Consider the following 57671-nt stretch of genomic DNA (forward strand, 5'->3'; position numbering starts at 1 on the left):
GTTGTGGTGACACCATTAAAGACCTTTATGGGTTTTTCTGTCCACTAATATGTTCAACTTAAATTTTACAATCTACCATATAATAAAAGGACACATTACTATTGTACCTGCACCAATCCACCAGAATCAGCAGAAAGCGAGAATGAGTGATTTGTCCCAAGAACAGTTTACTCGAGATTTAGTACAAATCGAATTTAAATCAGCATAGAAAAAAAGAGTCCAATTCGTAAATGAATTGAAATCCCACACTTCTCCCTCAACACCAGTGGACAAGTGCCGATTTTTTCCTTACTGTATTTCAGCATGGCCTTTGACAGCCTCCATAACTTCGCAGGTTACAATGAACTGACGGCCGAATAACTTAACTGATCCATCTGGAAAACGAGCGGGGGTGCTTCTGAGAGCTTGGCGGACGTAATCCGGGGCTTTCTCCCATCATCTAGCGGTATCAGTGGCAGTCATGATTTCTGGATTGTTCAAGTCACTATGATCTGACATTTTAATTACCTGAAATTTGAGATTAGATTAAAGATACTGACCAGTAGGGATAGACCACTAATCGTAATAGCAACATAAAGTAGGATGGTAATCTTCTTTAAGCGCATAATAAGCCCTCCTATGCTATAATTTAGTATACACCAAGTAAGGGCCCGGAGACCCTTACCGTGTTACTTGTGATGAGGAAGAGAATTAAGCAGTGCTACAATGCCTTGGATGATGTTGATAGTCAGTAGGATGGTTGTCAACTCAGTATTTTTGTCTGCTTGCTTCTTTTTCCTTTTTTTACTCATCACCTCGCCTCTTTTCTATACCACTACAACACGCCCTGTGGTATACATTGCTGAGCGTATAGCAGGATTAATTCAAAATAAGAGCATGAAAAACCACCTCTCAAAAGAGAAGTGGTTTTTAATCGTGTACATAAGCCCTGCCCTAAAATCTCCCTCAAATCGAGAGTAAACAGTAATGAACAATAGAAATGGAATTTTTAAAATGCCAGAATAGCAGCGTTTAAAGCACCTTGTATGAATCGAAAAAACCAAAAAGATCTAATTGATTAGCGAAAAATAGGGAAAATAAAGGGATTCAACCACGATGTAAGCTCGTTGTTGAATCCCTTTTTCGGTGAATTAGTCTTCCGACGTCTGGTGGTCGGTGAGTCGGTGGTGAAGCGTGATGATCAGCGACAGTGAGTTCAGGATAATTGCCGTCGACAGCAAAATCGTCGTGAGCTTTTTGGTCATCGCAAAACCTCCTTAGGATATCTACCGTTAGTAGACCTTTAGTCGTGAGTTGAGCAACTTTTATTATTGAACAGTTACTTTGGCTAAATGCATGCACAAAAAAATCCCGCCAACAGGCGAGACTTTTTAAACCAGTAAGAATTAATCTTAACGGTTGTAGTATTCAACGATAAGAGAGTCGTCGAGTTCTGCATCTAATTCTTCACGTTGAGGGAAGCGGGTAAGGGAACCTTCCAGCTTGTCAGCGTCGAATTGGACGTATTGTGGACGGCCAACAACGGCTTCCACAGCACCCTTGATAACAGTCATGTCCTTGGACTTTTCACGTACTGAGATAACTTGGCCAACTTCTACTTCGTATGAAGGGATGTCGACACGCTTGCCATCAACAGTGATGTGACCATGGTTAACCAATTGACGAGCTTGACGACGAGTCGTTGCCAAACCTAAACGGTAAACCATGTTGTCAAGACGACGTTCGAGTAAGATCATGAAGTTAGTCCCATGGGTACCTTCCTTGATCTTGCCGGCGCGCTTGAACAAGTTGAAGAATTGACGTTCAGTCATGCCGTAAGTGAAACGGAGCTTTTGCTTTTCACGCAATTGCGTACCGTATTCAGATAACTTTTGACGACGACCTTGACCATGATCACCAGGTGCGTAAGGACGACGGTTTAATTCTTTACCAGTGCCGGAAAGGGATACCCCTAAACGACGGGAAATACGCCAGCTTGGGCCAGTGTAACGAGACATAGATAGTTCCTCCAATAAAATAAGTTATTTGGAGTAAAATAAGCTGTTTATAAGTTTAGTATTCGTGCAGATTGCTTTGCAGGTTTCACCGTATGCAGCCGCAGGTTACTTCCTGAACCAATGTAACGGCAACAATCTGTTGACGAGCTTACCACTTATCGCTGCATTATTTTACACAAACGCCATTATACCCAGATTTGTTAAGCTTTGTCAATGTGTGTCAGTAAAATGGCCGCGAATTTCTCCAGGATCGCCTGGTCGGCAGTGGTAAAACGCTCCTTGATAGGGGAATCAATGTCCATGACCCCTAATTTGGTTCCGTCCCTTAGGGTTAAAGGCACCACAATTTCGGCATTGCTGGCGGAGTCACAGGCGATGTGACCGGGGAATTGATGGACGTCTGGGACCAATTGCGTCGTTTGGGTTGCCAGTGCGGTGCCACAGACACCACTGTTGTTTTCGATATGGACACAGGCAACGTTGCCCTGGAAGGGCCCAAGAATCAGGTCGTCGGTGTCCGGTTGGTAAAGATAAAAGCCGGACCAGTTAATATCGGATAGCGTCTGCATCAGGAGTGCGGAGGCGTTGGCCAGGTTAGCCACTAAATTAGTTTCCCCATGAAGCAGGGCATCGAGCTGATCGTTAATAATGGGATTAATTGGTTCACTCATGTAAAGGCCTCCAAGTTTTTTGTCATTCTGAATCAATCATAGCGAAAAACGTTCAGTGAATCCCGAAAACCTAGTGAAGCGTAGGCGCCACTTATGCTATAATCGAAATTAGATTAAATTGTAAAATGAACGACGCTTTTTTGCAACTTGTTAGCGTTTTAAAAGCGGATGAAGGATGGGGTCAAAATGATTGGTGTGCTAATTGGAATCGTTATTCTGGCGATTATCGTCTACCTGGGCGTACTCGCTTACCAGCAACGGGTACGGAAACAGGTGGCTGCCCTCACCACTAAAAAGGAATCCATGATGACCATCCCCTTGGCGGATGAAATTAAATTAGTGGGAGAGATGAGTCTAACCGGCCATTCTCTTGAAAAATACGAAGACTTACAGGCGGATTACACGGATATCAAAGAGCATCGTTTTGAACGAATTGACCAACAATTGAGTCAGTTAACAGACGATTCTCGCGGGGTCAACCTACCGCAATTGCGGCAATCCCTGAATAAGGTGACGCAATTGGTTAATGAGACCGATGAGCTCATTCAATCTGTCCAGGCTGACTTGGCCAACCTTCAAGAGGTGGACAAGCAGCACCGTCAGGCGGTTCACGAATTGGAGCAGAAGTATCAAGGCCTGCGCAAGACCTTGCTTGCCAAAAACTTTGCCTTTGGTCCTAGCATTGATAAGCTTGAGGAACGACTTAGCCAACTGGAAGATGATTTTGATACCTTTACCCAGCTGACCAAGGAGGGCGACCATGAGCGGGCGGCGGACGTCCTAGAACAGCTCAAGGAAGATACCAGCGTACTGGATGATCTGATTGCTGACATTCCACCATTGTATAAGGACTTGACCGTCACTTATCCCGACCAAGTCAAGGAATTGAAGAGTGGGTATCAACAACTGAGTGACCAACATTATCACTTTGGCGAAATGAACTTGCCCGACCTGATTCAGAAGATTGAGGATCGAATCAATGAGAACCTGACAACCTTAAAGGATTTACGCCCTGAGGATGCTCAGGTCGTTAATGACCGAATTGCCAATCAAATTGATCAGGTCTATGACTTGATGCAAACGGAGCTCGATTCGAAGTCTCCGGTTGACGCCAATTTGGATGGGGTTGCCAAGTTTATCGCGCACGCCCAAAACCAGAGTCACACCTTACTTAATGAACTCGATCGACTAGGCCAGAATTACACGCTGGACCATCAAGAGTTAGAAACGGCTCGGGAACTCAACGAGCAGATTCGAACCATTGATGGCATCTATCAGGCAGACGTTCAGGCCATTGCCGACAAACAGGCTACATATTCCCAAATCTTGGAACACCAAGAACATCAAAACAAGGACCTCTCTCAGATTGAGGAACAACAGGGGCAAATCTTGAAGAGCGTTGCCGGCTTGGTTGATGAAGAACGGCAAGCACGAGAAACCTTGCAACAGTTCGACTTCAACCTGCATAGCCTGCGACGGCAAGTTGAAAATCTGAATTTGCCCGGGATTCCTCAAACCTACCTGGATTACTTCTTCGTGGTTCGCGATGAGGTTGCACAACTCGCAACCGATATGGACCAACCCCAGATCGATATGGAACGGATCACCAAGCAATTGCTGATTATCCAAACCGATTTGGATACCTTAAAGGAGAAGACGGAAGATCTCATCGATAGTTCACAGTTGGCCGAGCAATTGTTGCAATACGCCAATCGCTATCAGGTCAGCCATGAAGACGTGGCGACTGCCAGCAAGAAGGCTTCGCAACTGTTTGAAAAGGATTATCAATACGCCCAGGCGTTGGAAACCATCGCCACGGTTTTGGACGAGGTTGAACCCGGTTCTTACAAGCGACTAGAGGATGCCTACTACAATCGTAAGGGAACCCAGAAGCCTGAAAAGAAGACAGAAGAATAAGCCCGAGTAACGAGGTGGTGCCCAATCGTGGCCGCCTCGTTTTTTTATTTAAGAGAAACTGGCTCATTGGTGGAATGAGGGGCGGGGCTTGTGGTTGAGAACATTTGTGTTTATAATGAGAAAGAATTTCTATCGGAGTCGAACCAATAGAATAGATAAGAGGGTTCTGTATGATTTATTTTGATAACAGTGCAACGACTAAGCCGGCGCCGGCTGTCGTTGATACGTATGCTAAGGTCAGTGCTAACTACTGGGGAAACCCATCGAGCCTGCACAACTTTGGGGAGCAAGCCTTCAATTTACTGGAGCAATCTCGCCAGCAAATTGCCGACTTAGTGGGCGCCTCACTGAGTGAAATCTTGTTCACTAGTGGCGGTACCGAAGGTGATAACTGGGCCATTAAGGGCACAGCCATGATGAAACGGGAATTCGGGAACCACTTGATTACGACCGAGGTCGAACATCCAGCCGTTCACAATTCCATGGAACAGCTGAAGCAATTGGGCTTCGAGGTTACCTATCTACCTGTAGACGAGAACGGCCGGGTCTCCGCAGCCGACCTGCGCGCCGCTATTCGTCCAAGTACGATTCTGGTTTCCACGATGGCCGTTAATAATGAAATCGGGGCCGTTCAACCCCTAGCCGAAATCGCGGATGTCTTACGTGATTTTCCTAAGATTCACTGGCACATCGATGCCGTCCAAGGGATTGGTAAAGGTCTGTTTAAGCAGATCTTCAACGATCGCGTGGACTTCGTGACCTTCTCTGGCCATAAGTTCCATGCGCCACGGGGCATTGGCTTCATGTACAAACGTCAGGGTCGGATGATTTCACCCTTGATGGCCGGGGGCGGTCAAGAACGGGATTTACGTTCCGGGACTGAGAACTTACCAGCGATCGCGGCAATGGCCAAGGCTATGCGGTTATTGTTGGAAGACGAGGACGCCAAGGTTAAACAACAGCGGGCCATTCGATTGGCCATCTTGCATCACGTCGAAAAGTTCCCGAACGTGACGGTGTTCTCTAAGGATCTACCAGTCTTTGCCCCACACATTCTGTGTTTCGCGATTGCCGGTGTCCGCGGGGAAACGATTGTTCACGCTTTCGAGCAACATGATATTTACATTTCGACCACGAGCGCCTGCTCATCCAAGAAACACGTCGAATCCAGCACCCTGCAAGCCATGCAGATTGATGATGGGATTGCCACGAGTGCTATTCGGATTTCACTGGATGAACACAATACGATGGCCGAAGCTGAGAAATTTAACCAAGTCTTTGATGAACTGTACACGGAGTTCGCCAAGCTAAGCTAAACGACGAAAGGGGTCGCGGAATGGAATACAGCGAAATCATGGTACGCTATGGCGAGTTGTCGACGAAGGGTAAAAACAAGAAAGACTTCATCAAACAACTCGGTCATAACGTCCGCAAAGCCTTACAACAGTTTGAAGAACTTGAGATTAAGGCACAACACGACCGGTTACACGTTACCTTGAACGGGGCAGATTCTGCCGCCGTCATGGACCGGTTAGGCGACGTTTTTGGGATTGAAAACTTTTCACCTTCCGTTAAGGTTGAAAAGGATATAGATGCCGTTAAAGCGACGGCTCTAGCCATGGTCAAAGAGATCTTTGAACCTGGCATGACCTTCAAGATTAACACGCGTCGCCAGGACAAGGAATTTGAATATGACACGAACCAGTTGAACGATCTGCTGGGTGGCTATATTCTAGAGAATGTCCCTGGCATTCAGGTCAAGATGAAGAAGCCTGACCTGACCTTGCGGGTGGAAGTTCGCATGAACGGGGTCTTCTTATCCGGTCGCACGATTCAAGGGGCCGGTGGCCTACCAGTCGGAACCGGTGGCAAGGCGGTCATGATGCTTTCGGGTGGGATTGACTCGCCCGTTGCGTCATACTATGCTATGCGACGCGGTGTTAAGCTGGATATGGTGCACTTCTTCAGTCCGCCATACACGTCGGAACAAGCCCTGGCCAAGGCCAAGGAATTAACCGCCCGTATGGCCGGCTACTCCGGTGGCATTCAGTTCATTCAGGTGCCATTCACCAAGATTCAAGAGACCATTAAGGAACAGGTGCCAGAAGGTTACCTGATGACCATCCAACGGCGGTTAATGCTACGCTTAACGGCGGCTATCGCCGAGATGCGGCATGCCAAGGGGATCTTCAACGGTGAATCCTTGGGCCAAGTGGCCTCACAAACGCTGGAAAGCATGATGGCGATTAACGATGTCACCACCATGCCAATCCTGCGGCCACTGTTATCGATGGACAAAACGGAAATCATCAAGGTTGCCGAAGACATCGACACCTATGACCTGTCTATTCTGCCATACGAAGACTGCTGTACCATCTTCACGCCGCCAGCACCAAAGACGCGGCCTGACCTGGAAAAGTCTCGCAAGTATGAAAAGTACATCGACGTTGAGGGCTTGATGAAGGAAGCATTGGAAGGGATTACCATTACGGACATCCGGCCCAACGACAAGTTCTTGAATCAAAACGAAGACGTCTTTGCAGAGTTACTTTAATTTAACTTTCTGAAGGGATCCGGCTAAATGTCGGGTCCTTTTTTTATAATTCGACAGGGCGAAGGAGTTTTTTAGCTTTTTCAGTGAAAACGCTTGTCAGGCCAGGGGGCAATGCGCGATAATTAAGCTAATGATCGGTGGAAGCCGGTTAATCAATTTGAAGGGGTTGATCTGCGTGGAAGTATCATGGCGCGGCGACAAAATGGCTCTCTCTGGGACCGTCCCAGAAGTAGGAGACCAATTACCAAAGTTTAAACTGTTTGATCAGAGCAATGCCAAGGTCAAGACGGCTAATTTGATTGGCAAGGTTGCTTTGATTAGTGTTGTTCCAGACTTGGCAACACCAGTTTGCACTCTGCAAACTCGCAAGTTTATCCAGCAGGCGGATCATTACCCAGACGCTAAGTTCCTGACGGTTTCGAACAACACCATTGCGGAACAAACCGGTTGGTGTGCGGCCCAAGGCGTGGAAAATGTGGACCTGTTATCCGATGAAGAACTTTCCTTCGGTTATGAAATGGGCTTGTACGTGCCAAATGCCGGGAATCTGGCACGGTCAATCTGGATTATTGATGATACTGGTAAGGTAACTTATCGGGAGATTGTTAGCGAACAAACCGATGAACCGAACTACCTGGCAGCCATCGAGGCCCTAGAAAAGTTAGTTTCACGAGTTGACGCTGACTAGATAATTGAGTACACTATTAAAAAGTAGCGTTGATCAAGTCAGTAGCGCTAATGGGATTGCTCAGAGAGCCGGGAATGCTGGGAACCGGTCAAGCCATTAGCGTGAATGTAGCTTGGGAGCTGAAGGACCGAAGTTGAGTAAGTCCTGTCCGGAGCACACTCCGTTAACAAAGAAGTTAAGTGGGGCATGAACGCCCAATTTAGGTGGTACCGCGAAGAGACTTCGTCCTAATAAATTTAGGATGAAGTCTCTTTTTGTGCGTTTTGCCACAGACTTCGACGTCAAGAAAGGAATTGAAAATATGGCAGATAAAGAAGTTGACATGGCCACCAAGTATGACCCGACCGCGATTGAAGCGGGTCGGTATCAGACTTGGCTGGACGAAGATGTATTCAAACCAAGTGGGGATCAGAAGGCAACCCCATACTCAATCGTGATTCCGCCGCCAAATGTTACCGGTAAGTTGCACTTAGGCCATGCCTGGGATACGACGCTGCAAGACATGATTATTCGTCAGAAGCGGATGCAAGGGTTCGATACGCTCTGGTTGCCAGGGATGGACCACGCCGGGATTGCCACGCAAGCCAAGGTTGAAGCCAAGCTGCGTGAACAAGGTATTTCTCGCTATGACTTAGGCCGCGAGGAATTCATCAAGAAGGTCTGGGAATGGAAGGACGAATATGCCGCGACCATTCACCAACAATGGTCCAAGCTGGGCCTTTCCCTTGACTACTCACGGGAACGGTTCACTTTGGATGACGGGTTGTCAGACGCCGTGAAGAAGGTCTTCGTGACCCTTTACAAGAAGGGCCTGATCTACCGGGGCGAATACATTATCAACTGGGATCCACAGGCCCGGACCGCACTTTCTGATATCGAAGTTATTCACAAGGATGACAAAGGGGCCTTCTATCATGTGAAGTATCCATTTGCCGACCCAGACTTTACCTTCAATGGTCAACACTACATTGAAATCGCCACGACTCGTCCAGAAACGATGATGGGGGACACGGCCGTCGCCGTTAACCCTGGTGACGAACGGTACAAGGACCTGGTGGGCAAGGAAGTTGTTTTGCCATTGGCCGACCGGAACATTCCAATCATTGCCGACCAATACGTTGACCCTGAATTTGGGACCGGGATGGTTAAGATTACCCCAGCCCATGATCCTAATGACTTCTTAGTGGGTAATCGGCATGACTTGCCACGGATTAACACCATGAACGAAGATGCCTCGATGAACGACAAGGCCGGCAAATATGCCGGTATGGACCGTTTCGATGCTCGTAAGGCCATGGTTGCTGACCTGGATGCCCAAGGATTGATGCTGAAGATTGACCCAATTGTCCACTCTGTTGGTCACTCAGAACGTACCGGAGTTCAAGTTGAAGCCCGGCTCTCGACGCAATGGTTTGTGAAGATGAAGCCATTGGCCGAAGAGGCTGTCAAGAACCAGTCCGGTGACAACGCCGTTGACTTCGTTCCCGAACGGTTCGAGCATACCTTTACGCAATGGATGGATAACGTTCATGACTGGGTTATTTCACGTCAACTCTGGTGGGGTCATCGGATTCCAGCCTGGTACAACAAGCAAACGGGTGAGGTTTACGTGGATACGGAAGCCCCTAAGGACCCAGAAAACTGGGAACAAGACCCCGATGTCTTGGACACCTGGTTCTCAAGTGCCCTGTGGCCATTCTCCACAATGGGTTGGCCCGATGAAAATAGCGCCGATTACAAGCGTTACTTCCCAACGGACACATTGGTAACGGGTTATGACATTATCTTCTTCTGGGTTTCTCGGATGATCTTCCAAAGCCTCGAATTTACTGGTAAGCGGCCATTCAAACATGTGCTCTTGCATGGCTTGATTCGTGACGAAGAGGGTCGCAAGATGAGTAAGTCCTTGGGTAATGGGATTGACCCAATGGACGTGATCGACAAGTACGGTGCCGATGCCCTCCGGTGGTTCCTGTCCACCGGTTCAACGGCCGGTCAAGACGTCCGTTTCAGCTACAAGAAGATGGATTCCGCTTGGAACTTCATCAACAAGATCTGGAATGCCAGCCGGTTTGTTATCATGAACCTGGGTGAAAACACCAAGCCAGTGGTTCCTGCCGAAAGTGACTGGGACTTAACGGACCGTTGGATCTTGAGTCGCTTGAATGACACGGTTAAGCACGTGACGGAAATGTTCGATAAGTTTGAGTTCGGTGAAGCTGGCCGGGCCCTCTACAACTTCATCTGGAACGACTTCTGTGATTGGTATATTGAAATGAGTAAGGAAGTCTTGACCGGTGATGACGCCGATGCCAAGGCAACCAAGCAAGACTTGTTGGCCTACGTCTTAGACCAAACGTTACGCTTATTACAACCAATCATGCCATTCGTCACTGAAGCCATTTGGCAGGCTATGCCACACGACGGTCAGTCATTGGTAACGGCGGCTTATCCAGTTGCCCACACCGAGTTTGACAATCCAACGGCCGAAAGCGAAATGACGAGCCTAATTGATTTGATCAAGGCGGTTCGGAACATTCGTGCCGAAGCCAATGCGCCAATGTCAACGCCAATTGACTTGCAGATCAAGACGAGCGATGCTCACTTGCAAAGCGTCTTCGAGAACAACCGGGACTACATTGACCGGTTCGTTCACCCGAAGGACTTCGCCATTGGTGCCGACCTCGTTGCGCCTAAGCTGGCAATGACCAGTGTGATTACGGATGCAGAAGTTTCCGTACCATTGGCCGAATTGGTGGACTTGAACGATGAGGCCAAGCGCTTGGATAAGGAAGTTGCCAAGTACACGGCCGAAGTCGATCGGGCAACGAAGAAGCTCGGCAACGAACGCTTCGTGGCCAACGCACCGGAAGATGTTGTGGCGGCAGAACGCGACAAGCAAGCAGATAACGAGAAGAAGTTAGCTGCGACAAAGCAACGATTAGCAGAAATTAAAGCGCAACTTTAGGGTTGGGTGAGGCGTCACGACCATGATCGATGGTTGTGACGCCTTTTTTTATCGCCGGGGGGGTGAAGTCTGCTACACTGGATAACAGAAGTTTGACGGGAGGTTTTAAAGTGGTAAAAACATATGCTGAGGCCCTGCAGTTTATTCACGGCCGGGATCGATTCAAAAAGAAACCAACGCTGGTTCGAATGCGACAATTTATGGCGCGACTGGGCGATCCACAGAAAAGTTTGACGATGGTGCATGTTGCGGGGACGAATGGTAAGGGGTCAACGGTGGCCTTTCTTCGGGATCTGTTCATGGCTAGCGGCGATACGGTGGGAACTTTTACTTCACCGTTTATCACGCGGTTCAATGAGCGGATTAGTCGTGACGGTGAACCAATTAGCGATGATGAGTTAGTCGACCTGGTCAATCGGGTGGCGCCCGTGGTGGCCCAGCTGGACGAAGAGCTGGCAGAGGAAGGTCCCACCGAGTTTGAAATCGATACGGCACTGATGTTTTGTTATTTCGCGACGCATCCAGTCGATGTGGTGGTGGTCGAAGTGGGGCTGGGTGGCCTTTACGATTCGACGAATATTATTACGCCGTTAGTTGCCGTCATTACCACGATTGGCCTGGATCATATGAAAATCCTTGGGGATACCATTCCGAAGATTGCCACGCAAAAGGCCGGGATTATTAAGCAAAATGTGCCGGTGGTGTGTGGTCGGTTACCCGAAGATGCCCTAGCGGTGATGGATCAAACGGCTCGGGATAAGGGAACTCAGGTGGTTGCCCTAGGTCGTGATTATGCGGTGACAAATGAACCCGAAGCGCAGTGGGGCGAACGCTTTGCCTACGACTTCGACACGGAACACTGGCAGCGATTGCAGGTGGGGCTGCTAGGCCAATATCAAATTGATAATGCGGCCACCGCTCTGACGGCCTTCACATTGGCTCAGCGTGCTCGTGGACTGACAGTGACGCCCGCTGACGTTCGCCGTGGCTTGAAGGCGACCCAGTGGCCAGGTCGTTTTGAACGGGTCAATGCTCAGCCACTGATTGCGATTGATGGTGCCCACAACGAGCCAGCGATGGTGGAGATGGCAGAATTATTGCGGCGGCACTTTGCCCAGCATGATGTGTATATTGTTCTGGCCATTCTGGCGGATAAGCAGTATCAACAGATGGTAGCCACGCTACTTGAGGTGCCTAATGTGCATCTGATCTTGACGCAATTTCAGGGGCCAGGGCAGCGCGCGGCGGCTACGCCCGCCGAGTTGGAGGGGGCAGCTGATCAGTCTGACCGCGTTACCATGGCGTCCGATTGGCCAACGGCCCTGAAAACGGCGTTGGGAACGATGTCGGCCGAGGACCTACTCTTGTTAACAGGCTCACTCTACTTTATCTCTGAGGTTCGGCATTACTTTAAGGATGACGAAAAGTAATGGTGGTTAATACCGGAGTTAGACCTTAAGGGGATGACAACGGTGAATAAAGGACGATTGACTAAGGACAATGAACGGCGGCTTGTTAGGCGAGTATTGCGACAATTGGGATTGCTCACGGTGAGTGAATTAGACCGCTTCTTTCGCTTCTTTACGAGTTGTGATCAGCTCCGGTATGCCAGTCACCGCCAACAACGGGCTTACATTGCGGGCAACCCACGACGGCGAGGATTGTTGGCGGCAATTGACTTAGGGCGGTGGGTCCAGTCGGCGCCGAGACAGTTTGTCGGGGAAGTCTTGAATTCAAGCCAGCTAGGCCAGCGGCTGATTGATGACCTGCGCTACCTGGGTCAAGAACGGGTAGAAGTCCTACTGCTGGATAATCAACACCGAATTATTTTGCGGCAACTGGTCTTCCAGGGAACGCTAAATCAATGTCCCGTCCATCCCCGCGAAATTTTTCAATTGGCGGTGCTGCATGAGGCCGCGGGACTGATCCTCGCTCATAATCATCCGAGTGGGGCGGTGGACCCGTCGCCAGAGGATCTGGCCTTCGTCCGTCGAGTTGCCGAGTGTGGGAAATTGATGGGGATCCCCTTGCTGGATGGCTTTGTAGTCGGCACGACGACCTATTTTAGTTGGCGTGAACAAGGGGTGCTTCCATTACAACAGTGACGAAATAAGTCATAACCTTTAAAAACTGATTAAAATCACTTAATGCTATTTCTTTCTGATTAAAAGTTCGGTATTCTTGACATTGTCGACGTGTTCTCACACAGATGAGTATGTTATAATACGTCTATCGATCAATAATAAGTCAAAAATCCATTAAAAATTATGTTGACAATGAAGGGATGAAACACTGTGTTCGGATTAGGAACGAAAAATATAGGAATCGATCTTGGTACCGCCAATACAATTGTTTATGTTGACGGTAAGGGTATCGTTCTTCGCGAACCTTCCGTTGTCGCCAAGAACACGAAGTCTGGGGAAATTGTGTCCGTTGGTGAAGACGCTCGGGCAATGATTGGCCGGACGCCAGCCAGTATCGTCGCTATTCGCCCCATGAAAGACGGGGTTATTGCGGATTACGATACGACGGTTGCCATGATGAAGTACTTCATCGAAAAGACTGTCGGTAAGTCCAGCGGTAAGCCATATGTCATGGTCTGTGTTCCAAGTGGCGTTACGGAAGTTGAAAAGCGGGCCGTTATCGATGCTACACGAGTAGCCGGTGCACGGGACGCTTACGTTATTGAAGAACCATTTGCAGCGGCTATCGGGGCCGGGTTACCAGTAATGGACCCAACCGGTAGTATGGTTGTCGACATGGGTGGTGGGACCACCGATGTGGCAACGATTTCCCTTGGTGGGATCGTTTCCAGTCGTTCAATCCGGGTAGCCGGGGACAAGCTGGATGATGCTATTGCCACCTACGTTCGTTCAAACTTCAATCTGTTGATTGGGGAACGGACCGCTGAAAAGCTGAAAATGGACATTGGTTCCGCTTCAGTTGAAGAAGCCGACAAGATCGAGGGCGCAACCATTCGTGGACGTGACCTGATCACCGGGTTACCTAAGGCGGTAGAAGTTTCTGCCGTTGACGTAGCCAAGGCTATTCAAGAACCCGTACAAGATGTTATCTCCGCTATTAAGGAAACCCTTGAAGAAACTTCGCCAGAAATTGCTGCCGATGTTATCGACCATGGGATTGTCTTAACTGGTGGTGGTGCATTGCTTAAAAACCTCGCTGAAGTTATTGCCGATGCGACCAAGGTTCCCGTTTCCATCGCAAGCGACCCATTAGATTGTGTTGCTGCCGGAACTGGTGAGTCTTTGAAGAGTATCGACGTCATGAAGAAAAAATAAGGACTAGCGGGAAGGCAGCTTCCCGCTTCTTTATTGTGACAACATTGGTGAAGACCAATGTTAATTAAGATGGAGGTCAAACATGCAGAAATTTTCTTTCAATCGGCGACTGGTAATTATTATCGTCTGCTTGATTGTTAGTTTTGCCTTGATGACGGTGTCCGTGGCTATTCGTAATAAGAAGTCGACACCCCCATTGATTCAACAATTCGGTAATGACATTGTCGGCCTGACTGATCGTGTCGTGGCCGTACCAGCGAACGGCCTGAGTGGGTCTGTTGGTGCGGTTTCCGAACTGTTGAATACGTATCAAGAGAACCAGCAATTAAAGCAACAGGTGAGTGAATTAGCCCAAACCAAGGTTCGTGATCAAACCTTGGCAAAGGAAAACAAACAATTAAAACAAGAGATTAAATTAAATGATTCCTTGACGGACTACACGGCTATTTCTTCCGCCGTCATCACGCGGACGCCATCTTCATGGCAAAACCAAGTGATTATCAACAAGGGGTCATCTGCCGGGGTCGTTAAGAACATGCCAGTCATGTCCGGTTCTGGTTTGGTTGGCCGGGTTGCTGAAGTGAACAAGACGAATTCAAAGGTTGAGCTCATTACCGACAACAATGATTCTGCGAACCGGTTTGCCGTCCAAATTACCACCAAGTCTGGCAAGACGGTCAACGGGGTCCTGAGTGGCTATAACAACACCACTGGTCAGATTACCATGAATAACATCACGACGAAGGCTAAGATCAGCAAGGGTGACAAGGTTGTTACCAGCGGTCTTGGTGGCGTGACGCCTAAGGGACTTTACGTTGGTAAGGTTGCCAAGGCTAGTGGGGATGACTATGGGCTGTCAACGAAGCTGAATATTAATCCAGCCACCGATTTGAGTGACCTGAACATTGTGACGGTCGCTGTAACGAAGCAGTAGGGAGGAACGGCACGTGTATCGATTATCAAAGTTACGCTTTGGCTTTCCGATTATCCTGTTCTTAATGCTGCTGCTTGATGGGTCGATCAGTCAAAACTTTAGTGCGCACATGTTCCATTACCCAACGGCCATGGTGAGTCATCTGGTGGTTTTGTGGTTGGTTTGTGGTGTGCTATTCGAGGCTGATGCCAATGATTTTGAAATGCCGATTGGTCGCTGGGCAATTGTTGCCGGCATCGTGTTTGATCTGTACTACACCGGGATCTTTGGGATTTATATCTTCATCTTTCCGTTGCTCGTCTATCTGACACGCTTGCTAGTAAGCTATATCCGACCGAACTTTTTGAGCGGGTTGTTGATTTACTTTATCGACATTACCGTTCTTGAGGCCCTGGGATATTTGGCTGGCCGGGCAATTCATCTGTCGTCAATGTCGGGAACGGATTTCATGGTGAACACGTTGGGGCCAACTCTGGCCTTTAACTTAGCGATGTTTGTCGTCTTATTCTTCCCCATTCGATGGGTGTATAATTGGTTAAAATAGGCGAAGGGAACGAAGACTATGCAAGCTGCCGTATTACGGGGAACGCAAAACGGTTATGATTTAGTACTAAAACAGTCTGCCAGCTTTGAACAAGTCATGGTGGATCTTAAAGAACTGTTGGAGAACTTGAAGGCCGATCCTCAGGCACTCGAGGCGACTAAGGTTTCGCTGGATGTGTTGACGGAAGACCGGATCTTAACCGCGGATGAACGGACGCAGATTGAACAACTGGTGGGAAATTACCCCCGGTTTGAAATCCATAAGATTGCTGCTAATGTGATGACGGTTGCGGACGCGATTCAGTTGCGTGAACGTGAGAATGTTCACTTGCTGAGTAAGGTCATTCGCAACGGTCAAGAAGTTTCCATGCAAGGGGACGTCTTGTTTCTAGGAACGATCCACGAAGGTGGTAAGCTCCGAACCACAGGGAATATTTTCTCTATGGGTAATGTGGCAGGGATTTTGCAGGCAGGTTACCCTGACGACGAATCCAAACTGATTATGGGAAATCTTCAAACGGCGCAACAAATTAGAATTGCTGAACAGTTTGACATTATTGAACCGGACCAGTTGACGGATTCAGGCCAAACGATTGCCTACGTCAACGACTTACACGTCCTGTCGTATGGTCATCTGGACAATTTAAAGAAGATTAATCCGAAGTTATATAACCGGATTGGAGGAATTTGAGATGGGAAAAGCGATTGTAATCACCTCCGGTAAGGGTGGCGTGGGTAAGACGACCACCAGCGCTAACATTGGGACGGCGCTTGCCTTAATGGGTAAACGGGTCTGCATGATGGACTTGGATATTGGTTTGCGGAACCTGGACGTTGTTCTAGGCTTGGATAACCGGATCATCTACGATATTGTGGATGTTGCCGAGGGCCGGGCCAAGTTGGTCCAGGCGTTGGTTAAGGACAAGCGGTTTGACGACAAGCTTTACTTGTTGCCTGCCGCCCAGAACACGGATAAGACGGCACTTCAGCCCGAAGACGTGAAGGAAATTGTTGATGAACTCAAGCCAGACTACGATTACGTGTTAATCGACTGTCCAGCCGGGATTGAACAAGGTTTCATGAACGCCGTTGCCGGTGCCGACGCGGCCATTGTGGTCACCACGCCGGAAATTTCCGCCGTACGCGATGCCGACCGCGTTGTTGGTCTCTTGGAACAACACCCATTGAAGGAAGCGCCACGCCTGTTGATCAACCGGATTCGTCGGAATATGATGCAGGATGGCTCAACGATGGACATCGATGAGATTACCCGTCACTTGGGTATTGAATTGTTGGGGATTATCTTCGATGATGATGCCGTCATTACGACGTCTAATCAAGGGGAACCGATCGTCTTGAAGACGGACAATCCCGCATCTCAAGGATACCGTAATGTTGCCCGTCGGCTCGAGGGCGAGACCGTTCCATTGATGAAGTTAGAGGAACAAGAAACCGGTGGCTTTTGGCATACCATTAGTAGCTGGTTCCATCGCGGTTAAAAATTAAGCTTGACGCTGCGAGAAAAAACTCGTAGTATATTGGCAACGAATAAAAAGACATTGAACGGAAGAGTAGATTCAGGTTAGACCAACAGAAAGCCCCGGTGATGGAAAAGGGCGGTCGATCAGAATCGAACCACATCTGTGAGTCGGTCGTCTGAAAAGAGTAAGACGATTCGGGTTAGCCCGTTACAGCTGGAGTTGTTAACAACTCACTGAGGTCGTCTTAGCGATAGAACGACAAACAGAGGTGGAACCACGATTTAATCGTCCTCTTAGTCCCGAAGTTTTCGGTGACTAAGGGGATTTTTTTATTGAGGCAGGTTAGCAACTCACTGAGTCAACGTGGCGTGAGCCTCGTTGAAAACATGAGGTGGAACAGCGTCTGAACGCCCTCTTGAGATTATTTCTCGAGAGGGCGTTTTTGTTGTTAAAGGAGGAGAATTGCTATGCACTATGTTGAACAGATATTACCATCATTAATTTCCGGGACGGGGATGACCCTATCCATCTTCTTCTGGACGATTATCATTGCCATTCCGCTAGGGATTCTGGTGGGGTTAGGAATGACGACCCGGTTCAAGCCGCTGACTTGGATCATCAACATCTATGTCTGGTTGATGCGAGGAACGCCATTATTACTCCAATTAATCTTTGTCTTCTACGGCCTGCCAATCATCGGTGTGGTCTTTCAACGTTACGATGCCGCGCTCTTCGCCTTTATCTTGAACTACACGGCCTATTTTGCGGAAATCTTCCGTGGGGGGCTTCAGGCCATTCCCAATGGCCAGTACGAAAGTGCTCGGGTGCTCCGATTGACCAATTGGCAAACCCTTCGTAAGATTGTGATTCCTCAGGTGGTCAAGATTGTCCTGCCTTCAATCGGTAATGAAGTCATCAACCTCGTTAAAGACTCCTCGTTGGTTTATGTTATCGGGTTAGGCGATCTGCTGCGGGCCGGGAATGTGGCCATGGCCAGAGATGTGACGTTATTGCCAATGCTATTAGTGGGGGTCATTTACCTCTTGCTGACGGCGGTTTGCACGCTAATTCTTAAACGACTTGAGAAACACTACAGTTACTGGCGTTAGGGAAAGGATGGGTCACTCATGTTAGAACTAAAGGGCATTACTAAAAAATTCGATGGTAAAACAATCTTAGACCAAATTGATTTAACGGTGCCAGATGGTCAAATTCTGACGATCGTGGGACCATCTGGGGCTGGTAAAACGACCTTGCTTCGCTGTATCAGTGGCCTGGCAAGCGTCGACAGTGGATCGTTTCTACTCGATGGCGTGGCATTTGATCCAGCCACTAATCGGGATAACGATGCCGTAATCGGGGTGGTCTTCCAGGATTTCCAATTATTTCCAAACCTCACCGTCCTCCAGAACGTGACGTTAGCGCCAACGATGGTCTTAAAGAAGTCCGGCAGTGAGGCGGAACAAGAGGCAAGAAAATTGTTGAAACAGTTGAACCTGGAGGGCAAGGCCGACTTGTTCCCCTATGAATTGTCCGGGGGACAGAAACAACGGGTTGCCATCGTGCGGGCCTTAGCCATGCATCCCAAGTTACTCTGTTATGATGAACCAACCTCCGCCTTGGACCCCGACTTACGTCGCGAGGTCGAACAAATTATTCTCGACCTGAAACAGGAGGGGATGACCCAAATCGTCGTGACCCATGACATGCCATTTGCGGAGTCGATTGCCGACCAAATGTTGCGGGTCGAACCGAAAGCTTAGGAGGGACCAATTGGATGAAAATTAAACGTTTACGATTTTTAGTCATCCTAGGCCTGGTGGTTGGGCTGAGCGGCCTCCTAGCGGGGTGTGCGAAGACTAGTGTGACCCAACGGGCCGACACGGATGATACTTGGTCGAGTATTCAAAAGAAACATCGCGTGGTGATTGGGTTGGACGATAGTTTCGTGCCCATGGGCTTCCGCCAAAAGAGTGGGAAACTGGTTGGATATGACATCGATCTGGCCAAGGCCGTCTTCAAACTATATGGTGTGAAGGCCGATTTTCAAAGCATCGATTGGAATATGAACGTGACCGAGCTACACAACGGGACGATCGATTTAATTTGGAATGGCTTTTCCATCACGCCCCAACGTCAGAAGCAGGTGGCCTTCTCGGACACGTATTTGAACAACGACCAGGTGCTGGTTTCATTGAAGAAGAATCATATCACCTCATATGACGACATGCAGGGGAAAGTATTGGGGGCCCAAACCGGCTCGTCCGGTGCGAATGACATCGACACCTATCCCAAGCTGCTGAAGAACCGGATCAAGAATCACGATGCGGTCACCTATGATTCCTTCACCAATGCCTTCATTGACCTGAATGTTGGTCGGATTCAGGGGCTGTTAATCGACAGCACCTATGCCAATTACTACATCAAGCATCAGGCTCATCCCGGAGACTATCAGGTAACCGTTGGGGCCTTTCCTAAGGAACGTTTCGCGGTGGGGATGCGCAAGGGAGATGTGACCATGCGGCGCAAGATTAATGCCGGGTTGAAACGACTGGCCGCTAATGGTGATCTCAAGAAAATTAATGAAAAGTGGTTCGGCAGCAATGTCGATACACCGTTACTTAAGAATCGCTAAGCCGATATAATCCCGGGACCGCCGTTGTGACTGACGATGGTCCCGGGATTATTTCGTGGTCTTCGCTTGTATTTGCTCAGGGGTTCCCTTAAAATTAAAAGTCGATTGAACTTTTTTTACTAGAGGAGGCATTGGTTCGTGCGTGAACGTAAACCAGAGGGCGTAACCCTCGATGTATCATCCACCCAACAGTTTAAAACCATTGGAATTAAGGTGGACTTTGTGGCGCCACTAACTGTCGATGCCATTACTGCTCGGGCCCTATTGGCCCAAGTGTTGGAGACCAGTACGGAAGCCTATCCTACCCAAACTGCCCTGTCGCGAGAACTATCACGACTCTATGGCGCCAGTTTCGGGATTAGTGTCCTGAAGCTGGGGACGAAACACGTCATTCGCTTGACGTGCGCCGTTGTGAATGAAAAATACTTACAAAACTTTACCGATCAGCAACCGTTATTTGAACAGGCGATGGCCTTGTTAAAGGCAGTTATCTTTAAGCCATTGATGCCAGCTGGTCAGTTTGATGAAACCACGTTTAACCAACAACGGCAGAATCTATTTGCCGCCGTAAAGTCCTTGGACGATGACAAGCAATATTTGGCCAATCGACGTTTACAGGAATTGGTTTTCAAGGATGAACCGGCGCAGGCCATGAGTGCGTTAGGGAACATGACCACGCTGAGCCAATTGACTCGGGCGGACATTGCCGAGACCTACCGGGCCATGTTAGCGAACGATTCGGTTCACGTGGCGGTGATTGGCGACGTGACCGAAGAGCGCGTGGCAACCGCTTTGGCCGACTGGCCGCTGACCGATCGGACGAGCGATGAAAGCTCCCCTTACTTTGACTGGACGGCCCAGGATCGGGTAACCAACGCAGAGGATGTCGCCCCCGTCGTTCAGGCCAAGTTAAATTTGGCTTACCGTTTGCCAATCTATCGCAATGATGCCGATTTTTTGGCAACGACCGTCTTTAACGCGGCCTTTGGCGGGACACCACTGTCATTACTGTTCACCAACGTTCGGGAAAAGGCCAGCCTGGCGTATTACGCTAGCAGCAGCTATAATCCTTATTCGGGAACGCTGGGCGTGCAGACCGGGATTCAATTCAAGAATCGTGATCAGGTCCTGGCCATCGTTGCCAAGCAATTAGAGGCGTTGCAGTCTGGCGAAATGAGTCAGTCGTTGTTGGACGAGGTGAAGGCTAGCCTGCTGAATGCTCGGTTGGCGGCCTTGGATAGCCCACAGCGTCGGTTAACGGGACTGCTTAACCAGCAGTTGACGCGGCAACGCTTGCCACTAAAGGAATGGGAAGCCCAGTTGGCCGCCATTACGGTGGCGGATGTTCAACGGGTTGCCCAACAGGTACAATTGCAGGCCACGTACTGCTTACACGGGGGTGATCAGGTTGCTGAATAAAAAAGATTATCCAAAATTAGAAGAAAGCCGCAGCGTTACGACGTTGGCCAATGGCCTGAAGGTGATTTTGATTCCGAAGGCCGGCTTTCATAAGACCTATGCGTTGATGACAACGGACTATGGATCGATTGATAATACCTTTGTCCCACGCGACGGTCAGCCGGCCGTGCGGTATCCGGATGGGATTGCCCACTTCCTGGAACATAAGATGTTTGAGAAGGCCGACCACGATGCCTTTGACCTCTTTGGGGAATATGGTGCTAGCTCGAATGCCTTTACCAGTTTTACGCAGACCAGCTATTTATTTGCCACAACCAATCATTTACACGAAAACCTGGATATCCTATTAGACTTTGTTCAAGACCCCTATTTTACTGAAGCGACGGTTAATAAGGAAAAGGGAATCATCGGCCAAGAAATTCAGATGTACGATGATGATCCCGGTTGGCAGAGTTACTTCGGGATGATTGGGAACCTGTATCCTAAGGAACCCATGCATATTGACATCGCCGGGACCGTTGATTCGATCGCGAAGATTACCGCGGACGACCTGTATGCGGCCTATAACACCTTCTACCATCCTAGCAATATGAGCCTGATGGTCGTGGGGCAATTTGACCCCGATGAAATGTTGGGCTGGATTGAGTCCAATCAAAATGCCAAAACTTTCCCACCGGTCGTTCCGATTGAACGGGAACGGGGACCGGTTGCCACGCCAGATGAAGTGGTGGCTGAGACCACGCGGCACCTGTCAGTTAGTCGTCCCAAGATTAACATTGGTATTCGGGGCTTTGATGACGTTCCTACGGGGGCGGACGGCCTGAAATACAGTCTGGCCTTGTCGCTGGTGTTTGACCTGCTATTCAACGATACGAGTGATAATTATCTACGGTTGTATGATGCAAATATCATTGACGACAGCTTTGGCTATGATTTTCAGGTTCAACGAGACTCACACTTCGCCCAGGTGGCTGGCGATACCGATCAGCCCGATCAATTCGTGGCGGCATTGGCCGCAATCCTGGACCATGCGGAAGACCAATTAGTCGCCGCTCAGGACCAGTTTGACTTGGTTAAACGGGAGGCCATCGGTCGGTTAATTGGGGCCATTAATTCAGAGGAAGCCATTGCTAATCAATACGATGGTCCACTGTTTGGTGGGGCAACCATCTTTGATGAGTTAGCGGTGTTACAACAGATTGAGTTCCGTGACTTACAGGCCGCTGCTCAGGTATTCTGGCCTCAGAGTCGCCGAACGGTTTATACCATTCTGCCGGAATGAGGTTGAGGTTAAGAAACCGTTAAATCCAAAATTATCGGGGTTGTTGCTAAAAATGAAGCGGCGCCTATGCTATACTGCATTGTAGAGAAATCTTGAACAGGTGGAGAATTTAAACATGAGTGATAATAGTAAAATTACATTGGGAAAAACACTGCGCGATGCCCGTATTGCTAAGGGATTCACCCTTGACGATTTGCAGCAATCGACGAAGATTCAGAAGCGCTACTTGATTGCCATCGAAGACCAAAACTTCGATGAGTTACCAGGCGATTTTTATGTGCGGGCCTTTATTAAACAATATGCCGACATGGTTGACCTCGATGGGGCCGAATTACTGAAGCAGTTCGACAGCACATTGCCAAGTACGCAGACCCAGGAGTACGTGGACAAGGTTAACGAAAACAATCCAGAGACGCGGTCACAACAACGCAAGGTTGACGACCGTTACGTGAAACTACGTCGGACAATCCCGATTATTGGGATCGTGGTCGTGGTCTTAGTTGTATTGATTGGAATCTGGGTAGCCGCTTCACGGAGCGGTCATTCCACGACGAAGAACAACGTTGACAGCAGCTCAGTGAGCGTTTCTGGTAGTAGCACTAAGAAGAGCAGTAGCAGTAAGTCGAGTTCCAAGTCGACGTCTTCTAAGAAGGCCAGCGCCGCTAGCTTCAAACAGTTGAGTACGACATCAACTGGGTCTACTTGGGAAATGAAGCATGCGTCTTCCAAGCCAAAGATTTCCTTGTCTGCCACTGGCAGTGCTTGGACATCCGTGTCCATTGCTGGCTCAACGGTTTGGCAAGGAACGTTATCGGCTTCAACTTCGCATACCCTGACGGTGCCTAGCTCGGCAACCAGCGTGACCTTTAACTTTGGGAATGCCCCTGCAATGTCCGTTAAGGTCGATGGCAAGAAGTTTAAGTTTAACTCGGCTACTAGCACGAGTGCCGCTTCGTCGACGACGTCTAGCTCGACGACTACGGGTGCAACGACCACGACGACAAGTTCGAGCACGAACACGTCATCTCAGGTTCAAGCAGTGACCTTGGAATTCAAGTAATTTAAAGGCGGGTCGGGCCGTGACGGCCGACTCGTTTTTTATTGAGTGAAAATCCTAAAGGAGGATCTTTTCGTGAATTTACCCAATCGTTTAACCATCATACGTATTATTTTAATCCCCGTTTTCCTGCTACTTCTGGTTGTCCCTTTGAACTGGGGGGAAGTGGTCTGGTTAGGGACAACGATTCCCGTCACGCAAATCATTGGTGCCGTGGTGTTTGCCGTGGCCTCGATAACCGATTTTCTAGACGGGCAAATTGCTCGGCGACAGCATTTGGTGACCAACTTCGGTAAGTTTGCCGACCCGTTGGCGGATAAAATGATTGTTATGACGGCTTTTATTGTTTTGGTCGCCATGAAGGCCGTTCCCGCTTGGGGCGTTGCCATCATTGTTTGTCGTGAGTTGGCTGTCACTGGGCTGCGTTTGATCGTCGTTGAGACCGGTGGCCGAGTTCTGGCGGCCGCTTGGCCCGGCAAGATTAAGACGGCCACACAGATGGTCGGCATTATTTTATTATTGTTAAATAATATTGGCTTTGGCACCATTAATATTCCAATGGCGCTGATCTTCTTCTATGTTTGCTTGTTCTTCACGATCTATTCGGGAATCGATTACTTTGTACAAAATCGACAGGTCTTTGCCGATTCTTCGGCCGAATAGGGCCAAATAACCGCCGGTAGCTTACGGCGGTTATTTATTTGAAAAAATCGCGAAAAATAATGATGAATTGACGGAAGTAACTAGGTCATCTGAGGAGGGGTTAGACATGCGTGCAGAAGTCATTGCAGTCGGAACGGAAATGCTACTGGGACAAGTGGTCGACACTAATTCGGCCTTGATTTCTCGCCATTTAGCGGCGATGGGAATCGAGGTCTACCATCACGAATTGGTGGGCGACAACGCTGAGCGACTGGCAATGGTGATTCAACAGGCCAGTGAACGGAGTGAACTCATTGTGATAAGTGGGGGCCTCGGCCCAACGCCGGATGACCTGACTAAACAAACCGTCGCTCGGGTGTTGGGGCTGACGCTAGCGACTGATGAAGAGGCGCTTCAGCAAATCACGCATCATTTCGCCGTCACCGGACAACCCATGACCGCCAATAACCGCTTGCAGGCCTTATATTTGGCTGGCGGAGACGTCCTGACGAATAAAAACGGGCTGGCTGTTGGAAGCTTTTATCGGGCCAAACACGGGGCCGATGTGCTCTTGCTGCCGGGACCACCATCGGAGTTAACACCGATGCTTGAAGAGGTCGCGGTTCCATTGCTACGGCAGACCTACAAGCAAGACGAATTCTTGGATTCCAAGGTGCTGCGTTTCTTTGGCATCAGTGAGAGCCAGCTTGTGACGGATCTAGCCAAGCTCATCGATGGCCAAACCAATCCCACAATTGCCCCTTACGCAAAGCCTAACGAAGTCACCTTAAGGGTGACCGCGAGTGCTGATGATGCAGGAGAGGCTCGCCGATTGGTTGCGACTACCATTGACCAAATTAAGGCCCAGGTCGGCGAGTATCTTTACGGCTTTGGGGATGAGGGGAGTTTGGCCCAAGTCGTGGTCAAATTACTCATTGACCGGCATTTATCCATTACGGGTGCCGAGAGCCTGACGGCGGGATTGTTTCAAAGCACCTTAGGGGATGTTCCCGGTGTCTCGGCGGTCTTTCCCGGTGGCTTTGTCACGTATGCCAATACAGCGAAGGAACAGTTGTTAGGGATACCGGTCGGCGTGGTCGATCAGTACGGCGTGGTTAGTGCTGAGACGGCTAGGGAAATGGCGGAACGCTCTCGACAAAAGTTGGATACCGACTTTTCATTGAGCTTTACCGGCGTTGCCGGACCCGATGCCTTGGAGGATCACCCCGCTGGAACGGTTTGGCTAGGCTTAGCGCAACGTGGAAAGCAGCCTCAGGCACGCTTATTACAGCTGACAGGCTCTCGGACCCAAATTCGGGAGCGGAGTGTGCTCTCGGGCTTAGATTGGCTGAGAAGAACATTATTGGCCGTAAAATAAAGGCGAACTTTTGTTCTCTTTTTGCTTGCTTTTTGCTCGGCAAGCCGGTATAGTATTACTTGAAATGACGCAACCAAAGGAGGATTTGGATGGCTGACGAACGACAAGCTGCCTTGGATAAGGCACTTAAGCGAATTGAAAAAGACTTTGGTAAGGGTTCAATTATGCGGTTAGGCGATAACGCCAATATGCAAGTTGAAACTGTACCTTCTGGCTCGTTGGCTCTCGACGTAGCTTTAGGTGTCGGGGGTTACCCTCGAGGCCGGATTGTAGAAATCTATGGACCTGAATCATCAGGTAAGACGACGGTGGCTTTACACGCCGTTGCCGAAGTCCAGAAACGTGGGGGTACCGCTGCTTACATCGATGCCGAAAACGCTTTGGACCCAGCCTATGCCACTTCGTTGGGTGTAGACATTGACAGTCTCTTGCTGTCACAACCAGATACTGGGGAACAAGGTCTGCAGATTACAGACGCCTTGATCTCCAGTGGGGCGGTTGATATTGTGGTCGTTGACTCTGTTGCCGCGTTGGTTCCCCGTGCCGAAATTGAAGGCGAAATGGGTGATGCTCACGTTGGGCTACAAGCTCGACTGATGTCACAAGCCTTACGGAAGCTTTCTGGGACCATTAACAAGACCAAGACCATTGCCCTATTCATTAACCAAATCCGTGAAAAAGTCGGTGTGATGTTTGGGAACCCAGAAACCACTCCTGGTGGTCGGGCCCTCAAGTTCTATGCAACGGTTCGCCTGGAAGTTCGGCGTGCTGAACAAATCAAAGACGGTACCGATGTCATTGGTAACCGGACTCGGATCAAGGTTGTTAAGAACAAGGTAGCGCCGCCATTCAAGCGGGCCGAAGTTGATATCATGTACGGTAAGGGTATTTCTCAAACCGGTGAATTGATTGATATGGCCGTTGAAAAGGATATCGTGGATAAGAGCGGTTCCTGGTACTCTTACGGTGAAGACCGAATTGGTCAAGGTCGTGAGAATGCTAAACAGTATCTGACGGATCATCCTGACATGATGGCTGAAGTGAACAAACGTGTTCGGACAGCTTACGGTGTTGGTGATGCTGCCGATGATAGTCAGGCAAAGGGCGAGACCCCGGCTGCTGATAAGGCAGACAAGGCGAAGGCCAAGAAGACCACTGGTAAGGTCACAAAACCAGCTGATGGTCAGATGGAATTAACCCCTGATAAACCAAACAAGTAATTCAAATGTGAGCATCTTCGTCCGAGAGACGAGGATGTTTTTTTGGTTACGGTTTGACCGAATGGTTTCTGGTGAGTTTAGTTGACAGCGTTGGTGGCAACCATTAGAATTAGATTTGTGTCAATCATTATATAAACATCTAAAAAAGTCTGATTTTAAATTAGTCATTTTTGATGATGCGGAGGTGGAATCATGACTGTTCCAAATGTAATCCTCGCAATCATCGCTATCGTTGTTGGTGTCGTGGGCGGGTATTATTATCGAAAATCTGTTCATGAACGTCAGTTAGATGCTGCCAAGTACACGGCAAAAGGTGTACTGGCGGAAGCAAAGAAACAAGCTGAGACTGCAACTAAGGAATCCTTATTGGAGGCCAAGGAAGACAGTCACAAGTACCGTGCAGAGGTCGAAACAGAGCTGAAAGAACGTCGTGCCGAAGTTCAGAAGCAAGAAGACCGCTTGATTCAACGGGAGGAAACGTTAGACCGGAAGGACAATTCACTGGAAAAACGGGAAAGCTCATTGAATCGTCGGGACAAGAAGCTTAATGCTGAAGAGCAGAATTTAGCGAAGAAACAACAACAAGCAGACTCACTGATTGAAAAACGTCAGTCGGCGGTAGAAGCCGTCGCTGCATTATCCCAGGACGATGCACGGGACCTGATTATTTCAGAGGCCAAGACGGCTCTGGCAGGCGAACGCGCAAAGATGATCAAAGAAAGCGAAGAAACAGCTCGCAAGACGGCCCAGGCGAATGCCAAGGACCTGATTGTGTCTGCTATTCAACGGAGTGCTGCTGATATGGTGACGGAGACCACGATTTCTGTGGTGACGCTGCCTAACGACGACATGAAGGGCCGCATCATTGGCCGTGAAGGTCGGAACATTCGGACGTTAGAAACCTTGACCGGGATTGACCTGATCATTGATGATACGCCGGAAGCAGTTGTGCTGAGTGGCTTCGACCCATTACGGCGAGAAGTTGCTAAGATCGCGTTAGAGAAATTGATTCAAGACGGTCGGATTCATCCGGCGCGGATTGAAGAGATGGTGGCCAAGGCCAAGAAAGAACTGGACGAACGTGTCCGGGAGCTTGGCGAGCAAGCAACCTTCGATCTGGGGATTCATTCGATGCACCCAGAACTGGTTAAGCTCGTTGGTCGCTTGAATTTCAGAATTTCTCATGGGCAGAATGCTTTAGCCCATTCAATCGAAGTTGCCAAAATCACTGGGGTGTTGGCAGCTGAATTAGGTGAGGATGTTACGGTAGCAAAGCGTGCGGGATTGTTACATGATATTGGCCGAGCTGCTGAGCATGAAGATGACAACTCATACATCACAACTGGGACAGAATTAGCGAAGAAATATCGTGAAAGCTCAGTTGTCGTGAATGCCATCGCGGCTCAAGCAGATCAAACGGCACCACAGTCTGTGATTGCGGAACTGGTTGGGACTGCTGATTTAATTTCAGCGACCCGTCCAGGTGCACGTTCTGACTCCTTGGAAAGCTACATTCACCGTTTGGATAAATTGGAAACGATTGCCAACGCCTTTGACGGGGTTGACCACAGTTTCGCCATTCAAGCGGGGCGTGAAGTTCGAGTCATCGTGCGGCCAGAAAAGATTTCCGACACGGATGCTGTTGTCTTGGCACGAGACATCAAGAAACAAATTGAAGATGACTTGGATTATCCAGGCCACGTCAAGGTTTCCGTCATTCGTGAAGTTCGGTCAGTTGAATATGCAAAGTAAGTCAGAGAAGCTAGGCCATTTGGTTCTAGCTTTTTTACGTCGTCAAAGGATAAAGCATGGTAAAATAGAAAGTATTTAATAGACCAGTGGGCGACAGTTCGGAACCCAGCGCGGTTCTAAGATAGGGGAACGATAATGCGAATTCTTTTTGTTGGTGATGTTGTGGGAAATATTGGGCAGGCCATGATTCATGAGTACCTGCCACAGTTGAAACGAGACCTAAAGCCCCAGGTCACCATTGTGAACGGTGAAAATTCTACGCCGGTTGGTCGTGGGATCAGTCAAAATATTTATAAGCAACTCTTGAAGGATGGGGCCGATGTGGTCACTATGGGTAATCATACGTGGGATAACGCCGAGCTCTATGACTTCATCGGTAGTGCCAAGCGACTGGTCCGGCCGGCTAACTTCCCTGGGAATGCGCCAGGACAGGGCTGGACTAAGGTTAAGGTGAACCAACAAACCTTGGCCGTCGTGAATATGCAGGGACGGGTCTTCATGAATCCAATGGACGATCCCTTTGCCAAGATGAAGACGCTCTTACCCGAACTGGACACCGACTTTGTCTTTGTCGACTTTCATGCGGAAACGACGAGTGAAAAGCGGGCCTTTGCCATGCGCTATGATGGTCAACTCTCGGCAGTCGTTGGGACTCACACCCATGTTCAGACCAGTGACGCCCAGGTGTTGGCCGGCGGCACGGCATTTATGACCGAAGCCGGGATGACCGGTCCCGCCGACAGTGTTCTCGGGATGCAAGCCGATAGCGTCATTGAACGGTTTGAGAATCAACGACCGACACGGTATACCGTGCAAGAAGTCGGACCGGGCCTGTTGTCTGGGGCCGTGATTGACTTGAACGACAAGACGGGACATGCGACCAGCATTCACCCCATCCTGATTAGTCCGCAACACCCCTACCAAAGCTAACGATAACGGAAGGATGAACCATTTTTCATGACGAAAGCTAACGTGACGCCAATGATGGTGCAATATCAAAAAATCAAAGACCAGTATCCCGATGCCTTTTTGTTCTATCGGCTAGGGGACTTTTATGAAATGTTTAATGAGGATGCCGTGAAGGGGTCGCAACTCCTGGAATTGACACTGACCACGCGGAGTCACAGTGCTAAGAACCCCATTCCGATGTGTGGCGTGCCCCACAAGGCGGTTCAGAATTATATTGATATTTTGGTAGACCAAGGCTATAAGGTCGCCATTTGTGAACAAATGGAGGACCCAAAGCTGGCCAAGGGAATGGTCAAACGGGAGGTTATCCAACTGGTAACGCCCGGGACCCAGACCGATACCGGGGCGGCCGGCGCTAAGCGTAATAACTACTTAACGGCGCTGACGATGCCTGGTGAAAATCAATTTGGCCTGGCCTATACGGACCTATCGACTGGTGAATTGAAGGCGGCCGAACTGACCAGTATGGATACTGTGGTCAATGAACTCATGAGCCTGCAAACCAAGGAAGTGGTGGTGGATGAGACCATCGCCGCTGATTTCCAGGATCGGATTCACCAGCTGGGCATGCTGATTTCCCATCAGGATGAGATTCAGGGGAGTTCTGAAGTGAGCTACGTTGAACAGGACCTGGACACACCCACCTTGAAGCAAGTGGTTGGCCTCTTGGTGACCTACGTCACGGTCACTCAAAAGCGGAGTCTGGCCCATTTGCAGCGGGCAGTGGCCTACGAGCCAGCGGCCTTTTTAAAGATGGATCATTCGTCGCAAGTGAACCTAGAGATTACCCAAAATCTACGGACCAAGAAAAAATCAGGGACCCTGTTGTGGCTGCTCGATGAAACCAAGACGGCCATGGGTGGCCGGTTATTGAAACAGTGGCTGGATCGGCCCTTGATTGATCGGGGGACGATTGAGGATCGCCAGGCTAAGGTGGCCGCGTTACTGGAACACTACTTCGAACGCAGCAATTTACAAGAAGAACTCGTGAAGGTCTATGACCTGGAACGATTAGCCGGCCGCGTTGCTTTTGGGAGCGTGAATGGCCGCGACCTGATTCAGTTACAGACGTCCTTGGAACAGGTACCCCAAATCGAGCATACCATTGAAGAGCTGGGCGATCCCATTTTCAAATCTCTTCTGCAGAATCTCGATCCCGTAAGCGATGTCGCCGATGCCATCCGCGAGGCCATCGTGCCAGAACCACCAATATCGGTCGCCGATGGTGGGGTTATTCGCGATGGGTTTAACGCCCAGCTCGATGAATATCGTGACGCGATGCGCCATGGTAAAACTTGGTTGGCCGAGATGGAAGCCCATGAGCGAGAAGTCACCGGTATCAACAATCTAAAGATCGGTTACAACCATGTCTTTGGGTACTACATCGAGGTCACCAAGGTTAATCTCGACAAACTACCGGTGGATCGCTACGAACGAAAACAAACGCTGACGAATGCTGAGCGATTCTCCACGCCGGAATTAAAAGAAAAAGAACAATTAATTCTTGAGGCTGAAGAGAAATCAGTGGCTCTCGAATACCAATTGTTCGTGACCTTACGCGAGCAGGTGAAGACGGCGATTGGTCGTCTGCAAAAGTTAGCAGCGATCATTGCCAGTCTGGATGTCTTCCAAAGCTTTGCCGTGGTTAGCGAGGATTATCATTTCGTTCAACCCAAGTTGGTGGCTGGACATAACTTGAAGATTACCCAGGGACGCCACCCGGTCGTCGAAAAGGTATTGGGTCGCCAGACCTATGTGCCTAACGACGTCACCATGGATCCCGAGACCAATATTCTCCTGATTACGGGTCCCAACATGTCGGGGAAGAGTACCTACATGCGGCAACTTGCTTTGACCGTGATCATGGCCCAGATGGGGTGTTTCGTTCCGGCCGAGGCCGCCGAGATGCCCATCTTTGACCAGATCTTTACACGAATTGGGGCGGCCGATGACTTAATCTCCGGTCAGAGTACCTTCATGGTGGAAATGCAGGAGGCCAACCGTGCCCTGAGTCATGCAACGGCGAACAGTCTCATCTTATTTGATGAGATTGGCCGAGGAACGGCGACCTATGATGGGATGGCACTGGCGCAGGCCATTATCGAATATGTTCATAACCGGGTTCACGCTAAGACCTTGTTCTCAACGCATTATCACGAGTTGACGGCCCTAGCCGATAGCCTAAAGGAATTGAAGAATGTCCACGTTGGCGCGGTTGAACGCGACGGTGATCTGGTCTTCTTGCATCAAATGCAACCGGGTCCGGCGGATAAATCTTACGGGATTCACGTCGCTAAGCTAGCAGGAATGCCAAACAGCTTGTTGAGCCGGGCGGAAGTCATTCTGCAGGCGTTAGAAGATGAGGCGGCCCAGTCGGCTCCAACCTTATCCGTCACGTCGGCAGCGGCTGAACCTGATTCTGCGGCGACTTCTGCGGCCGTCACGGTGTCACAGCCAGAACCTGAAACTGAACCGGATCCAGTGGCCAATGAAACCGCCGTCGATCAGCAATTATCCCTCTTTGGGGATGCGGCTGATCTGACGCCGGCTCAGGCCAAGGTCCTTAAACAAATATCCGGTCTGAATCTCATGGGGATGACCCCCATGGCCGTCATGAATGAAGTCTATAAGTGGCAGCAAAAACTGAGTAAGTAACGTAGAAAGGAGGCCGTGTGCATGGCTAAGATTCATGAATTAGCGTCCGTTTTAGCCGACCAAATCGCGGCCGGGGAAGTCGTCGAGCGTCCCGCGTCCGTGGTTAAGGAACTGGTGGAAAACGCAATCGATGCCAATAGTACCCAGATCGACATTACGGTCGAAGAGGCTGGTCTGAAGCGGATTATGGTGGTCGATGACGGGGATGGTATTGCCGATGAGGATGCCGAAATGGCCTTCAAGCGGCATGCGACCAGTAAGATCACGGATCGACGCGATCTATTTCGAATTAAATCATTGGGATTTCGTGGTGAAGCGCTGCCCAGTATTGCTTCCGTGGCGGACGTCACCATGGCGACGTCGACCGGCGACGTGGGGACGCTGATTCACAACGTTGGCGGTAAGATTGTCACGCACACGGCCGCCGCAGCACGCAAGGGGACCACGATTACCGTGGCCGATTTATTTGGTAACGTGCCGGCCCGTCTGAAATATCTCAAATCACCGGCGACCGAGTTATCGCGGATCACGGATATTGTGAATCGACTGGCTCTTAGTTATCCTAACGTGGCCTTCTCGTTGGTTCACGATGGTCGTGAGCTAACGCGGACCACCGGCCGAGGCGACTTACGCCAGGTGATTGCCGGCATCTATGGCGTCCAAACGGCGCGGAAGATGGTGGCGATTCAGGGCAAGAATCCAGACTTTACCGTCCGCGGCTTCGTGAGTTTACCCGAGCTGACCCGGGCGAGTCGTCAATACATCTCGCTGTTGTTGAATGGCCGTTATATCCATAACTTTCAATTAAGTAAGGCCTTGATCGCCGGCTATGGGTCTAAACTCATGGTTGGCCGTTATCCCATTGCGGTCCTAGATATTCAGATGGACCCCGTTTTGGTGGATGTGAATGTTCATCCCACGAAGCAAGAAGTGCGTATAAGCCAGGAACCAGAGCTAACGCAACTGATTCAGGAGACGGTCTTTAAGCGCCTCGCCCAGGAGAATTTGATTCCGGACGTCGCCGATGAGGCACCCGTTCGGCATCGCGAGAAGGCCACGGCTGATCAATTGACCATGGCCTTGAATGAGGCGTCGACGAAGTATGAAGCGCCACGCACGAGCATGACGACGCCCAGTCCACGGACGCCGGAGCATCGACCCGTTACCACGGGGACTCAGGCCACGACGGCGGAGGCCTCGACCAAGGGTCCCCAACCAATGACGGCGCCTACCACGGCACCGGTTGAGCCCCTGATGATTCGTCAGCGAACGGATCTGAAACTTCCGGCCGTTCAAGACTTTGACCAACGGTATCGCTCTGAACCAGCCTTTGCCCCATTGGGCGCGGCACCGGTCGTTGATGAACCGACAGCCGAGTCCCTGGCGCTCAAACCAAGTCCGGCACAACGTTTCCCGGACTTGCGGTATCTCGGCCAGGTTCATGGCACCTATTTGTTAGCGGAAGCCGATGATGGCCTCTACCTAGTTGACCAACACGCCGCGCAGGAACGCGTTAATTATGAGTATTATCGCCAGGCGATCGGCGAGGTCAGTGACGATGAACAGAAGTTACTCGTGCCGATTGTGTTGGATTACCCGACAACGGATATCTTGGCACTGAACGATCACTTGCCAACACTGGCTAGTGTGGGCATTCATTTGGAATCCTTTGGGCCCAACAGCCTGATCGTTCACGAGCATCCAACCTGGTTTAAGGCCGGGCAGGAGACCGATACCATTAAGGAAATGGTGGACTGGGTGTTAAAGGACGGTAAGATTTCGGTGGCGGCCTTTCGTGAGAAGACGGCGATCATGATGAGTTGTAAGCGGGCCATCAAGGCTAACCATCACTTGGATGATCAACAGGCCAGGGCCCTGCTTAAGAAGTTGGCAACGGCCGAGAATCCGTTCAACTGTCCCCACGGGCGGCCGGTGTTGGTTCACTTCACGGATCAAGACTTGGAGAAACTGTTCAAGCGAATTCAAGATCCGCATCACAGTGGTGATGATTGGCTCGAGTCCTAGGCTTCCAGTTTGCGGTGCCAGTGTGGTACAATTTGTAAAAGCAAACGTATGTTTCATTTAAAGGAGCTAATTTAACCGATGTATGAATACCTTCGCGGTGTCATTACCGCAGTTTATCCCGATCACGTGGTGGTCGATGTTGGTGGCGTGGGCTATTTGGTCAACACAGCCAATCCCTATCGTTATCAGGTCAGTGATGAACCAACCACCATCTACGTTTACCAGGCCGTCAGTGATACCGCACAGACGTTGTACGGTTTCGTTGATTTTGCGGAAAAGCAATTGTTTTTGAAGCTGATCAACGTGAATGGTATCGGGCCGAAAAGTGCCCTGGCGATTTTAGCCAATCCCGATCATCAAGGCCTACTGGTGGCCATTAAGACCAATGACGTGGGCTTCTTGACCAAATTTCCCGGTGTTGGGAAGAAGACGGCCGGGCAGATTGTGCTGGACCTGCAGAACAAGCTGGATGATTTGGCACCGAGTGAACCGGGCGAGTTATTCACGCCCGAAACGGTTACCGATGCCCCTGATAATCCAGAGCTGGCCGATGCCTTGGCCGCTCTGGGTGCCTTGGGCTATCGAGAGACGGCCGTTAAAAAGATTACGCCGCAGCTTCGCAAGTTCACGGGCCAGACGACCAATGACTATCTGAGTGAAGGCTTACGATTATTGACAAAGTAGTGGGAAGGAGACGAGACGATGAACGATGACGACCGGTTAGTATCACCAGAACCAACGGATGACCAAGAGGATTCAGTCGAGAAGTCCTTACGTCCCCAGACGCTGGGCCAATACATTGGTCAGGCACCGATTAAGCATGAGCTGAGCGTGTACATTCAGGCGGCTAAGCAGCGAGAAGAGTCGCTCGACCACGTGCTATTGTATGGACCACCTGGCCTTGGGAAGACGACCTTAGCCATGGTGATTGCCAATGAAATGGGCGTGCAGATTCGAACAACCAGTGGCCCGGCGATTGAGAAGCCGGGCGATCTGGTGGCGTTGTTAAATGAATTACAGCCCGGCGACATTCTCTTTATTGATGAAATTCATCGATTACCGAAGGTCGTTGAAGAAATGCTGTACTCGGCCATGGAAGATTTCTATATCGACATCGTGGTCGGCCAGGGGCCAACGGCGCATCCGGTTCACTTCCCATTGCCACCGTTTACCCTGATCGGGGCGACCACGCGGGCCGGACTACTGTCGGCACCGTTGCGCGATCGTTTCGGAATTGTCGAACGCATGGCGTACTATGAAACGGCGGACTTGCAAGAGATTGTGTCCCGTTCCGCCGACATCTTCCACACGAAGATTGCGACCGAGGGGGCTCACGAGATCGCATTGCGGTCACGGGGAACACCACGGATTGCCAACCGCTTGTTGAAACGGATTCGCGACTTCGCCGAGGTTTCACCCGATCACACTGCCATCGACCTGGCCATTGTGGATCACGCGCTATCCCTGCTACGGGTTGATTCCGCGGGGCTCGATGCCACGGATATCAAGTTGCTGACCACGATGATTGACTACTATAACGGGGGACCGGTTGGTCTCAATACGTTGGCGGCCAACGTCGGTGAGGAAACTGAAACGGTGGCGGCCATGTACGAACCCTACTTGTTGCAACGCGGTTACCTGAAGCGCACCGCTCGTGGGCGAGTCGTAACGGCTGCCGGCTATGCCCATCTTGGGCGCCAGTTACCCGATATTAATCAAGCGTAAAATGCTGACCGAAATTCCCGTGGGACTTTCGGTTTTTATTTTGCGATGAAATTGAATAAGCCGAACGACCGATGATGATCGGGTAGGGATGACAACGTTTTCTTGAAAAGCGGGCGAAAATTCCGAACATCCTGAGAAATTCCAGAAATAATTGGACGGATCCCTTAGATTCTGGTAAAGTTGTCCAGTAGATAACTTATGAAGGAGTGAACCAAAAGTGTTTAATACTTTAATCGTCGCCATGGCCAATCCATTTCAAAATAATTCGTCATTATTCATCTTAATTATTTTCTTGTTCCTGTTGTATTTCTTCATGTTGCGGCCGCAACAAAAGCAACAAAAGAAGCACCAACAAATGGTTAGTCAAGTTAAGAAGGGTGACCACGTGATCACCATCGGTCGTTTGCACGGTGTCGTTGATGAAGTCAACCAAGCCGACAAGACGGTTACGCTTGACTGTGATGGCATCTACCTGGTCTTTGACCTCCGGGCCATCTCAACGGTATCAGCCCCAGCCCCAACTGCTGCGCTCGAACCTGAAACTAAGGACGAAGCCGACAGTGAAGCCAGTGAAACGGCCGACAGCGAAGCTAGCGATAGTGAAGCCGACACCACGGACGATTCCGAAAAGTAAATTGTCGATTAGAACGACCCTTAGGGGCCGTTTTTTTTATGCCATAACGATTGTGAACAAACACGTGTTCGAGTATAATTTATTTACTAAATGGTCATGAGGGAGGGGTCGCGTTGGTTCCAGAACAATTCACACAACGACAGATTATTCATGTCGATATGGATGCCTTTTACGCCTCAATTGAGGAACGCGAGAATCCCGAACTCAAGCGGCGGCAACTGATTATCGCCCAGGACCCACGCAAGACTGGGGGCAGAGGCGTGGTCACGACGGCCAATTACAAGGCGCGGCAGCTGGGGGTTCACTCGGCAATGAATGCCAACGAGGCGCTGAAGCTGGCGCCCAACGCACTCTTCCAGCCGCCCAATTTTCCGTTGTATCGACAGGTGTCGAACCAGATCCATGCCATCTTTCATGAATATACGGACAAGATTGAACCCGTAGCCTTTGACGAGGCCTACCTGGATGTGACGGAGAATAAAAAGCATCTGCATTCGGCCGTGCAGGTGGCTCATGCGATTCAGGCAGAGATTTTCGATCAGACCCATCTCACGTGTTCGACGGGCATTTCGTATAGTAAGTTCTTGGCCAAGGAAGCCTCGGACTTTCGAAAACCGGTGGGGGTCTGTATCATCCTGCCGGAAGACGCTCACGACTTCTTGATGGCTTTGCCGATCGAGCGGTTCCGCGGCGTTGGTAAGAAGACCGTGCCTAAGATGCATGAATTGGGCATCCAGAATGGGGCCGACTTGTTCACACGCAGCCAGTTGGAATTGATTCATGACTTTGGCAAGTTCGGCTACATCCTGTATCAACGGGTTCGCGGGATTGATGAGCGACCGGTTGAGTACCAACGGGAGCGCAAGTCGATTGGTAAGGAACGGACGTATGGACCGCCGTTGACCACTCAGGGCGAGGTGGAAAATCAACTTCAATACTTGGCCAAACTGGTGGCAACCACGGTGCGCAAGAAGCAACGCCACGGCAAGACGTTAGTTCTGAAGTTTCGCGACAGTGAGTTTCGTACCGTGACGAAGCGCATCACGCAGAAGGAATTCTTGGTGAATGATCCCGAGGTTTATTATGATTTGGCCCTCGACCTCTATCACAGTGTGGCGGAGGAAGGGGAGCAGGTTCGTCTACTAGGAATCACCATAACCGGGCTAGCGCCGCAAACATTTGAGAATTTAAAATTGCCGTTATTTGATGATGTTTGCCGGAAATAGCAGACTTCCTTTGATATTAGGCCGTAAAACTTGTATACTAAAACGCGGTATCGACGCGGCTTAGTCGAAAAAATCGGATAGAAAACGGGTGGAGCTCATGGCAATTGAAACCGCCATTTTAGATAAAATCAAAGCAGCACAAACGATTATTATTCATCGCCATCAACGGCCGGATCCCGATTGTATCGGGGCCCAATTAGCCTTACGAGACATCTTACAGGCTAGTTTTCCTGATAAGACGGTTCTCGCGGTTGGTAAGCACTATCCTGGTTTTGACTGGATGGGCCAGGCAGATCAGGACGTGGCGGATGAGACCTACAAGGATGCCTTAGTGATTGTTGTGGACACGGCTAATCAGCCCCGAGTCGATGGCGAGCGGTGGCAGACCGGTAAGTCGGTGGTCAAGATTGACCACCATCCCAACGATGACGCCTTTGGTGACCTTCAGTGGGTGCTGGACCAAGCGTCCAGCACCTCGGAGATCATCTACGATTGGTTTGCGGTGAACGCGGCCGATTTGACGATGCCCGACAATGCCGCGCGGCTATTGTATGCCGGAATTGTTGGCGATACCGGGCGGTTTATGTACCCGGCGACGTCGGCCAACACCCTGGCCGTTGCCGGAAAGTTATTGACCTATGACTTTTCAGCCACAGCTGTGAACCAGGCCGAGGATGAGATTACACCGGCCTTAGCCCGGCTGTCGGCCTATTTGTACCAGAACCTAGAGATTTTACCGAGTGGGGCAGCATTCCTGAAGTTAACCGACGAAATTGTCGAGTCCTTCGGGTTAGCTGCTAAGGATTCGACCTCGGCCATTGTTCCGTTACCAGGTAAGATTACCACCGTTGTGGCGTGGGCGATCTTCGTTGAGGCCAAGGACCATACCTTCCGTATTCGATTACGGTCGAAGGGACCTTCCATCAATGAATTAGCTAAGAACCACGGCGGTGGCGGCCATGCTTTGGCCAGCGGCGCAACAGCGCACGATCAAGCCGAGATTGACCAGGTTATCCACGAGCTCGATGAGTTAGTGGCTAACGATAAAGGAGAAAATGAATGACCGCAGATTTTAAAGCATTTAACTTGCAGCCGTATATTATGACGGCCCTGCAAAAGATTAACTTCACCACACCAACTAAGGTGCAAGAGAAGTTAATTCCGGTAATCGCTTCCGGAAAAGACGTTGTGGGCCAGTCCCAGACGGGTAGTGGTAAGACGCACACGTTCCTGCTACCAATCTTCAACCAACTCACCTCAGAAAACCAGGTTCAGGCCGTCATTACGACGCCTAGCCGTGAATTGGCCTACCAAATTCGGACCGCAGCTGAGCAGTTAGCCGCTGAGGCCCCCTTTGAGATTCGGATTGGGAATTATGTGGGGGGAACGGATAAGCAGCGCCAAGTGGCGAAGCTTCATCATTACCAACCACAACTTGTGATTGGGACCCCCGGTCGTGTTCTGGATTTGATTCAGGACCAGGCCTTGGATGTTCATACGACGCGTCAGTTCGTTGTCGATGAAGCCGACATGACACTGGACTTGGGATTCCTCGACCAGGTTGACAAGATCGCTGGTCGGATGCCTAAGCACCTACAAATGATGGTGTTCTCCGCAACGATTCCACAACGACTGGATCCATTCTTACGGAAGTACATGAATCATCCCGTTATTGAAGAAATTCCAACGGCCACGGTGATCAGTTCCACCATCGATAACTGGCTGATCTCCACCAAGGGTCAGAACCGGAATCAATTGATTTACCAATTGATCACCATGGGCGAACCCTACCTGGTCTTGATTTTTGCCAACACGAAGACGCGGGTCGAACAGATCAATGACTTCTTAAAGGCTCAGGGATTAAAGGTTGCGATGATTCATGGGGGGATCAAACCTCGTGAACGTAAGCGGGTCATGCGTGAAGTTAAGAATCTTCAATATCAATTCGTCGTGGCCACCGATTTGGCTGCCCGGGGCATTGATATCGAAGGGGTCTCCCATGTTATCAACGATGACATTCCAGAAGACCTCGACTTCTTTATTCACCGGGTTGGCCGGACCGGCCGTCAGGGGATGCCAGGAACGGCCATCACCCTGTACTCACCCGATGAAGAAGGCAAGATCAGCGAAATCGAAAAGATGGGGATCAAATTCCAACCTAAGCGAATCAGTGATGGCGAAATTGTCGATTCCTATGACCGTAACCGGCGGACCAAGCGGGTCAAGAGTACCGCTAAGCTGGACCCAACGTTAATAGGGATGGTCAAGAAGAAAAAAAAGAAGATCAAGCCTGGTTACAAGCATCAGATTAAGCAGGCCATTCATGCCAAGAAGGACCAAGAAAAGCGGATTGCGGCCCGTCAAAGCGCTCGTAATGAGCGGAAACGGCGGAAGCGCGAGTCAGACCGTTATCAATAGTCGATGACAGGCGGCCGACGATGTTCGGTTCGTCATTTAAACTGGCAGACATCAGAATTGACAAGGGCCCCTTGGCCACCTATAATTTTGAATGGACAATTAAATATCTTTCGAGGATATACCCCTGATCGGTGATTTTCAGAAACGTTTTGGTTGCTGTGAAAAACGATTCGCTAGTCAGTGGGCGCTCCCTCAGCATCATCGCGACTCAGCGTTATGAGTTTAAGAGGTTAACGATTAAAACATCGTTGCAAGTAAAGTGGTACCGCGCTTCGGCGTCTTTACGGGCAACGGTGTTTTTGACATTTTTTGGAGGTTTTTACGAGATGAAAGAGCTATCAAGTAGCCAAATTCGGCAAATGTATCTCGACTTTTTTAAGTCGAAGGGTCACGCAATTGAACCCAGTTCGTCACTGGTTCCTAAGGACGATCCGTCCTTACTCTGGATTAATTCCGGGGTTGCCACGATGAAGAAGTATTTCTCTGGCCAAGTTGTCCCAGAGAATCCACGGATGACCAGTTCACAAAAGAGTATCCGGACCAACGACATTGAAAATGTGGGGAAGACGGCTCGTCACCACACGTTGTTTGAGATGTTGGGGAACTTTTCTGTTGGGGACTACTTCAAGAAGGAAGCCATCACTTGGGCGTGGGAATTACTGACCTCACCCGACTGGTTTGCCTGGGATCCAGACAAGCTGTACATGACGGTTTACCCTAAGGATACGGACGCCAAGGCCGATTGGGAAGCCGCCGGTGTTGCCCCTGACCACATCATTGCGGTCGAAGATAACTTCTGGGATATTGGTGAAGGCCCTTCAGGCCCTGACTCTGAAATCTTCTATGATCGTGGCCAAGCCTTCAACAATCTGGCTGACGACGATCCTGAAAACTATCCTGGTGGCGAAAACGAACGTTATCTGGAAGTCTGGAACATCGTTTTCTCCCAGTTTAACCACGAACCAGATGGTACCTACAAGCCTTTGCCTCGTAAGAACATTGATACGGGGATGGGGCTCGAACGGGCCGTTTCCATTTTCCAAAATGCTAAGACGAACTTTGAAACCGATCTATTCTTGCCAATTATCGAAAAGACTGCTGAGCTCAGCGATGGTAAGATCTATGGCGATAACAAGGAAGACGACGTGGCATTCAAGGTGATTGCCGACCATGCTCGTGCCATCACCTTCGCCATTGGTGACGGGGCTATGCCAAGCAATGAAGGTCGGGGGTACGTTATCCGGCGCTTGATTCGGCGGGCCATTGTGAATGGCCAGAAGTTGGGCATCCAAGGGGCCTTCTTGGACCAACTGGTTCCGGTCGTTGGCAAGATCATGCAGTCCTACTATCCTGATGTTTTGAAGCAAGCAGACTACATTGCCAAGATCATTCGTTCCGAAGAGGATCGATTTGGTGAAACCCTTGACGGTGGGTTGAACCTGTTGAACAGCGTGATTGCCGACTTGAAGAAGCAGGGTGGCACGCAAATCGATGGTGCCGATGCCTTCAAGCTTTACGATACGTATGGCTTCCCGGTTGAACTGACCGAGGAGTATGCGGACGACCAAGGCATCACGGTCGACCAAGATGGCTTTAAGGCTGAAATGCAAAAGCAAAAAGACCGAGCACGTAACGCCCGGGGCAAGCAAACGGCGATGGGCTTACAACACGATCTGTTGATCAATGTTAAGACGCCTAGTGAATACGTGGGCTACACGCAATTAACGACTGAGAGTGCCATGACGGAGTTAGTGGTTGACGATAAGTTGGCTGATGACGTCACGAGTGGCGTGGCTCAGGCCATGTTTGCCCAAACGCCGTTCTATGCCGAAATGGGTGGCCAAGTGGCCGACAAGGGGAACATCCTGGATGAGGCAGGGAACGTCGTTGCCCATGTCACCGACGTTCAGCATGCCCCTAACGGTCAGAACCTGCATACGCTTGACGTGGTTGTGCCAATGAAGAAGGGCACCACCTACAAGCTAGTGGTTGACCAAAAGTTCCACAGCAAGGTTGAGAAGAACCATACGGCGACCCACCTGTTGGACAAGGCGCTTCGTGAAGTCTTTGGTGAACATACCCAACAGGCTGGGTCCTTAGTTGAAGGGGACTACCTGCGGTTTGACTTCACCCACTTTGGTCAGGTCGATCCAGCTGACTTGGCTAAGGCCGAAGCCATTGTAAACGAGAAGATCTTTGCTGAGCTTCCCGTTACCACGGTCGAAACGGACATTGAATCCGCTAAGAAGATGGGCGCGATTGCCTTGTTTAGCGAGAAATATGGCAAGGTCGTTCGTGTGGTTAGCGCTGGAGATTTTGTCACCGAATTCTGTGGTGGGAACCACGTCAAGAATACCAACGAAATTGGCTTGTTCAAGATTGTTTCCGAGGCAGGCGTTGGTGCCGGTGTCCGGCGGATTGAAGCCGTGACTTCGGCGGCAGCCTACACCTACTTGCATGACCATGACAACATTCTGCAAGCCATTGGTCATGACCTGAAGGTTAACCAGGTGACAGACACTGAGGCGCGGGTACAAGCCTTACAAGCTCAGGTAAAGGCATTACAACAAAAGCAAGCGGAATTAGAAGGCAAGTTAGCTAGCCAAGAAGCCGACTCCGTCTTTGACCAAGTGACGACGGCGGGCAATTACCGCCTCATCAGCGGGACCGTTCAGGTTTCCAAGATGGACCAATTACGGGCATTGGCAGACAAATGGCGTGAACAGGCCTTGTCCGATGTGTTAGTATTGGGTGCCGAAGTTAATGGTAAGGCCAACCTGATTGTCGCGGTCAGCGCTGATAAGCAGAAGCAAGTTAAGGCCGGCGATTTAATCAAGGCCATTTCACCTAAGATCGATGGTGGTGGCGGTGGTCGTCCGAACCTGGCTCAGGCTGGTGGGAAGAACCCAGCAGGCCTGCCAGATGCGATGACAGCAGCAACGGAATGGCTTGAAGCACAAGACTAATCTGGTGTATTACGAATAGATTAAATTGTGGAGTGGCCGTTGTAGTTTCACAAGCGATCAGGTAGAATTGAGACTAAATGAGGAAGTGCGGGGGTGTTTTATAGTGAGTTCATTAGACAAAACGATGTATTTCGACTTTGGCGCTAATCAACCCAAAGATGTTCATGATACACTGGTAACGGTTTATCAAGCACTAGAAGAAAAGGGATATAATCCTATTAATCAGATTGTCGGTTACCTACTATCAGGCGATCCTGCATATATTCCGCGCATCAACGATGCTCGGAACTTGATTCGTAAGCACGAACGCGACGAAATCATTGAAGAATTGGTTCGATTCTATCTGAACCAGAATGGACCGGTGAAGCCTTCATGAAGTTAATGGGATTAGATGTTGGATCGCGGACCGTTGGGATTGCGATCAGTGATGCCTTGGGCTGGACGGCTCAAGGGATTGAAATCATCCGCATTAACGAAGACGAAGAAGTCTTTGGTTTAGACCGGGTTAGCGAACTAGTTGCTAGCCACGATGTTGAAGGATTTGTTGTGGGCCTTCCCAAGAATATGAACAATACTCTGGGGCCTAGGGCGGAAGCTTCACAGCGTTATGGTCAAATGTTAACGGATCGGTTCCACCTACCCGTTGACTTCGAAGACGAACGGTTGACAACGGTTGAGGCCGAGCGTATGTTGGTTGAACAAGCCGACACATCTCGGAAAAAGCGCAAGCGCGTGATTGATAAATTAGCAGCCGGGTTAATCCTGCAGAACTATTTAGATCGGCACGGAAAATTAACCCGAGAAAAGTGAGGTTTCCCATGAACGAAGACCAAGAACAAATTACTTTAGTAGACGAAAACGGCAACGAAGAATTATACGACGTTTTATTCACGTTTGAATCCGATGATTTTGGTAAGTCATACATCTTGATTTACCCATCTGGCAAGAGCGATGATGAAGAGGTTGATATTCAAGCGTATGCCTTACCAGCAGACGATGATCCAGCTAACCCTTCCGGTGGCGATCTCCAACTGATTGAATCCGATGACGAATGGGATATGGTTGAATCCGTATTGAACACTTTCTTAGCTGATGGGACCATTGATCCTAACGCAGGCAAGAAGGACTAATTTACGGCGAGAAAAGACGGAAGGACTTCCGTCTTTTTTTGTACGCTCAAACCGTGGGCGTATGGCCCGTTTAATGTTAAAATAAGGCATTGTGTCTAACAGGGGGAAGAAAAAATGACTGAAAACACCCACCGGTTTAAGGCCGTCATCGCGGGTAAGACGTACACGATTGTTGGCCAGGCCACAGATGAACATATGCGGGCTGTGACCACGGTACTGAATGAACAATATTCGCAACTAAAAAAATTATCACCCAATATGTCTAAGGAAGATGCCGCTATTTTGATGGCTTTTAACGCCGTCTCAGACCAATTAAAGCTGAAGGCAGCTAATGACACGGAATCGACCTCAAACACGCCTACAGAGGAAACTAAGTAGCGTGCTGTTGAATGTAGGGATCATCTTGGTGTTGGCCTGGGGCTTTTGGCGCGGTTATCGTCGGGGATTAGTCTTACAGGCCCTGACCACCGTTGGCTATTTGGCCGTTTGGCTGATCGCCCGGGTCGTGGCTCGGCCACTTGCCACTGGCATTAGCGGCGTGTTCTCAAGTGGTGCTCAGCTGAATCAGTCCGCCGGCACGGTGGCAGCGAACGATGCTGGGGCCTTCTTTTTGAATGGCCTGGTCTTCTCGGCCGTCCTGACAGTCGGGTACTTTATCGTGCGTCACTTTGCCCGGCGAGTGAATCGGATTACCCGTATTCCGGTGCTCCATCAGGTTAACGCCTTATTGGGTGGGACGATAAACCTCGTTATTCGTTACGTGGTCGTCTTTATCATCTTAAATCTATTAATCTTATTACCAATTGACTCTTTTCAACAGAGCTATGATGCGGCCCCAGTTGCCCAGTGGATCGTCAAAAAGACGCCGGTCTTATCGACCGAGATTCACCATTGGTGGCTGAAGTAGGCCGTTAGCGCTGTCAGTCAGCGAGAGGAGAAGCTGATGAATCAGAAAACATTAAAAATTATGGAATATGACCGGATCAAGCAAGCCTTACGGGGCTTCTTGGTTTCGGCGGCTGGGCAGCATGAGCTCAGTGACTTACAGCCAACAACGAATGCCGAACATCTACAGAAGTGGTTAGACGAGACAAAGGATGGGGCGGATATCTACCGTTTAGAGAGCGGGATTCCGCTGCCTAAGCTGGATGACATTCGGCCACATTTACACCGGTTGGCCATGGAGGCTGCCCTGAACGGGTTGGAATTGGCTCAGATTAGTCGGGTTCTTTGGACCACGGCATCGGTGGTCAAGTTCTTTGCCGATCTCGCTGAACGAGAGGTCGCTTTGCGGCGGCTCGATCGCGTTGTTAAGGGACTGGTGACCCTGCCAGAGGTGACACGACGTCTACGGACCTCACTAGAGGGTGACGGACATATCACGGATGAGGCCTCACCGGCATTGAAATTAATCCGTCAGCATATTACGCAGACGGAGGCCGCCATTCGTTCGATGATGGACCAATACACGCGTGGTAAGGATGCCAAGTACTTGAGCGAAACGATTGTCACGATTCGTGACGACCGGTACGTGATTCCCGTGCGGGCCGAATACAAGCAACGCTTTGGTGGGATTGTGCATGACCAAAGTGCCAGTGGCCAGACGTTGTTCATTGAACCCCAAGCGGTGGTGAGCCTGAACAACCGCCTTCGTCAAAACCAAATTGACGAGCGGCATGAGGAACAACGGATTTTGGCCGAGTTGACGGCTTTGCTAGAACCCTATCAAGAAGAAATCCTCCGGAACGCCGAGTTGCTGGGCCATCTGGACTTCATCAACGCTAAGGCCAGATACGCGCATCAGCTCCACGCAACGGAGCCGAAATTGTCTGTGGAAAATCAGGTTAACCTGCGTCAGGCACGGCATCCCCTGATTGACCAGCATAAGGTAGTGGCCAACGACATCGCGATCGGTCGCGACTACAAGGCGATCATCGTTACCGGCCCGAACACCGGTGGGAAGACGATTACCCTGAAGACGTTGGCCCTTGTCCAACTGATGGGACAATCCGGCCTGTTCATTCCGGCCAACGAAAACAGTGTCATCGGCGTCTTCGATGATATCTTTGCGGATATCGGGGATGAACAATCAATTGAGCAGAGTCTGAGTACCTTCTCAGGTCATATGGAAAACATCGTGGCCATCCTGAAGCAGGCGGACGAACGCAGCCTGATCGTCGTCGACGAACTGGGTGCCGGGACCGATCCCCAGGAAGGGGCCGCGTTAGCGATTGCCATCCTGGATGAAATCGGGACGCTGGGCAGTTACGTGATGGCGTCGACCCACTATCCTGAATTAAAGGCCTATGGTTATAATCGCCCGGAAACCATCAACGCCAGCATGGAGTTTGATGGTGAGTCCCTGCAGCCAACGTATCACCTATTGATTGGGATTCCTGGGCGCAGTAATGCCCTGGATATCGCCGCCAGATTAGGGATGCCTAGCCAGGTCATCACGGCCGCTCGCGGCTTGACGGATCAGGATAGCCAGGACCTGAACGCCATGATTAGCGACCTGACAGAGCAGAAGCGTCGGGTGGACCGTGACTATGACGATCTGCAAGGCCGATTAAAAGAAACGACCGCCTTACATGAAGACCTACAGAAACAGTTTGACCAGTATCAGCGCCAAAAGGACCAACTGATGTTGGATGCTAAGCGCGATGCGAACCGGCTGGTTGATGAGTCGCGGAAACGCGCTAATCAAATCATTTCGGACCTGCGCAAGAAACAATTGGCCGCCGGTCAGAGCGTGGTCAAAGAGGACGAGTTAATCGCAGCCCAAGGATCATTGAATGCCCTGCAACAAGACACGAAGCTGAAGAAGAACCGGGTCTTGCGGCGGGAAAAGGCCAAGCTTGATTTCCATAAGGGGGATAACGTCCTCGTGAAGTCTTATGGCCAAGTGGGGGTTCTGATGCAACAATTGGACGACCAACATTGGGAGGTTCAGCTGGGCATCTTGAAGATGAAGATTGCGGTTAACGATTTGGAACGGACGAAGGATCCGGCTAAGTCGAAGAAGCAACCCCGGGCAAGCGTTAAGCGAAGTGGCTCCAGTGGTATGTCACCAACCCTGGACCTGCGTGGTCATCGGTATGAGGAGGCCATGCAAGAGGTCGACCGGTACATTGATTCGGCACTGTTGGCCGGGTATCCTTCCGTGACCATTATTCATGGTAAGGGGACGGGGGCCTTACGAACCGGGGTCACCAACTATTTGAAGAGAAATAAAAGGGTCAAGGACTTTGGTTTTTCGGCGCCCAATGCGGGTGGCGACGGGTCGACAGTTGTTCGCTTTAAGTAGTGCTAATAAATTGTAAGCAATTTAGTTGTGATTTTGCCGATTTCTGGTAGACTATGTTTTGCGGACACTGATAACTTTTGATAGGGAGGCAATATTTTATGGTTACAGAAACGACAGATAAGACGTTTGAAGCCGACACGGCCGATGGCGTGACGTTGACCGACTTTTGGGCAACTTGGTGTGGTCCTTGTCGGATGCAATCACCCGTTGTTGAGCAACTGGCTGATGAAATGGACAACGTGACCTTTAACAAGATGGACGTTGATGCGAACCCTAACACGCCCCAATCATTTGGGATTATGAGTATTCCAACCTTGCTGGTTAAGAAAGACGGTAAGGTTGTGGACTCCATTGTGGGTTATCATTCAAAAGACCAATTAAAGAAGATTCTTGACCAATACCTTGAAGCGTAAGGTTGTGGGTTAATCAAAAAGGACGATCACCATTTGGTGGTCGTCCTTTTTTAGTTAGGTTAGTCGGTTTCAGATTCGGGCGTCTCATGATCGACGATGGTCAGTGGTGTTGGGGCATCAAAGTCCGGAATCACGTTATCGGGGTCCGTGTAAACGGCGAAGGTGACGGTGTTACTTCGCAGCTTGCGCGGCGTTTCAATGGGTTCCGCCTCGGTTAAGACGCCTAACTGTTGTGCCATCATTTCGGCTAGAAATCCCGCCTCTAACGTGAAGTCGGCGGCGGTATCTAAGGCCTTGTGTAGTTTAACCGGTTCGCCGGTGAGCTGCCACTGAGTCATGTCGGCCGATTGCTTAAGTAGTGTCAAATCGCCAAAGCCGGCCTGCTTGAAGAAGACTTGGGCATCTTTAGGGCTGCCCACTGGGAAACGGCGAGCCAAGGCTTTGCCGGCCCAGTAACTGATATCGCCCTTGTCATCGCCTAGTAATTCCGACAAGAGGGCATCGCGCATTAAAAATTGTGGTAGGTAAGGGGCGCCGTCGGGATCACCCATGACGGTCTGATAGAGATTATTCACGATTATAGACTCCTTCATCCGATAGTTTATACGGCCTATTATACCGTACTTTAGGGACAAATTTAGACCATAGGGAAACTTAAATAATTTTTATCACCCCTTGGCCGTTTTGGCCGAGTCGTTGCTTGAATCTCCTCGTCAAAAAGGCGATAATAAAATTTCAGGTAGGCTTGAACATCAGGGCAGATCGGTTCAGTTCCTTGGCTTGATGTTTGGTAAAAACTGTTCGCAAGGTGACTGGCCAAAGTTAGGCCAGTCGCGCTTGTTAGAAGACTGACTAGTTAGCGATATGGAGGCGAAGGCCCAAGATGGAACGAACATTGGTGATAGCGACGAACAATGCCGGCAAGGCCCGCGAGTTTCGGGCGATCTTTGAGCCCAAGGGGTTCACGGTGCAAACGTTGGCCGATTTTCCTAATCTCAAACAGATTGCCGAAACGGGGTCGACCTTTACCGAGAATGCCACGCTAAAGGCGGCAGCGGTTGCTGAGGCGACGCAATTGACGGTCTTGGCCGATGATTCCGGGTTGATGGTTGATGCCTTAGAGGGCGAGCCAGGCATATATTCTGCTCGCTATGCTGGCGATCATGATGACGCGAAGAATAATGCCAAGCTGTTGGCAAAGCTTAAGGGAGTTCCGGCCGACCAACGGGGCGCGGCCTTCCATACCTCATTGGTTTTGCGTCAGCCCAGTGGGCATCAGCTGGTGACCACGGGTGAGGTTCGGGGCCTAATTCTGAGTGCGCCGCGCGGGAATGATGGGTTTGGTTATGACCCGCTGTTCTATGTTCCCAGTGAACATCAGACCTTTGCCGAGATGCCGTTGGCCACGAAGAATCAGCACAGTCACCGGGCCAAGGCCACGGCGGCCATGCTACCGCTCTTCGATGAATGGTGGGAGGCGGCACAATGAGTAAATGGCTGGTAATCAGTGATAACCATGGGGATGTCGAAATCCTATCGAAGATGCAGGCTGCACTCCAACCGGATGTGATCTTTCACTGTGGCGATTCCGAAATGGCCCACGATGACCCTTGGTTCCAAGGCGTCCATGTGGTTCAGGGCAATATGGATTATGATAGTGAATTTCCGCTGGTGGCAACGCCGACCATTGAGGGTCTCAAGGTGCTATTGACGCATGGTCACTACGATGCCGTTCATTGGGATCTAACCAAGTTAAGCTTACATGCGGATGAAGAACGGGCGGACGTGGTCTTCTTTGGCCACACGCATGAGCTGGCGGTCGAGGTGACCGATGGCCACTTGTTCGTGAATCCTGGCAGTATCAGTCAGCCACGGGGTGAGTTCCGCCGTCTCGGTGGGACGTGCGCCCTATTAACGGTTGACGACCGGCAAGTGAAGGTTCAATATTATACTAGAGATGGACAACCGGTGCCCGATCTGGCCTTTGTCTATCAACGATCGCAATTCTAGAAAGGATGACTTGACCCATGATTGACCCTGCTGTTGAGCAGATGTTACGAGAAGATCCAGCAAGCTACGTGATTCCAGCGGAGGTGGTTGCCAATGTGACGGCGACTAATACCTTGGAACATGCCCTGATGGTCCTGTCGAAAGTGGGCTACAGTCGTGTCCCCGTCCTGGATCCCGATGATCGCCTGCAAGGGATGATTTCCTTAGCGGCCATTACGGATCGTTTGCTGCATGTGCCAGGTGCGGCGGTCGATCAACTGAGCCGCTACACCGTGGCAGATGCCATGTTGCCCGTTGATCACTGGGTGGACGACCCGGCTAAGCTGGAAACCATTTTAAATTACATGATCGACGAGCCCTTTGTGCCGTTGGTCAATGAAGATGGGATCTTCCAAGGTATCATTACCCGACGAGAAATCTTGAAACGCGTTAATTATCTGGCGCATAATTTAAATGAGCAATACAATGTGACGCCAAAGAAACAACCTGAATCATAGAGACGTTTTGGGAGCAACCATGACTGGTTGCTCTTTTTTTGCAAAAAAAGTCACCTCATCGGTCGATGGGGTGACCACGATTGCGGTTTATTTATTCGGGACCGTTGCATGACTGGGGAGTGTGATACCAGCCTGGCGAATGGCCTTTAGATAGGCAGTTAGGAAGGTGGCCTGAATGGTAAATTGGCTGCCGCTCTTGGCGACCACCACAACCTGATAGACGAGTTCGCCGGTGGGCAAGGTGACGACCCCGGTCAGGATGGGGTCGCCGATCACGCTGGGGTGATCGGGTAACAACTTGGCGTTGGTATCGGCGATGATGCTTGGGAGTTGTTCCACCGGCGTGGTGGGCGCGATCGGTATATTGACGGTGGCGTGCATGTTGTTACGCGATCGGTTGGAAATGATGGTAATATTCCGATTGGGAATAAAATTAATCGTCCCGTCCGCGCTGGTGACTTGGGTGGTGCGCAACCCCATGTTGGTGACCGTGCCTTCGATCGTCCCGATCTTCACGGAATCACCGATGTCGAGCTGCTGTTCGAACAGGATGGAGATCCCGGTAACCAGATCACTGACAAAACCTTGGGCGCCGAGCCCTAAGGCCAAACTGAAGATTCCGGCACCGGCGATAAGCGTACCCACCGGCACCCCCAGGGTGGACAGCAGGGCGTAAATCCAGAAGAACAGAATGGTATAATGAAACAGGTTCATGCTAAGCATGCTAATGGTTTGCACACGATTACTCGATCCGGATTTGGGAATCAGGTAGCGCTTGAAGCTACGGTTCAGAATGGCCTTACCGACCAGGTTAATCACGAAGAAGAGTAGGGTCAGTGACACCAGGGTCAGGAAGCGACTGGTGATCAAATGCAGAAATTTTTCACCACTGAAGGAATTTACATAATTTTGAAACCACTTAGATGAAGTGGGAGACGTTGCGACTAGGTCCATCAACGGATGAGCCTCCTTTGCTCATTGTATTTAGAGTCTAGTTTAGCAGACTTTGACGGTTGCGGGTGAGTGAGATTGGAATTGCTTTCAAAATTAGGGATTTAATTGCGTGTGACCGGCGAGAATGCTATTCTATTGATAAGTAAATGAGCACAAGGAGGGGTTGTCATGACCGGTGGACAAGTAGCGGGCCTGATTGCAGCAGTTGCATTCTTAATCTTGGTCCTCTTCATTGGCATGTTCTTAGTTAAGATGAATAAAACGTTGGGTGAGGTTAATCGCTCGATGAAGACAATGACGTCCGATGTGGATGTGATCAGTCACCAAGCAGAAGACATCATGGCGAACGCCAATGAGTTACTGGAAGATGTGAATAAGAAGGTTGCCACGATTGATCCAGTCTTCCAGGCCGCCGCTGATTTAGGTGAAAGCGTTTCTGACTTGAATACCGCCACCCGGAACTTAACGGAAAAGGTCGGCGACACGGCTAAGCAAACGGCCAAGACGACGTTAGCCGCCCGGGTTGGCAAGACTGCGTTTGATTTATATCGGAACCATAAAAACAAGGATTAATCACGGAAAGGGAGTCATGAGAATGGCAAAACACAAGTTATTAGCAGGATTAGTACTGGGTGGCGCAGCCGTTGCTGCCTACCATGCACTCGACCTGGAACAGCGGGAAGCCTTGAAAGATGCTTGTCGCGAACGGGTGAATGCCTTGAAGGACCGCGCCGTAGATTACGCTTTTTATGCCGCCGATGCCGCCGATGATTTCAAGGAATCCTTGAATGATCACCTGGCAGCCAAGACGGATGCACCAGCTTGGCAAACTTTAAACGATGACGACACGGCGGATGATGCCGATGATGACATCGTTCTAAAGAGTGCCGAAGTTGCCGACCTGAATGATACCGCCGCCGATGCTGATGAAGCTAGTGACGACTCAGACGATGCCGCCGATGATACCAGCGACTCGGACGCCGAATAAAGTCAAACCAAATAAAAAGCTCGTCGAATTTAATTTCGACGAGCTTTTTTAATAGCTTAAGCATTAACCAACGTAAGTGAGTTCCTTAGAGGTGTGGGTGAAAGGCAGGCTACCATCGGCGGTGACGTGGATACAGTCTTCGATCCGCACGCCAGCAACGCCAGGAATGTAAATCCCGGGTTCAATGGAGAAGCACATGCCGGGTTCGAGGACTAACTTGTTGCCTTCCATGATGGAAGGGAATTCGTGGTCACTCATGCCCATCCCGTGACCCGTACGATGGATGAAGTATTCACCGTACCCGGCCTTGGTAATAATGTCGCGGGCAATCTTGTCAACTTCTTCAGCGGTCATGCCGGGCTTAACGGCAGCCTGAGCGGTTAACTGAGCTTCCAGACAAACGTCGTAGATTTCCTTTTCCTTAGCGGTTGGGGTCCCAAGAGCTACGGTCCGAGAGGCGTCGGAGATGTAACCGTCATAGACCGTCCCTAGGTCGAAGAGAACCAGTTCATTGTTTTGGAATTTGGTGTCGTTAGTGGCACCGTGTGGTTCTGCGGCATGGGCACCGGCTTGAACGAGGCTACCGAAGGACATTTCCATAATGCCTTCCTTCATCAACGCGTACTGTAATTCGGCTACGGCAGACTCTTCAGTCCGGCCAGCCTTAACGGCAGCGAAGCCATGTTCAAAGGCGAAATCGTCCCACTTACCGGCGATTTCCAATTTCTTGATTTCGTCGGCCGACTTGATCAGCCGCATGTGTTCGATGTAGCTGGTAATATCGATATCGAATTGAGGGTTACTAAATTGAGCGGCGAGGGCTTCCATCCGAGCAACTTGTAATTGACCTTTTTCCACAGCAATGTGGGCAGGGTCAACGTGGCGTTGCTTGACTTGGTCCGCAATCATGGCCCATGGATTTTCGTGATCCAGGTAGCCGATGACTGGGAATTGCCAACCAGTAGCCTTAATGACTTCTACTTCGAGGGCCGGGGCGAAAATAAAGGGGTCCTGGTCGGGGAAGACGACGAGGGCGAGAACCCGTTCGATGGGGTCACTGCCGAAGCCGGTTAAGTATTGGATGGTCTTTGGGTTGCTAAGGTAAGTCATGCTAGCGTGCTGTTCTGCTGTCCACTGCTGAATCTGTTCAAGTTTAGTCATTGAATCACCCCTTCAAAATATTGGGTTAATTATACCATATCGCAGAATGTTGCTTGAATAATAGTGAAAATTAAGGTATTCTTCTATGTGAAAGCGTTTTCAATGTTGCGCGAAAGTAAGAGTTTCTGTATACTGGTCAAGTTGCTTGAAAACGGATGAAAACGACTCAAAACAAGAAAGAAAGGGCTATCGCTATGGAAAAACAAACTGTAACAATTTACGATGTTGCGCGCGAAGCAGCGGTATCCATGGCCACGGTTTCCCGAGTGGTTAATGGTAATCCCAACGTTAAGCCAGCGACACGCAAGAAGGTTCTCGAAGTGATTGATCGCCTCGACTACCGGCCAAATGCTGTTGCTCGTGGCCTCGCTAGCAAGAAGACCACCACGGTTGGGGTCATCATTCCCGACGTTACCAACGCCTACTTCTCGTCATTAGCACGAGGAATCGATGATATCGCGATGATGTATAAATATAACATCATCCTGACGAACTCAGATGAAAACGGGGGCAAAGAGGTTCAAGTTCTCAATACCTTAATGGCCAAACAAGTTGATGGCATCATCTTCATGGGTAACCAGGTGACCGATGAACTCCGCGAGGAATTCAAACGGTCCAAGGCACCCGTTGTTTTGGCAGGTTCCGTGGATTCTGAGAAGACCCAACCCAGCGTGAACATTGACTACATTGCTGCAGTTGCGGAAGCCGTTAAGAACCTAATCGATCACGGCAACCAGCGGATTGCCTTTGTCTCCGGGTCAATGGACCAGGCGATTAATCATGATTACCGGCTTAAGGGGTACAAGAAGGCCTTGAAGGATGCTGGTATCAGCTACGACAGTAAGTTGGTCTTTGAGACCGACTACACTTACAAGGCTGGTCAGTCCTTAGAGCCTGCCCTGACAGCAGCGGGGGCCACGGCGGCATTCGTTGGTGACGATGAGTTGGCCGCGGGGGTCATGAATGGCCTCACCGACGCCGGTGTTAAGGTTCCGGATGAATTTGAAGTCATCACGAGTAACGATACCAAGTTAACGGAATTGGTTCGGCCTAAGATGAGCTCCATCACCCAACCACTCTACGACATTGGTGCCGTGGCGATGCGGTTACTGACCAAGTTAATGAATAATGAAACGGTTGAAGAAAATACGGTCATTTTACCTTATGGGTTAATGAAGCGTAGTTCCACCAAGTAGACCGATCTATGAAAAACGTTGTCGTGAAAGCGACGGCGTTTTTTATTGAGGAAAATCAGGTGGCAATGTGAAAAAGCCATGAAAAAGTATAAATTTTCATGTGATTAAGCCGTCCTTAACCTTTCTGCAAAGGGAATATGCTAGAATAGTGGACAAATAATTTTATGAGATGAGGAGGTGCTGAGTTTGGAAACACAGAGTCGAATGGCCCGTTATCATTCAGATGAAGACGAGGAACCATCCCAGCAACCAGCGCCGACAACCGAGTATCAACGCCGTCCGGGACTGGACCGTTGGCTGGCATTGTTGTTCGCCATTTTAACCATCACGCTTGGACTACGGTTCACGGTCTTCAATGCATCCTATACGGCAGGGGTCGTTTCCCGTTCGTCGGTCGGTGAGAAGGTCATCAATCGACTAAATGATGACCTCGAGGAACTGGGGGTGACTGGCAGTCCTGTGAGTGCTAGTATTGCGGAACCCTTCTTGGCACAAGGGATCGAACGATTATATGGTCAGTCGGTGACCACCGTGGATACAACCGATTTGACCACGGCTATCAAGACGCAGGCCGCTCAGACGGGGGTCACGGCGAGCGAGAGCTTTACCAAGCGGATTAGTCAAGATGCCCAGAAGCTGACCAAGGCCACCTTGAATTCCGCGACCATGACAGCGGCCATGGCTCGCGTTCAGCTGATTCGCCGACTGAATCTCTGGCTGATGATTGCTAGTGCCTTGCTCGCTGTGGTGACGCTCATCTATGCGGTAGGCGTTCATCACTTCTTAGGAAGCCTTGGGCCTGGACTTAGTGTGGGCGGGCTGCTAACGGGCCTGGTGAGCACTGGGGCGTTCTTCTTGGCACCGTTTGCGATTGTCTCGACGAGCACGCTCGCAACCCACCTCATGACGCCGGTGGCTCGCAGTGGTCTAAGTGTGCTGATCTTCGTGGGGGTCGCTGAGATCGTCTTGGGCCTGCTGGTGATGCTCGGTCATCGAACTTTTCGTCGTGAGTAATCATTCGTATATAAATAGGAAATAAGCGTAAAACGTTCACCCATTAATCAGTTAGTTAAGGGGTGAACTTTTTTGTATTCATGAATATTTCTTGCATTTATTGATTGACCCATCGGCTTACTGGATATATTATATTAATCAAGGGTTTAATGAGTAAACCGGAATTTAGAGAGATTGGTTGGCTATTTGGTAATGTTTAGAGACAAACTTGGTTGCACAAATGACTATTAGTTGCACTCAGGTGTTAAGGTATTAAAATGCCATGTTGAGGAACATAAACCGTTGATCTGAGATTTATCATGATTTTGAGGACTGGCTAGCCCGCTATTTGAGAGGAGCACATCAACGATGCAAACAAAACGACACTTTAAGATGTACAAGGATGGGAAGCACTGGGTCTTCGCTGCCATCACGGTTGCAACGATTGGCCTGGGCACACTTGCTGGCCAAGATATTTCGGCACACGCTGATACCGCAACGGGTAGTACAACAAGTGGCCAAACAGCGGCTGGAACTTCAGAAAACGATGCTAAACAAGCCACATTAGGTTCTGTGGCGACTAAGAATGAAACAACTGATGAATCCGGTGCCGGTACTGGGAGTGATTCTGGCAACGCTGCTGGAACGGGTACTGGTGCCAACGGGACCGATACGGGCAGTGTGGGTACAGGTACAGGTGAAAATAACGGTAGCTTAAGCGATGGTGCGACCGGATCGAATGGTTCCGATACTGGAAATGGGTCCGGAACGATTAACGACAACGGTTCGACGGGGACTAACGATGGCACCGGTTCCGGCTCTGGCAGCAATGGCAGCACCGGTGATGATTCTACCGGGTCTGATCTGAACAAGACGGACGCTACGGAAACGGCCACCGCTGGCAGTCCCGTTAACACAAACGCGATGACTATCCAAGCTTTGGCTGCCGATGTCCCAACGGACAACAGTGGGTTTACCTATACCGCTCATGACGATGGTACGGCAACCCTGGATGGCCTGAGTAAGGTCTTTGATGGCGATACCATGGTTATTCCTGGGACGGCCGAGATCAGTACGGATGGTGGGGCAACCTATCAAACCTATAAGGTGACTGACATTGCTAGTGGGGCATTTGCTGCCGGAACTGGCAAGATGGATAGTGTCACCAAAGTCGTTATTGGTGATGGGATTCAAACGATTGGTGACAATGCCTTTGCTTACCTGAAGAATTTACAAGTCGTGGACCTAAGCGAAAACCATTCGTTAACTTCGATTGGTGAACAGGCTTTTGTCATGACCGGCTTGACATCGATTGATCTGCCATCGACGGTTACGACCATTGGTGATGGGGCCTTCCAAAGTAGCCAATTGACGAGTATTGTGATGCCAGATTCGTTGACCAGTATCGGCGATAAAGCCTTTATGTACACGCCAATGACTAGCGTGGATTTCAGCTCGGCAACGCATCTGACGACGATTGGCAATGAAGCCTTTACGAGTGCCCACCTGACCACGTTAACGTTACCAGACAGTGTGACGAGCATTGGTAATCAAGCGTTTGAATACAACAATTTGCAATCCGTTAAGCTTTCCAAAAACTTGAATTCAATTGGGTCGTTAGCATTCGCAAGTAATGGCGGCCTGACCGACGTGGACTTTTCTGGTGACACGACGCTCGCTAGTATCGGTGAGGGTGCCTTCATGAATGACGGGTTAACGACCTTAGACATTCCAAGTGCCACGACCATTGAGGCCGGGGCTTTCTCCGGCAACAGTGCCTTAACCACGGTTAACCTGGGTTCCGGTGTTCAAACAATTGGCAATTCTGCCTTTGCCCAATACACCTCCGCTGATGGTTCCGTTATTGGTGGGGATGACACCGGCTTAACGGCGGTGACCCTAGGAAGTAACGTCACTACCATTGGTGATAGCGCCTTTGCCCGGGCTAAGCAATTGACAACTTTGAC

At 50.1% G+C, this 57671-nt stretch carries 51 protein-coding genes, 4 pseudogenes and 2 other annotated features (1 of these 57 running past the window's edge); of the genes and pseudogenes, 49 read left to right on the forward strand and 6 right to left on the reverse strand.

Annotated elements, in window-relative coordinates:
• Positions 1-288: 288 nt before the first annotated feature.
• From EKM96_RS10825 to EKM96_RS08295, 3 genes and pseudogenes are all read right to left on the reverse strand, one after another.
• A pseudogene (locus EKM96_RS10825) lies at positions 289-423 on the reverse strand (helix-turn-helix domain-containing protein); the annotation flags it as partial.
• Between the two features lie 968 nt (positions 424-1391).
• Entirely contained in the window at positions 1392-1997 is a 606-nt protein-coding gene (gene rpsD / locus EKM96_RS08290; protein WP_125642426.1) for a 30S ribosomal protein S4, read from the reverse strand.
• A 200-nt stretch (positions 1998-2197) separates the two neighbouring features.
• Positions 2198-2668 carry a GAF domain-containing protein gene (locus EKM96_RS08295; RefSeq protein WP_125642429.1) on the reverse strand — a complete coding sequence of 157 codons (471 nt, stop codon included), beginning with the start codon at positions 2666-2668 and terminating at the stop codon, positions 2198-2200.
• Between the two features lie 186 nt (positions 2669-2854).
• On the opposite strand from EKM96_RS08295, the gene ezrA reads away from it, so the two are divergent.
• The 39 genes from ezrA to trxA all read left to right on the forward strand — a co-directional run bounded on the left by ezrA (position 2855) and on the right by trxA (position 47905).
• Positions 2855-4585, forward strand: coding sequence for a septation ring formation regulator EzrA (gene ezrA, locus EKM96_RS08300; protein WP_125642432.1), 1731 nt, complete (start codon positions 2855-2857; stop codon positions 4583-4585).
• Between the two features lie 170 nt (positions 4586-4755).
• Positions 4756-5901, forward strand: coding sequence for a cysteine desulfurase family protein (locus EKM96_RS08305; RefSeq protein WP_125642435.1), 1146 nt, complete (start codon positions 4756-4758; stop codon positions 5899-5901).
• 20 nt (positions 5902-5921) lie between these two features.
• A complete protein-coding gene (thiI, locus tag EKM96_RS08310; RefSeq protein ID WP_125642437.1) occupies positions 5922-7139 on the forward strand; it encodes a tRNA uracil 4-sulfurtransferase ThiI in 1218 nt (405 codons plus the stop codon).
• A 175-nt stretch (positions 7140-7314) separates the two neighbouring features.
• Positions 7315-7827 carry a thiol peroxidase gene (gene tpx, locus EKM96_RS08315; protein WP_164511006.1) on the forward strand — a complete coding sequence of 171 codons (513 nt, stop codon included), beginning with the start codon at positions 7315-7317 and terminating at the stop codon, positions 7825-7827.
• A 20-nt stretch (positions 7828-7847) separates the two neighbouring features.
• Positions 7848-8060, forward strand: a binding site (T-box leader).
• 68 nt (positions 8061-8128) lie between these two features.
• Entirely contained in the window at positions 8129-10795 is a 2667-nt protein-coding gene (locus EKM96_RS08320) for a valine--tRNA ligase (protein ID WP_125642443.1), read from the forward strand.
• 110 nt (positions 10796-10905) lie between these two features.
• A complete protein-coding gene (locus EKM96_RS08325; protein WP_125642446.1) occupies positions 10906-12225 on the forward strand; it encodes a bifunctional folylpolyglutamate synthase/dihydrofolate synthase in 1320 nt (439 codons plus the stop codon).
• A gap of 33 nt (positions 12226-12258) precedes the next feature.
• Positions 12259-12900, forward strand: a complete 642-nt coding sequence (locus EKM96_RS08330) for a JAB domain-containing protein (RefSeq protein WP_225417717.1) — start codon at positions 12259-12261, stop codon at positions 12898-12900.
• 189 nt (positions 12901-13089) lie between these two features.
• Positions 13090-14094: a rod shape-determining protein gene (locus EKM96_RS08335; protein ID WP_061776702.1), complete on the forward strand. Its 1005-nt coding sequence runs from the start codon at positions 13090-13092 to the stop codon at positions 14092-14094.
• 82 nt (positions 14095-14176) lie between these two features.
• Positions 14177-15028 carry a rod shape-determining protein MreC gene (mreC, locus tag EKM96_RS08340; RefSeq protein ID WP_125642452.1) on the forward strand — a complete coding sequence of 284 codons (852 nt, stop codon included), beginning with the start codon at positions 14177-14179 and terminating at the stop codon, positions 15026-15028.
• A gap of 13 nt (positions 15029-15041) precedes the next feature.
• Entirely contained in the window at positions 15042-15572 is a 531-nt protein-coding gene (mreD, locus tag EKM96_RS08345) for a rod shape-determining protein MreD (RefSeq protein WP_125642455.1), read from the forward strand.
• Between the two features lie 18 nt (positions 15573-15590).
• Positions 15591-16262 (forward strand): septum site-determining protein MinC, encoded by a 672-nt coding sequence (locus EKM96_RS08350; protein WP_125642458.1) that lies wholly within the window; start codon positions 15591-15593, stop codon positions 16260-16262.
• Between the two features lies 1 nt (position 16263).
• On the forward strand, positions 16264-17070 hold the full coding sequence (gene minD, locus EKM96_RS08355) for a septum site-determining protein MinD (RefSeq protein WP_125642461.1): 807 nt from the start codon (positions 16264-16266) through the stop codon (positions 17068-17070).
• 51 nt (positions 17071-17121) lie between these two features.
• Positions 17122-17348: a binding site (T-box leader), on the forward strand.
• Between the two features lie 171 nt (positions 17349-17519).
• Positions 17520-18161: an amino acid ABC transporter permease gene (locus EKM96_RS08360; RefSeq protein ID WP_125642464.1), complete on the forward strand. Its 642-nt coding sequence runs from the start codon at positions 17520-17522 to the stop codon at positions 18159-18161.
• 18 nt (positions 18162-18179) lie between these two features.
• Positions 18180-18815, forward strand: a complete 636-nt coding sequence (locus EKM96_RS08365) for an amino acid ABC transporter ATP-binding protein (protein ID WP_125642467.1) — start codon at positions 18180-18182, stop codon at positions 18813-18815.
• 14 nt (positions 18816-18829) lie between these two features.
• Complete coding sequence (locus EKM96_RS08370; protein ID WP_125642470.1) at positions 18830-19687, forward strand: amino acid ABC transporter substrate-binding protein; 858 nt, start codon at positions 18830-18832, stop codon at positions 19685-19687.
• Positions 19688-19825: 138 nt separating this feature from the next.
• A complete protein-coding gene (yfmF, locus tag EKM96_RS08375) occupies positions 19826-21106 on the forward strand; it encodes an EF-P 5-aminopentanol modification-associated protein YfmF (RefSeq protein ID WP_125642473.1) in 1281 nt (426 codons plus the stop codon).
• On the forward strand, positions 21099-22388 hold the full coding sequence (yfmH, locus tag EKM96_RS08380; RefSeq protein WP_382336252.1) for an EF-P 5-aminopentanol modification-associated protein YfmH: 1290 nt from the start codon (positions 21099-21101) through the stop codon (positions 22386-22388). Before yfmF ends, yfmH begins: the two co-directional genes overlap by 8 nt.
• Positions 22389-22503: 115 nt before the next feature.
• Positions 22504-23448 carry a helix-turn-helix domain-containing protein gene (locus EKM96_RS08385; RefSeq protein ID WP_125642479.1) on the forward strand — a complete coding sequence of 315 codons (945 nt, stop codon included), beginning with the start codon at positions 22504-22506 and terminating at the stop codon, positions 23446-23448.
• Positions 23449-23520: 72 nt separating this feature from the next.
• Complete coding sequence (gene pgsA, locus EKM96_RS08390) at positions 23521-24108, forward strand: CDP-diacylglycerol--glycerol-3-phosphate 3-phosphatidyltransferase (RefSeq protein ID WP_125642481.1); 588 nt, start codon at positions 23521-23523, stop codon at positions 24106-24108.
• Between the two features lie 106 nt (positions 24109-24214).
• A complete protein-coding gene (locus tag EKM96_RS08395) occupies positions 24215-25465 on the forward strand; it encodes a competence/damage-inducible protein A (protein ID WP_125642484.1) in 1251 nt (416 codons plus the stop codon).
• Between the two features lie 89 nt (positions 25466-25554).
• Positions 25555-26685, forward strand: a complete 1131-nt coding sequence (gene recA / locus EKM96_RS08400; RefSeq protein WP_125642487.1) for a recombinase RecA — start codon at positions 25555-25557, stop codon at positions 26683-26685.
• Positions 26686-26877: 192 nt separating this feature from the next.
• The gene (rny, locus tag EKM96_RS08405) at positions 26878-28437 is read left to right on the forward strand and encodes a ribonuclease Y (RefSeq protein WP_125642490.1); all 1560 of its coding nucleotides are present in this window, start codon (positions 26878-26880) and stop codon (positions 28435-28437) included.
• A gap of 135 nt (positions 28438-28572) precedes the next feature.
• Positions 28573-29367, forward strand: coding sequence for a TIGR00282 family metallophosphoesterase (locus EKM96_RS08410; protein WP_125642493.1), 795 nt, complete (start codon positions 28573-28575; stop codon positions 29365-29367).
• Positions 29368-29394: 27 nt separating this feature from the next.
• Positions 29395-32061, forward strand: coding sequence for a DNA mismatch repair protein MutS (gene mutS, locus EKM96_RS08415; RefSeq protein ID WP_125642496.1), 2667 nt, complete (start codon positions 29395-29397; stop codon positions 32059-32061).
• Positions 32062-32082: 21 nt separating this feature from the next.
• Entirely contained in the window at positions 32083-34086 is a 2004-nt protein-coding gene (gene mutL / locus EKM96_RS08420; RefSeq protein WP_125642499.1) for a DNA mismatch repair endonuclease MutL, read from the forward strand.
• Between the two features lie 78 nt (positions 34087-34164).
• Entirely contained in the window at positions 34165-34770 is a 606-nt protein-coding gene (gene ruvA, locus EKM96_RS08425; protein ID WP_125642502.1) for a Holliday junction branch migration protein RuvA, read from the forward strand.
• A gap of 18 nt (positions 34771-34788) precedes the next feature.
• Positions 34789-35811: a Holliday junction branch migration DNA helicase RuvB gene (ruvB, locus tag EKM96_RS08430; protein ID WP_125642505.1), complete on the forward strand. Its 1023-nt coding sequence runs from the start codon at positions 34789-34791 to the stop codon at positions 35809-35811.
• A 241-nt stretch (positions 35812-36052) separates the two neighbouring features.
• Positions 36053-36445, forward strand: coding sequence for a preprotein translocase subunit YajC (gene yajC, locus EKM96_RS08435; RefSeq protein WP_125642550.1), 393 nt, complete (start codon positions 36053-36055; stop codon positions 36443-36445).
• Positions 36446-36603: 158 nt separating this feature from the next.
• The gene (gene dinB / locus EKM96_RS08440; protein ID WP_125642553.1) at positions 36604-37671 is read left to right on the forward strand and encodes a DNA polymerase IV; all 1068 of its coding nucleotides are present in this window, start codon (positions 36604-36606) and stop codon (positions 37669-37671) included.
• Positions 37672-37768: 97 nt separating this feature from the next.
• Entirely contained in the window at positions 37769-38734 is a 966-nt protein-coding gene (locus EKM96_RS08445; RefSeq protein ID WP_125642508.1) for a DHH family phosphoesterase, read from the forward strand.
• Entirely contained in the window at positions 38731-40089 is a 1359-nt protein-coding gene (locus EKM96_RS08450; RefSeq protein WP_125642511.1) for a DEAD/DEAH box helicase, read from the forward strand. Before EKM96_RS08445 ends, EKM96_RS08450 begins: the two co-directional genes overlap by 4 nt.
• Positions 40090-40415: 326 nt before the next feature.
• Complete coding sequence (alaS, locus tag EKM96_RS08455) at positions 40416-43055, forward strand: alanine--tRNA ligase (protein ID WP_125642514.1); 2640 nt, start codon at positions 40416-40418, stop codon at positions 43053-43055.
• Between the two features lie 103 nt (positions 43056-43158).
• Entirely contained in the window at positions 43159-43431 is a 273-nt protein-coding gene (locus EKM96_RS08460) for an IreB family regulatory phosphoprotein (protein WP_024746979.1), read from the forward strand.
• Positions 43428-43865, forward strand: coding sequence for a Holliday junction resolvase RuvX (gene ruvX, locus EKM96_RS08465; RefSeq protein ID WP_125642517.1), 438 nt, complete (start codon positions 43428-43430; stop codon positions 43863-43865). The genes EKM96_RS08460 and ruvX overlap by 4 nt, the downstream gene beginning before the upstream one ends.
• Positions 43866-43873: 8 nt before the next feature.
• Positions 43874-44185 carry a DUF1292 domain-containing protein gene (locus EKM96_RS08470; RefSeq protein WP_061776727.1) on the forward strand — a complete coding sequence of 104 codons (312 nt, stop codon included), beginning with the start codon at positions 43874-43876 and terminating at the stop codon, positions 44183-44185.
• Positions 44186-44299: 114 nt separating this feature from the next.
• A complete protein-coding gene (locus EKM96_RS08475) occupies positions 44300-44563 on the forward strand; it encodes a cell division protein ZapA (protein ID WP_125642520.1) in 264 nt (87 codons plus the stop codon).
• Between the two features lies 1 nt (position 44564).
• Positions 44565-45092 (forward strand): CvpA family protein, encoded by a 528-nt coding sequence (locus EKM96_RS08480; protein WP_125642524.1) that lies wholly within the window; start codon positions 44565-44567, stop codon positions 45090-45092.
• Positions 45093-45128: 36 nt separating this feature from the next.
• A complete protein-coding gene (locus EKM96_RS08485) occupies positions 45129-47492 on the forward strand; it encodes an endonuclease MutS2 (RefSeq protein ID WP_125642526.1) in 2364 nt (787 codons plus the stop codon).
• A gap of 98 nt (positions 47493-47590) precedes the next feature.
• A complete protein-coding gene (gene trxA / locus EKM96_RS08490) occupies positions 47591-47905 on the forward strand; it encodes a thioredoxin (RefSeq protein ID WP_061776731.1) in 315 nt (104 codons plus the stop codon).
• 59 nt (positions 47906-47964) lie between these two features.
• On the opposite strand, the gene EKM96_RS08495 is transcribed toward trxA, so the two are convergent.
• Positions 47965-48480, reverse strand: a complete 516-nt coding sequence (locus tag EKM96_RS08495) for a YslB family protein (RefSeq protein WP_125642528.1) — start codon at positions 48478-48480, stop codon at positions 47965-47967.
• 308 nt (positions 48481-48788) lie between these two features.
• Between EKM96_RS08495 and EKM96_RS08500 the strand changes: the two genes are divergently transcribed.
• From EKM96_RS08500 to cbpB, 3 genes are read left to right on the forward strand one after another with little or no spacing between them, the layout of a single operon-like run.
• Positions 48789-49394 (forward strand): XTP/dITP diphosphatase, encoded by a 606-nt coding sequence (locus EKM96_RS08500; RefSeq protein WP_125642530.1) that lies wholly within the window; start codon positions 48789-48791, stop codon positions 49392-49394.
• Positions 49391-49915 (forward strand): metallophosphoesterase, encoded by a 525-nt coding sequence (locus tag EKM96_RS08505; protein ID WP_125642532.1) that lies wholly within the window; start codon positions 49391-49393, stop codon positions 49913-49915. The genes EKM96_RS08500 and EKM96_RS08505 overlap by 4 nt, the downstream gene beginning before the upstream one ends.
• 17 nt (positions 49916-49932) lie before the next feature.
• A complete protein-coding gene (gene cbpB / locus EKM96_RS08510) occupies positions 49933-50412 on the forward strand; it encodes a cyclic-di-AMP-binding protein CbpB (protein ID WP_125642533.1) in 480 nt (159 codons plus the stop codon).
• Positions 50413-50499: 87 nt separating this feature from the next.
• On the opposite strand, the gene EKM96_RS08515 is transcribed toward cbpB, so the two are convergent.
• Positions 50500-51366 (reverse strand): mechanosensitive ion channel family protein, encoded by an 867-nt coding sequence (locus EKM96_RS08515; RefSeq protein ID WP_225417727.1) that lies wholly within the window; start codon positions 51364-51366, stop codon positions 50500-50502.
• A gap of 168 nt (positions 51367-51534) precedes the next feature.
• Here EKM96_RS08515 and EKM96_RS08520 point away from each other — a divergent pair, with 168 nt between their 5' ends.
• Complete coding sequence (locus EKM96_RS08520) at positions 51535-51939, forward strand: DUF948 domain-containing protein (RefSeq protein WP_125642537.1); 405 nt, start codon at positions 51535-51537, stop codon at positions 51937-51939.
• A gap of 22 nt (positions 51940-51961) precedes the next feature.
• Entirely contained in the window at positions 51962-52354 is a 393-nt protein-coding gene (locus tag EKM96_RS08525; protein ID WP_125642540.1) for a hypothetical protein, read from the forward strand.
• Positions 52355-52417: 63 nt separating this feature from the next.
• Here EKM96_RS08525 and EKM96_RS08530 read toward each other — a convergent pair whose 3' ends face one another.
• Entirely contained in the window at positions 52418-53515 is a 1098-nt protein-coding gene (locus tag EKM96_RS08530; RefSeq protein WP_125642543.1) for a M24 family metallopeptidase, read from the reverse strand.
• 194 nt (positions 53516-53709) lie between these two features.
• On the opposite strand from EKM96_RS08530, the gene ccpA reads away from it, so the two are divergent.
• From ccpA to EKM96_RS10840, 5 genes and pseudogenes are all read left to right on the forward strand, one after another.
• Complete coding sequence (ccpA, locus tag EKM96_RS08535; protein WP_061776739.1) at positions 53710-54711, forward strand: catabolite control protein A; 1002 nt, start codon at positions 53710-53712, stop codon at positions 54709-54711.
• Positions 54712-54888: 177 nt separating this feature from the next.
• Positions 54889-55725, forward strand: a complete 837-nt coding sequence (locus tag EKM96_RS08540; protein ID WP_225417726.1) for a hypothetical protein — start codon at positions 54889-54891, stop codon at positions 55723-55725.
• A 348-nt stretch (positions 55726-56073) separates the two neighbouring features.
• Positions 56074-56187: pseudogene (locus EKM96_RS10830) on the forward strand (KxYKxGKxW signal peptide domain-containing protein); the annotation flags it as partial.
• A gap of 198 nt (positions 56188-56385) precedes the next feature.
• Positions 56386-57150 (forward strand): annotated as a pseudogene (locus tag EKM96_RS10835) (leucine-rich repeat domain-containing protein); the annotation flags it as partial.
• A gap of 36 nt (positions 57151-57186) precedes the next feature.
• Positions 57187-57671, forward strand: a pseudogene (locus EKM96_RS10840) (leucine-rich repeat domain-containing protein); its annotated part runs 265 nt beyond the window's last position; the annotation flags it as partial.

Origin of the sequence: Levilactobacillus tangyuanensis (assembly GCF_003946545.1) — a bacterium.
Classification (GTDB): Bacteria; Bacillota; Bacilli; order Lactobacillales; family Lactobacillaceae; genus Levilactobacillus; species Levilactobacillus tangyuanensis.

What these genes read in the sequence shown, in the direction of transcription:
- rpsD (WP_125642426.1), bottom strand. Translation starts at nt 1,997, where the DNA reads ATGTCTCGTTACACTGGCCCAAGCTGGCGTATTTCCCGTCGTTTAGGG.
- EKM96_RS08295 (WP_125642429.1), bottom strand. Translation starts at nt 2,668, where the DNA reads ATGAGTGAACCAATTAATCCCATTATTAACGATCAGCTCGATGCCCTG.
- ezrA (WP_125642432.1), top strand. Translation starts at nt 2,855, where the DNA reads ATGATTGGTGTGCTAATTGGAATCGTTATTCTGGCGATTATCGTCTAC.
- EKM96_RS08305 (WP_125642435.1), top strand. Translation starts at nt 4,756, where the DNA reads ATGATTTATTTTGATAACAGTGCAACGACTAAGCCGGCGCCGGCTGTC.
- thiI (WP_125642437.1), top strand. Translation starts at nt 5,922, where the DNA reads ATGGAATACAGCGAAATCATGGTACGCTATGGCGAGTTGTCGACGAAG.
- EKM96_RS08320 (WP_125642443.1), top strand. Translation starts at nt 8,129, where the DNA reads ATGGCAGATAAAGAAGTTGACATGGCCACCAAGTATGACCCGACCGCG.
- EKM96_RS08330 (WP_225417717.1), top strand. Translation starts at nt 12,259, where the DNA reads ATGACAACGGTGAATAAAGGACGATTGACTAAGGACAATGAACGGCGG.
- mreC (WP_125642452.1), top strand. Translation starts at nt 14,177, where the DNA reads ATGCAGAAATTTTCTTTCAATCGGCGACTGGTAATTATTATCGTCTGC.
- EKM96_RS08350 (WP_125642458.1), top strand. Translation starts at nt 15,591, where the DNA reads ATGCAAGCTGCCGTATTACGGGGAACGCAAAACGGTTATGATTTAGTA.
- minD (WP_125642461.1), top strand. Translation starts at nt 16,264, where the DNA reads ATGGGAAAAGCGATTGTAATCACCTCCGGTAAGGGTGGCGTGGGTAAG.
- EKM96_RS08360 (WP_125642464.1), top strand. Translation starts at nt 17,520, where the DNA reads ATGCACTATGTTGAACAGATATTACCATCATTAATTTCCGGGACGGGG.
- EKM96_RS08365 (WP_125642467.1), top strand. Translation starts at nt 18,180, where the DNA reads ATGTTAGAACTAAAGGGCATTACTAAAAAATTCGATGGTAAAACAATC.
- EKM96_RS08370 (WP_125642470.1), top strand. Translation starts at nt 18,830, where the DNA reads ATGAAAATTAAACGTTTACGATTTTTAGTCATCCTAGGCCTGGTGGTT.
- EKM96_RS08385 (WP_125642479.1), top strand. Translation starts at nt 22,504, where the DNA reads ATGAGTGATAATAGTAAAATTACATTGGGAAAAACACTGCGCGATGCC.
- EKM96_RS08395 (WP_125642484.1), top strand. Translation starts at nt 24,215, where the DNA reads ATGCGTGCAGAAGTCATTGCAGTCGGAACGGAAATGCTACTGGGACAA.
- recA (WP_125642487.1), top strand. Translation starts at nt 25,555, where the DNA reads ATGGCTGACGAACGACAAGCTGCCTTGGATAAGGCACTTAAGCGAATT.
- rny (WP_125642490.1), top strand. Translation starts at nt 26,878, where the DNA reads ATGACTGTTCCAAATGTAATCCTCGCAATCATCGCTATCGTTGTTGGT.
- EKM96_RS08410 (WP_125642493.1), top strand. Translation starts at nt 28,573, where the DNA reads ATGCGAATTCTTTTTGTTGGTGATGTTGTGGGAAATATTGGGCAGGCC.
- mutS (WP_125642496.1), top strand. Translation starts at nt 29,395, where the DNA reads ATGACGAAAGCTAACGTGACGCCAATGATGGTGCAATATCAAAAAATC.
- mutL (WP_125642499.1), top strand. Translation starts at nt 32,083, where the DNA reads ATGGCTAAGATTCATGAATTAGCGTCCGTTTTAGCCGACCAAATCGCG.
- ruvA (WP_125642502.1), top strand. Translation starts at nt 34,165, where the DNA reads ATGTATGAATACCTTCGCGGTGTCATTACCGCAGTTTATCCCGATCAC.
- ruvB (WP_125642505.1), top strand. Translation starts at nt 34,789, where the DNA reads ATGAACGATGACGACCGGTTAGTATCACCAGAACCAACGGATGACCAA.
- yajC (WP_125642550.1), top strand. Translation starts at nt 36,053, where the DNA reads ATGGCCAATCCATTTCAAAATAATTCGTCATTATTCATCTTAATTATT.
- dinB (WP_125642553.1), top strand. Translation starts at nt 36,604, where the DNA reads ATGGATGCCTTTTACGCCTCAATTGAGGAACGCGAGAATCCCGAACTC.
- EKM96_RS08445 (WP_125642508.1), top strand. Translation starts at nt 37,769, where the DNA reads ATGGCAATTGAAACCGCCATTTTAGATAAAATCAAAGCAGCACAAACG.
- EKM96_RS08450 (WP_125642511.1), top strand. Translation starts at nt 38,731, where the DNA reads ATGACCGCAGATTTTAAAGCATTTAACTTGCAGCCGTATATTATGACG.
- alaS (WP_125642514.1), top strand. Translation starts at nt 40,416, where the DNA reads ATGAAAGAGCTATCAAGTAGCCAAATTCGGCAAATGTATCTCGACTTT.
- ruvX (WP_125642517.1), top strand. Translation starts at nt 43,428, where the DNA reads ATGAAGTTAATGGGATTAGATGTTGGATCGCGGACCGTTGGGATTGCG.
- EKM96_RS08470 (WP_061776727.1), top strand. Translation starts at nt 43,874, where the DNA reads ATGAACGAAGACCAAGAACAAATTACTTTAGTAGACGAAAACGGCAAC.
- EKM96_RS08475 (WP_125642520.1), top strand. Translation starts at nt 44,300, where the DNA reads ATGACTGAAAACACCCACCGGTTTAAGGCCGTCATCGCGGGTAAGACG.
- EKM96_RS08485 (WP_125642526.1), top strand. Translation starts at nt 45,129, where the DNA reads ATGAATCAGAAAACATTAAAAATTATGGAATATGACCGGATCAAGCAA.
- trxA (WP_061776731.1), top strand. Translation starts at nt 47,591, where the DNA reads ATGGTTACAGAAACGACAGATAAGACGTTTGAAGCCGACACGGCCGAT.
- EKM96_RS08500 (WP_125642530.1), top strand. Translation starts at nt 48,789, where the DNA reads ATGGAACGAACATTGGTGATAGCGACGAACAATGCCGGCAAGGCCCGC.
- EKM96_RS08505 (WP_125642532.1), top strand. Translation starts at nt 49,391, where the DNA reads ATGAGTAAATGGCTGGTAATCAGTGATAACCATGGGGATGTCGAAATC.
- cbpB (WP_125642533.1), top strand. Translation starts at nt 49,933, where the DNA reads ATGATTGACCCTGCTGTTGAGCAGATGTTACGAGAAGATCCAGCAAGC.
- EKM96_RS08515 (WP_225417727.1), bottom strand. Translation starts at nt 51,366, where the DNA reads ATGGACCTAGTCGCAACGTCTCCCACTTCATCTAAGTGGTTTCAAAAT.
- EKM96_RS08520 (WP_125642537.1), top strand. Translation starts at nt 51,535, where the DNA reads ATGACCGGTGGACAAGTAGCGGGCCTGATTGCAGCAGTTGCATTCTTA.
- EKM96_RS08525 (WP_125642540.1), top strand. Translation starts at nt 51,962, where the DNA reads ATGGCAAAACACAAGTTATTAGCAGGATTAGTACTGGGTGGCGCAGCC.
- EKM96_RS08530 (WP_125642543.1), bottom strand. Translation starts at nt 53,515, where the DNA reads ATGACTAAACTTGAACAGATTCAGCAGTGGACAGCAGAACAGCACGCT.
- ccpA (WP_061776739.1), top strand. Translation starts at nt 53,710, where the DNA reads ATGGAAAAACAAACTGTAACAATTTACGATGTTGCGCGCGAAGCAGCG.